The organism is Mariniflexile fucanivorans (genome assembly GCF_004341235.1).
Lineage (GTDB): Bacteria > Bacteroidota > Bacteroidia > Flavobacteriales > Flavobacteriaceae > Mariniflexile > Mariniflexile fucanivorans.
In genome coordinates, this window is record NZ_SLUP01000008.1 from 1 (window position 1) to 57,671 (window position 57,671).

Here is a 57,671-nt window from a genome sequence, read left to right on the forward strand (position 1 = left end):
TCCAATTTCAATGGCACGGTACCAACGGCAACCTATACGGTAAGCGATGGTAACGGCGGCACGGACACAGCGGATTTGGACATCACGGTTACCCCGGTGAATGATCCTCCGGTAGCGGATAATGATACTGCAATTACACTTAGTGATACTAATGTAAATATCCTAGCATCAACAGGTGATACAGATTTAGACGGAACAATTAATTTATCAAGTATCGATTTAGATCCAACGACACCATTAATAAATGATATTACTTTTACTGTTGCAGGTGAAGGTACTTATACCGCAAATTCTGATGGTACAGTAACTTTTGATCCATTACCAACATTCAGCGGAATAGCAACAGCAGTTAATTATACAATTGAAGATAATGATGGAGCTGAATCAAATATTGCGACATTAATTGTTACTGTTGGTGCTTGTGTCGATAATCCAATTTTAGATTGTGATGGAGATGGAGTTACCAATGGAGACGAGTTAGCACCCCCTAGTGGTGAAACTCCAACCAACCCAGAAGACCCGTGTTCATATAATGTAGCAGACATTACCGTTGCAATAACATCAACAAATGATTGTGATGGTGATGGTGTAATCGATGCAACAGAAATTGCAAACGGAACGAATCCAAAAGATCCATGTTCATACAATATAGCAGACATTACCGTAGCTATAACTTCAACAAGCGATTGTGATGGTGATGGCGTAATTGATGCAACAGAAATAGTAAATGGTACGAATCCAAAAGATTCATGTTCATACAATATAGCAGATATTACCGTAGCAATAACATCAACAAACGATTGTGATGGCGATGGCGTTATCGATGCAACAGAAGTAGCAAACGGAACGAATCCTAAAGATCCATGTTCATATAATGTAGTAGATATTACATTAGCAATAATATCAACGAACGATTGTGATGGCGATGGTGTAACTGATGCAACGGAAGTAGCGAATGGAACAGATCCAAAAGATCCATGTTCATATAATAGAGCAGATATTACATTACCTGTTACTGCTACAGCTGATTGTACTGCTGAATTAAAAGTTGTTAAAACAGCAGATTACTTTGGAAAAGATTTAGATGATGTTATTAGTTATACCATTACAGTAGAGAATACAGGAAATGTAACAGTTACCAATTTGGTTTTAGTTGATAGTTTTATGGATAATCAAGGAAATGTACTTAGCTTAACAACACCAGTAACGTTCCAAAGTTCTAGTTTTGATAGTTTGGCAGGTACTTTATTAGTTGGTGAAATAGGAACCTATACGGCCTCATTTAAAATTACGCAACAAGCAATTAATGCAAGTGGAGTAAGTAATAGTGTAGTTGCTACAGGTATAGCTCCAAATGGAGATGATGTTATAGATACTAGTGACAATGGCGATGATTTTGATGGTAATTCAAACGATGATCCTACAGTAACTCAATTAGGTTGTCTAATAACTTTTAATGAGTTTTCACCAAATGACGACGGAGTTAATGAAACATTTGTTATTGGATGTATAGAGAACTATCCTAACAATAAGTTAGAAGTATATAACCGATGGGGTAATATTGTTTATACAAAACGAAAATATAATAATGAATTCAATGGTATATCAAACGGAAGGGCTACTATGAATACTTCAGAAAAACTACCAGAAGGTACATACTATTATGTTCTAGATTTAGGTGATGGTTCCAAACCTAGAGTAGGATGGTTATACATAAATAGATAATATAAACGACTAAAAACATAATTAAAATGATACAGAAATCATCGTTAATAAAAAGTATAATTTTAGTGTTTATTACACTATTAAGTATAAAATTAAGCGCACAACAAGACCCTCAGTATACGCAATACATGTACAATACTATGAGTGTTAACCCTGCATATGCAGGTCAACGCGATGTGCTTAGTGCGACTGCTTTGTACAGAACACAATGGGTTGGTATTGATGGCGCACCTAAAACAATTACATTTGGAATTCATTCACCTTTAGAAAACAATCGTTTGGGATTGGGTCTTAATGTTGTAAGCGATCAACTTGGTCCTGCTACAGAAACGAGTATAGATGCTAATTTTTCATTTACAATCCCAGTTGATGATTTAGGTGAAACCGAGTTGTCTTTTGGTATTAAAGGAGGGTTTCATTTACTGGATACAGATTGGAGTAAAGGAAGATTCAGAAATCCAGATAATGCATTTAACGACAACATAAACTTGTTGTCACCAACACTAGGAGCTGGTTTATATTTACATTCAAATAGATGGTATATTGGAGCAGCAATTCCTAACTTTATTACAGCAGATCATTATGATGATTACAAAGAATCTTTAGCAACCGAGCGCATGCACTATTTTTTAATCGGAGGTTATGTGTTTGATTTAAGTAGCCAAACCAAATTAAAACCAGCATTTTTAGTTAAAGCAGTAAATGGGGCACCAATAATAGCAGACTTGTCGTTAAATGCATTATTTAATGACACATTTACTTTAGGACTTGCATATAGATGGGACGATTCTGTTAGTGGATTAGCTGGTTTTCAAGTTAGTGATGGCCTATATATTGGTTATGCTTACGATTTAACAACAACTAATTTGAACAATTACAACAGCGGATCGCATGAAATTATGCTTCGTTTCGAACTAAGATCAGCAGGCAAACTATTATCTCCAAGATTCTTTTAATACTACAGATTATGAAAATTAAATTAAGTAATATATTTATTTCCTTTTTGACTATTGTGGCTTTTAGCGGGTATGCACAAAAAGCAACCGTAAAAAAAGCAACTTACGATTATAACAATTTTTCATATGTTAAAACCAGCGACATCTTATTGGATGTGGCAAACAAAGGGTTTAAATCTGTTGATTTGTTTCAAAAATTAGGAAACTCATTCTATTTTAATAATAAAATGGAAGAGGCTGCAAAATGGTATGGTGAGTTAATGAATTTGGATGAAGTTAAATTAGAAAACAACTTAGATCCTGAATATTATTATAGATATGCCCAAGCATTAAAGTCTATTGAAAATTACGATGAATCTGACAAATGGATGCAAAAATTTTCAGAAGTAGCTAAAGATGATATAAGAGTAAGAAATTTTGAAGCTACTCCTAATTATTTAAAGTTAATAGATTTACAAAGTGAAGACATAGAAATTATTAATTTACCATTTAATTCAGCCTTATCAGATTTTGGAACAACGTTACATGATAATGAATTTATTTTTGCGTCTTCAAGGGGAAATGGTAAAAATTATAAGTGGAATGATCAACCTTTTTTAGAATTGTATTCTATAGAAAAACAAGACGATGACACTTTTGAAAATCTGAAAAAGTTTAATGAAAACGTAAATACTAAGTATCACGAATCTTCTGTAGCGTTTTCTCCAGATGGTAAAACGATGTATTTCACCAGAAATAATTTTTTCAAGAAAAGGTTAAAAAGAGACGAAAATGGTGTAAACAGGTTGCAATTATATTCTGCAAATAAAGCAGCTGATAATTCTTGGGAAAATATAAAACCGGTACATTTTAATAGTGAATCATACAGTGTGGCGCACCCAACCATCAATGCAAAAGGCGATAAGTTAATTTTCGCATCAGATATGCCAGGAACCATAGGTCTGTCAGATTTATATAGTGTAGATATAAATAGTGATGGAACCTTAGGAACACCTATAAATTTAGGGCCTTCAATAAATACAGAAGCGCAAGAAACATTTCCATTTTTAAATGAAAAAGGTGACTTATATTATTCTTCAAACGGATATTCAGGTTTAGGTGGTTTAGATATTTATACAATTCAAGATTTTGAAAATAAACTATCTAGCAATGGCACCTATACTGTTAAGAATGTTGGAAAACCTATTAACAGTCCAAATGATGATTTTGCCTATTACGAAGATTTAAAAGTAAGTCAAGGTTATTTTTCATCTAACAGAGAAGGAGGAAAAGGGGATGATGATATTTATTGGTTTAAATTCCCAGATTGTGTTCAAAAATTAACAGGTAAAGCTTTCGACAAAAAAACAAATCAATTATTAGCAGGTTCTCATGTTGTTTTACTAGATAAAACAGGAACTGTGGTTGCTGAACAAACAGTAGGCGACGATGCTAATTATAATTTTGATAATTTAAATTGTGATAGCCAATATTTGGTAAGAGCTTCTAAAGAAACTTATGAAACTTCAGAAATAAGAGTTTCAACAGGTTCAAATAGAAAAGAACAAATAGTTTTAGATAGCCCTTTAACTCAAAATGAAGTAAGAATTGCAGTAGGAACAAATTTATGGGATGCTTTTGGTTTAAATCCTATTTATTTTGATTTAGATAAATCGAATATTCGTCCAGATGCTGAAATTGAACTCCAAAAAATTGTGGCAGTTTTAGATAAATATCCTACCATGGAAATAGATGTAAGATCGCATACAGATAGTAGAGCAACGGCATCATATAATAATTCATTGTCTTCTAGAAGAAATAAATCGACCATAAATTATCTAATCAAAGTTGGAAAAATTAATGCTGATAGACTCACAGGAAAAGGGTATGGCGAAAGCGAATTGTTAAATAAATGTTCAGATGGCGTGCCATGTACAGAGGAAGAACATCAATTAAACAGACGAAGTGATTTTATTATAACGAAAATGTAAGCATTTTTTTAAATGTAAAAAAAGAGGCTGTCTGAAAAGTGTATTATATTTACTTAGTCAGGTTGAGCTTGTCGAAATCGATGTTGATTATCAGTAGGTTAAAATATTTCGACAGGCTCAATATGACACAGAATTATACTTTTCAGACTGCCTCTTTTTTATTATGCTATAATTTGAAATTAAGTTAGTATTTTTGCTTTGCTATGGAAGAAGAAAAAGTAATTCTTGTTAATGAAAATGATGAGCAAATAGGCACCATGCCCAAAATGGAGGCGCATGAAAAAGCCTTACTTCATCGTGCATTTTCGGTATTTGTTTTTAATGACAAAAACGAATTGATGTTGCAACAGCGTGCGGCCCATAAATACCACTCTCCATTATTGTGGACAAATACCTGTTGTAGCCACCAACGTGTTGGCGAAACTAATATAGAAGCTGGAAAACGCCGTTTAATGGAAGAAATGGGCTTTGTGGTAGAACTAGAAGACACCATCTCATTTATATACAAAGCACCTTTTGATAATGGCTTAACAGAACATGAATTCGACCATGTTTTAATTGGATATTATAATGATGTACCAAAAATTAATCCAGATGAAGTTGCCAGTTGGAAATGGATGCATCTTGAAGCGGTTAAAAATGATATTTTAGAGCATCCAGAATTATACACCGAGTGGTTTAAAATTATTTTTGATAAATTCTACGAACATATAAATATTTCAAAATGAAGGTAAAAGTTAGTAGGAAAGCCCATTTTAATGCGGCACATAGACTGTACAGAAAAGATTGGACGCACGAAAAAAATGATGAAATTTTTGGTAAATGTAACAATCCAAATTTTCATGGTCATAACTATGAATTAATTGTGAGCGTTACAGGTGAAATAGATAAAGAAACGGGTTATGTTATCGATATGAAAGTTTTAAAAGATATCATTAAAGATGAAGTTGAAGATGCTTTCGATCATAAAAATTTAAACCTTGAAGTATCCGAATTTAAAAATTTAAACCCAACAGCCGAAAATATAGTTGTTGTTATTTACAATAAAATTAGACCAAAATTAGATTCTAAACTCGATTTAGAAATAACCCTTTTTGAAACACCACGAAATTTTGTAAGTTATACAGGAGCGTAAAAAAAAGAAATTCCCAAGAAACACTCTTGGGAATTTTATTTAACAAGCAGTTCTATTCGTGCTGTACTTATTTTCTACAGGAAAGTCAAACAACGCGCTACAAATGCGTTCTTGGTGGTTTGCAGTAGATTTTTCTTTAGTAACGGTGATATTTACCAAATAGCCTTCTTTATCTTTTTTCACTAATTGCGCTTGAATGGTAAGTTTATCATTAACAAATGCATTTTTATACATTTTAAATTTAAAATCGCCAACCTCAGGAATGTCTTGTAAATAAAATTCTTTAACGGGATAAGAAGCAACGGTTTTTATTTTATCGTAAAGGATGTGGGGCAATAAAAAGCCATTAATATTGCTTATGTCTTTTGTAACTATAAAAGGAGAGTTTATATGATGAGTTTTCATGTGTTTGTGTTTTAAGGGTATAATAATAAAGGCGTTAAATTGTAATTATGGTACGTGCAATATTGGACGTTTGTGGTCAAAATGGTATTAATAGATAATTGAATTTTCTGTTTCATAGATTTTAGTGTTTTCATAATTTTTAAAGATTTAATGGTTTAAAATAAAAAAGGTGCCTTAAAAAAAGCACCTTTATTGTTATAGATAAAATTGTATTATTTTATGTTAATTCAAGATGCATGTAAGTTTTGTTTTTGGACCATATAACGTGTCACCGATTGTACCTGTTGAAAGGTTCGGTTACAAATTAGATTATATGATAACTTTATTGCATTCATTGAGACCAAATATAATAATAATTTTTATAAAATTAGTAAGCTTTTATGAGAATTTTGTTTAAGATTAGTGTAATTTTGCATGAAATTAAAATATTGAATTATGGCAAATGTTAGAAACCTAAAAAAAGATATTAATTACGTTTTAGGAGATATTATAGAAGCAGCTTATATTTGGGAATTAACCAATGCAAGCAAAGACACAAAAAAAAGCGAAGCAGTTATTGATGAAGCTATCGTTACTTTTGATGAATTAATTACAAAAGTAAATGCAAAGAATGTAGAGAACCCAAAAGCTCATTTTAAGGCTATTAGCGCAGAGCTAGAAACCAAGGGAACAGCATTAATTGAAAAAATTAATAAATTATAATAAAATTTTTGCCGGAGTGCTTGCAGATTTGATTTTTGCGATTATATTTGCACCCGTAAAACGCCGATGTAGCTCAGCTGGCTAGAGCAGCTGATTTGTAATCAGCAGGTCGTGGGTTCGAGTCCCTCCATCGGCTCTTCAATTAAAACCTTTCCTTTTGGAGAGGTTTTTTTATATACAGCAATAATGGTGGATCCTGTTGTATTTCCAAAAAAATATTAAGCAAAAAAATAATTCCTTCCGTGAAAACGAAAGGAATTATGAATATTTAAAATTAATATCTTAACTCTTTTTTTATTATTCAGTTATGCGTTCTGTTGGTAATTTTACTTCACCTGGATCATTCCAAACGCCATCTTTTTCTGCTCTGCTTTTAATAATTTGAGCTCTTTTTTCACTATCAGGATGCGAACTCATCATTCTTTGGTAGGAAGTAGCTTTTTCACCGCCACCAAGCAAAGCTAATTTCTTAAATGCAGTATATGCACCAACCACATTATAATTGTGTTTTTTCATAAAATCGTATGAATAATCATCTGCTTCGCTTTCTTGTTTTTTGCTGTGTTTTGCATCTAAAAGATTATTGGCCAATTCACCTAATTGACTATCATTTAGCACTTGAACGGTATTTGACGAAGCAGAAGCAGCTTCCATGGCTGCGGCTTTCATATAGGCATTTTTAACAGCATCTTTTGAATCTTCATTTTTAACATGTCCAATTTCATGCCCTATAATAGCTAATAACTCATCATCTGTCATAATATCCATTAAAGAAGAAAAAACACGTACACTTCCATCTGCACAAGCAAATGCGTTAATATCAGTTACCAAATACACTTTATAATTTAAAGGAAGTCCATCTTCATTTTTATGTTTGCCAAATAGTCTATTTAATCGAATGGTATATGGGTCATTTTCACTAGCCACCTCATTATTGTTGTCCATCCACTCAACACCTTCTTTTGCAACTTTTTGTGCATCTGCGTTAGAAAATGATAATGCTGCTACGCCACTTGAAGCGGCTTTAGTCATTTTTCCTAAATTTATTTGCGCATTCATGCAGAAACTAACGGTAGCAATTAAAGCAATCGAAATTATTTTTTTCATAGTTTGTTTTTTTAGTTTAATTAGGATTTAAAAAAGTATTAGATACTATTAAAAAATAGAGAACGTTTTACTTTTCCTCTTGTTTTATTTTATCAATATAGACTTGTAATTCTTTACCATATTTAGAAGCCTTCACTTTAGGTGTTAAAACACTATTTATAGTATCTAGATATTTAATTTTAGCATTATAAATTTCGGTTAGCGCTAAGTAAGGTGCTACTTCGCTGTCCTTATGGTTTAAAGCAAAATTAACGGTAAATAAATAGCGACGTTTTAAATTATTGTCAGATTTCATTTGAATGGCATTAGATTTTGAAGTATCCCCTTCTTTTAACGCATCAAAGTTTTCTTTGATAAGGTCTAGATTTTGTTCGTTAAAACGAGATCGCATCAATTTATATTCCTCAAATATTTTTTGCTGTTCAGAGCCCTTGATTTTTGCTCCAACCCCGAAGTTTTTAACAGAAGTTTTTATCTCTGTGATACCTTTATCAGCAAAAAACGCAATTTGATCTTCTTCAGAACTGTTTTTATCTAAAAATAAATAAAACATTTCAGGTGATTCTAAAGAAGATGCATGTAATGTAATTTCCGATTGTCCATTTACTGCAACGGTATCAATAGTAATAAGGTTGTCATTTTTTATTTTTTTCAAATGAATGACACCTTTTTTTAAACCATCTACTTGAACTTTTACTGTTAAATCGTTCTGTTCTTTGCTACATGCAATAATTAATAACGATAATAAAATGTATGCTACTTTTTTCATTAATTGATTTAGTTTTATTTAAAAGCAAATATCTTATAATTATGTTTTAAATACTAACGGTATTCAGCTATTTATATAAATCAAATTAATAAAAATTTATTTTACTAATTTTTTATTTTGGCACAGTAGTTGATAAATGTTGTTTAGTTGCAAATTCTACATGATTTATTGAGTGGTTACTTTAAATTAGAAATTGTAATTCATATTTTAGTTGGTTAGTTAGTAAAAAAGCATCCTTTTCAGGGTGCTTTTTTTATGGAAAAACACTTCTTGAAAATGTAATTCATCGTTGAAATGCAATATTTCATCTTTAAATGTTAAAATTAAATGCATTTCAACGATTTATAATGTATTTAATCGTTAGTATTCATTTATAATTATATCTTTGAGGTGTACTAAATAACACACTTTTTAGTTCAATGGATTAATTAATTAATATTTGCATTATGTTGTTGAAATAGTAACCCTAAATCTACATCGTAATAAATAAAGCAAATTGAAAGAAAACCGAGTTTGAGGGAACTCGGTTTTTTTGTGTTTAAATTTTAATGTTTTTTGTTTTATAGGCTGAAATAAGAGTAAGCCCAATAAATAAGCAAAAATTGCATAGGAATTCTTAATATAAGTATCCACTTTGGCAAACCTCCAGAAGCTTTTTTACTGGAAAGCATATAAAAATGTACCAATAGGAAAACGATTAGCATGGTTATAATAAAGAAGAGGGATATGTTTTTTACTAATGGAACGCATACCATAATACCTAAAAATATTTCTGCAATACCACTTAAATACACCAACAACTTGTGTTTTGGTAAATAAAGTGGCATAATACGTAAGTAAATTTTTGGTTTTATAAAGTGGTTGATGCCTGCTGCTATATAAAGAATAGCCATTAGGTATAAATGCCAAGGATAGTTCATGTCTTAAGTTTTATTTTTTCTAAATTAGCATAATTTGTTGTAGTTATGAAAAGTTATGTAACGATTTTATTTGTATTTATTTGTTTTGGTGCATTCGCACAATTACCCGAAGGATTTGTGTATGTGAAATATGTAATTCCAGATTTAGATGTAGAACTGCGTTACAATTCGAAAAATAATTTTGTTGGAAAGCGTATTGATGGTTACCAATCTAATAAGCTTATATTAACAAAAGAGGCTGCTTTGGCTTTAAAAAACGTTCAAGAAGAATTATTAAAGCAAAATTTGTGTCTGCGTGTATATGATGGTTACAGGCCCCAGCGTGCCGTAAACCATTTTATGCGATGGGCAAAAGAATTAAATGATACCGTAAATAAAAAAACATTTTATCCCAATGTTGATAAATCGAATTTGTTTGTCGAAGACTATATTGCTACCAGATCTGGACACAGTAAAGGTAGTACTTTGGATGTTACCATTATTGATGGTAATACTCATGAACCCTTAGATATGGGTAGTAATTACGATTTTTTTGGTGAAGCCTCGTGGGTTAATTACAAACATATTTCTGAAAGCCAAAAAGTGAACCGACAACTTTTACAAGAAGTGATGCTAAAATTCGGTTTTAAAAATTACTCGAAAGAATGGTGGCATTTTACTTTAAAGAATGAACCATTTCCAATTACCTATTTCGATTTTCCTATAAAATAAATATGTATAAAAAGTGAATTAAGTTTTAGTTGTCAGGTTGAGCTTGTCGAAACCGATATTAATTATTAGAAAGTTAAAAATAGTGCGACAATCCCGATATCTATCGAGGCACTATTACAGATAGCTATACTTTTTATTATACAGCTTCTTTATTTTCTAATTGTTTTCGCATTTGTTTGATGGTTAAAGTGCTTCCATCATGGCTCCATCCTGGGGGGCCAAAGGCATACATCAATTTGTGATATAAGTTAGGACTCTTCTTCATATCATTCCAAATATCTTTATATTCATGTGTTAAAATAATCAATGGATTATAAGAATTTGGTGGTTTTGTAACGCCATATTCAATATCTATTTCTTCATCTAATTCTTTCCAAGTGCCAAATATTTTATCGAACATATTTAAAAATCCACCATGGTTTTTATCCATATACTCTAAATTTTTAGCATGATGCACTTGGTGCATGGTATGGGTGTTAAAAATTTTTTCAATAATACCCATTTTAGGAATGTAGGTTGAATGCAATTGAAATTGCCAAAGCGCCTCAATACCTAAACAAACAACGACCATTTCTGGAGGAAAACCAATTGCAGGAATCCACATGTAAAAAAATGGTTTGTATAATATGGTGAACCAGCCATTTCTAACGGCGGTTCCTAAATTAAAATTATCAGAAGAATGGTGTACAATGTGTGCCGCCCATAAAAATCGCACCATATGGTTTTGGCGGTGAAACCAATAGTAGCTAAAATCGTCTAAAAATTGGCAAGCTATCCATACGTACCATGCATAACCAAAAGATTCCCAACCCATAATATTCATTCGAACACCATCTACCAAGGGGTTAAATAATTCATAAATATAATTGAAAATAATGATGGCCGAAATAGTCTTAATTAAAGGAGCCATAACTGCCGATCCAATGCCCATAGTAAGGCTAGAGGCTAAATCTTTCCAATCATAAAGGTCTTTCTTTTTATGAGTTTTACTGTAAGTAAGTTCAAGTAAAATAAGTCCTAAAAAACAAGGGACTCCATATACCAGTGGGTTTGTGAAATCCATCTATTTTTTAAATTTTAGAAATATTAGAATGATTAATAGAATTTTTATGATTTATTATTTTTGGTGAATATACTTATTAAATAACGGAATTGAAAAAGTTTTAGTACCAGCGCTTCTTTTTCTTTTTAGAAGCTTCGCTTTTACGCCCTTTTTTGTGTTTGCTTTTTCCGGGCGTTCTATGAATTTCTTTTTTAGCCTTTGGGTCTAAGAGATACGGGTGATCTTCAACAACATCCAATTGCAATTGAATAAGTTGCTGAATGGTTTGTACATAGGTTTTTTCATCCGCAGAACAAAATGAATACGCTGTTCCCAGTTTTCCAGCTCTGGCAGTTCTACCAATACGGTGTACATAAGTTTCGGGTACGTTGGGTAAATCAAAATTTATAACCGCATCCAGTTCATTTATATCAATACCACGTGCTGCTACATCGGTAGCAATTAAGATATTTACGTTATTAGTTTTGAAGTTTTTTAAAGCGTCTTCTCTTAAATTCTGACTCTTGTCTCCATGTAAACTATCTACTTTATAGCCGTTTTTCTTGAGCGTTTCTTCCAGTTTTTCTACACCAAATTTGGTACGTCGAAAAATAAGAATACTACCTTTAATCGTATTCCTTAATACATGTAAACACAACTCAATTTTATCCTTTTTAGGAACATAATACAAAACCTGATTCACGTTTTTTGAGGTAGACGAATTTTGCGCCACTTCCACACGTTCGGGTTCATTTAAAATAGTGTTCGCTAGTTGTTCTACTTTAAAAGGAATGGTTGCCGAAAACAATAAAATATTTTTTTCATGTGTACAAAGGCGTTCAATTTTCTTCACATCGTCAATGAACCCCATGTCTAGCATTAAATCGGCTTCATCTAAAACCAAAGTTTCAACATAGTCAAGGTTTACAACATCTTGTTTATGTAAATCGAGCAAACGCCCAGGGGTGGCAATTAAAATATCAACACCTTTTTTTAATACATCAATTTGAGGTTCAATAGAAGCACCACCAAAAACAACCGTAGTTCTTAAATTGGTATAGGTGCTGTATTTTTTGAAATTTTCATCTATTTGGATGGCTAATTCACGCGTCGGACTTATTATCAAGGCTCTAATTTTTTTACCTTTTTTACTTCCTTCTTGTTTATCGAACAATTGTTGTAAAATAGGTAAGGCAAAAGCAGCAGTTTTTCCCGTGCCTGTTTGGGCAGAGACAATCACATCTTTTTTTTCCAAAACAAAAGGAATGGTTTTTTCTTGAACCAAGGTTGGGTTATCGTAACCAGCCTCGGCAACGGCTCTTAAAATAGGTCTGTTAAGTTGTAAGTCTTTAAATGACATGAAATATAATTTGTTGCAAAGATAACTTAAAATGTTTTGGGTTTGGCACTAATGATTTAGGCATGAAAAATATAAGAACAAACCGTTTTTTTTATTATTTTTGTCATTCAAAATTCGGCAATGAGGTCTGCCTTAAACCGTTCTACTAGGGACTAATGACATCTACTTTTAATGGCTAATGCTAGTGTAGAATCATTTATTTAAGGTAATATGAACAAAACAAAAATCAAGAAATTTTTATTCTCAATTGAACAAATAGCTTCTTTAGGATATCTTTTCAAGTGGGTTGTTATTTGCTTGGTTTTAGGCATCATTACAGGAGGTATATCCGCTTTTTTTCTATTGAGTTTAGAGTGGGCAACCAATTGGAGAGAATCTCATTTATGGGTTATCGCTTTATTGCCTGTTGGTGGCTTCATCATTGGTTTATCTTATCATTTATTTGGGAATAGTGTTGTAAAAGGTAATAATTTATTACTTGAAGAATTTCATTCACCTAAAAAAATAATTCCATTTAGAATGGCGCCCCTTGTTTTGTTTGGAACCATTTTAACACATTTTTTCGGAGGTTCTGCAGGGCGTGAAGGAACAGCGGTTCAAATTGGTGGGGCAGTTGCAGATAGGTTTACAAAAGTTCTCAAATTATCAAAGCGAGATAGACAAATTGTATTAATTGCAGGTATAAGTGCTGGTTTTGCATCCGTATTTGGTACGCCTTTAGCAGGTGGAATTTTCGCATTGGAAGTCTTGGTTTTAGGTAGAATTAGGCTGGATGCTATCATTCCAAGTTTTATGGCAGCAGTTTTTGCTGATTATTTTTGCCAATTTTGGAATGTTCCCCATACGCATTATCATATTGATTTGGTTCCAGATATGACACCAGTAAATTTACTATGGTCTTTATTGGCTGGAATTATTTTTGGACTTGTAGCCATGCTTTTTTCTAAATCCACCCATTTTTGGAGCAAGCTTTTTAATAGTAAAATTAAATACCCGCCGCTTCGCCCTGTAATTGGAGGAACCATTTTAGCAATTGCTATCTATTTTATGGGAACCACAAAATATATAGGGCTTGGAATACCAACTATTGTGGATGCTTTTAGCACGAATCTCAACTCTTACGACTTTTTATTAAAGGTTCTCTTTACATCATTCACCCTTGGGGCAGGTTTTAAAGGAGGCGAGGTAACGCCTTTATTTTTTATTGGTGCTACTTTAGGGAATGTACTAATTTGGTTTATTCCTTTACCTATGGGGTTGCTTGCAGGAATGGGCTTTGTGGCTGTTTTTGCAGGAGCAACAAATACACCTATCGCTTGTACTATCATGGGAATAGAACTTTTCGGCATTGAATCTGGAGTTTTTATTGCGTTGGCTTGTTCTACAGCTTATTTGTTTTCTGGTCATTCTGGGGTTTATTCTTCACAAATTATTGGAAGCCCAAAACACAGTTCTTTGATACGAGAAAAGGGGTTGCACTTATCTGAAGTTAAAAACAAAAGAACGCCCAAATAAAAGGTTTTATAGCCATACATATTTGTTTTGAATATAGAAAAACCTCTGTTTCATAATACTATGTAGATTATTAGAAATGAAGTTGCAAGTCTAATAATAGCATAAAGTATAATTTTTTGGAAAGATACATGAAAGTTATGCGAGTGATTTAGTTAATATATAAGACTTATAGTCGTAACATTTTCTAATTTTACAATTAAATTATAACAAGCGCATTTTATGGTACAATACAACCCAAAAGATTGGATTACCTTTATTTTTAGATTTCATAAATCGGATACGTTTAGAAAACTGTTTCCTATGATGATATTTATTGGGCTTTATACCTACGGCGTTGGCTATTTGGAACTTGAGTATTGGAAACTTTCAGAAAAAAACCATTTATCAAACATTACGGTCATGCACGGTATGTTGGGTTTTGTTATTTCCTTATTGTTGGTTTTTAGAACGAATACCGCTTACGATCGTTGGTGGGAAGGTAGAAAACTATGGGGAGCTTTGGTAAATAACAGCCGAAACTTAGCCATAAAATTGCATGTTATTTTAAAAGAAGAACACGATAGAAACTATTTTGAAAAGTTAATACCAAGTTATGCTTCTATTTTGGTAAAACATTTAACCAATAAAGAAACGAGTTTGCAACTTTTTGATCATGCCGAATTAAAGATAGACCAACATAAACACCACCCAAACCAAGTGGCAAAAATGATTTTCCAAAAGGTGAACGATTTGCACGAGCAGAAAAAAATTACAGGCGACCAACTTATTATATTAAATGCCGAAATACAATCGTTTACCGATATTTGTGGTGCTTGCGAGCGTATTAAAAACACACCCATTCCGTATTCATACAGTGCATTTATTAAAAAATTCATATTTTTTTACATCATGACCTTGCCTTTTGGCTATGTATTTAGCTTAGGCTACTATGCGGTACCCGTGGTTGTTTTTGTTTTTTATGTTTTAGCAAGTTTAGAATTAATTGCTGAAGAAATTGAAGACCCATTTGGCTTTGATGCCAACGATTTACCTATTGATAAAATAGCAGCAAATATTAAAAAACATGTGGAGGAGGTGTTTTGAGAGAAATTAACAACCCTAAGCTTTTAATTGGATGTTGTTTTTTTAAAATATAGTTTTAATGTTTTGATTTTGATTGGGTTAAAGAGGAATACTGTTTTTGACGAGATTTCGAAGGGTTCGTTTAAGAGTTTGTATATGATTAGTAATTTATTAGAAGTTTTGTTATTTTTTGTCTGAATTGTAATATATTTGAATTTACAATTTCAGATTCATTAATGCTTCAAATATTAAATACAATTCATAAGCCAGATAAAGTTTATCCAACAGCGGGAAATCCGATGTTAGTTACTTGTGATGATTTAGAATATTGGATTTGTAAACATAGTAGAGATGTGTCCAAATTAATTAATGAACTTTTTGGCTCAAGTTTCGCAACAATTTGGGATTTAAATACGCCCGATATAGCTTTAATTAATGTTAAAAAAGAGCATATTCCACATAATGTTCAGGGAGTAAATTTTGATAAACCTTGTTTTGGTTCAAAGTATATTCAGTCAAGTAAAGAAATTGATGATACGATTTTGGTTATGTTTGAAGATGCTAGTTTTAGAAAGAAAATAGCAAATAGAGAGGATTTTTTAATGATAGCTTTTTTTGATATTTGGCTTTCTAATGAAGATAGAAATCACAATAATAGTAACTTACTAATAGACTTCTCGATTCAAAATGAAATCTACTTTACAGTTTTTGATCACGATGCTATATTTAACTCCAACGCGTTGCATAGAGGAGTCTATCAAATCAATGATTTTGAATCATTGATTAATACTCAATTAGCTAATGTATTATTTAAGAGAGGACGAAATCTTGTTAAAGTTGTTGATAACTTGGTTAAGAAGTTCTACCTTTGTACTAAAGAGTGTGAAGACAACATTGATAATATTATTGCGTTAATACCTGTAGAATGGGGAGTTAACATTGATTCTTTGGAAGACCAATTAAGAAAAAATTTGTTTACTAAAGAATGGCTTAATAGTTGCGAAAATAATTTTAGAACTCTAATTCAAGAAAACATAAAATAATGAATACCTTTTTTAGCATAATGTACCTAACCCTAAATGCTAGTCTTAAAGAAAAGATTAGTATAGGGATAATTATGGCTAATGGTGAAGATGTCAAATTTAAGATATCAGATACGAAGTTGGGTATTGTAAAACAACTTATTCCTAACCAGAATTATAGTTTTTTAAAATCTTATTTTAAAAACTTAAATAATGATTTGAATTCTAGTTTTGAAAATAATGATTTACTAAATCTTAAAAATGACATTTCACATAAGTGGATTAATGAGAAATATTTTAGCTATCTCAATAGATACTCTAATAACATTGTAAAATTTTCTGAACCAAGAGCGATAGATATTGCTTTTGATGAGATAACATTTTTAAAGTTATTTGAGAAATATATTTTTAATTATGATGAAGAATTAGTAATAAAAGAACCAAAGAATGATATAGTGAATATAGTTAGAACAAAATTATATTCTAAAATAAGGTCCAAGGTTAATTTAGATGCTATAATTAATCCAAATGATTTTAAAGAGTTAATTTCTCCTGTAAATGTTAATTTTATTGGAGAGAATGGTCAAATTGTTGCAGGTCAAACAATAGATTTCTCTAAAAGATATGTTGACCTTGAAAGAGATTTGACAAAATATATTTCCTTTACAAAAGCAGTTGACTACGAAAAAGGAGGAGGACATTATTTCCTAGTAGGGAATGAACCGAAAAAGAAATTAGCTAAAAAAAATCATGCTATTTGGAAACATATTTATGAAAGTAATATTGTAGATTATGTTCCTTTAAATGAAACTGACAAAATAAAAGACTACATTGATTTAAAGGGTGTTCATCCTTATTTTGAAAAGCGAAATTCAGAAGAATAATATTTATCGCTAAGTTTTAGGTATTAAACCAACGACTTGTTATGAAATCGTATTAATTTTTATATAGAAAGTTAAACGAATTTAGTTGTTTTTTTCTTATAAAGTCCAAGAGAAAATTAATCACAAAACCAACAACCCATTATCCCGTAAAACGTTCATAGGCTTAGAAAACCAAAACAATTCAAAATCTTCAAACTCGGTTTCAAAATCTTTTTTTAATTCTGAAAAGGAGGGGAGTTGGTTGTTGCTTCTATTTAAAGCATCCAGTTGGTTTAAAAACCAGTTGCCTTTATCTTTATCTAAAGTAACATCAAACGTATCGGTGGTGTTATGAAACGTCAATTTTAGCGAATAAAAGGTGTTGCCTTTTTTGGTTTTAGACTGTTCGGTTACCAAAGGTTCGGTGCCCAACCACATAATTTTTGCGGTTGGTTTTATGTTGAAATTGGTTTCAGTTTCTAAAGCATTATAAATAAAATCAGGGGTAATCGTTGTTTTTGGTATTTTAAAATCGAACCAATCTTGCAAAGACATATCGAACCCAATACCGTGCATAAAATTGAAAAGTGATTTTTTTAATCCGAAACTAAATTGGCTGTGGTCTATACCTGTGGTATCGGTAAAGTCTATGTCGTTATTAGCGAAGGTGATGTTTTTTGTGTTGGGAATGATGTGATAATCGGACGGATTTAACCCAATAGGGCTATGAGCCGTTAATGCAAACTGGTGCCAAAACCCCGATTGCAATACGCCAATTTCGAAAAGTTGACGTACCATTTCCAAACTATCCACCGTTTCTTGAACGGTTTGCGAGGGGTATCCATACATTAAATAGGCGTGCACCATCATGTTGGCTTCGGTAAAATTGCGGGTTACTTGCGCCACTTGTGCAACGGTTACGCCTTTATCAATAAGTTTTAATAATCTATCGGAAGCTACTTCCAGTCCGCCAGAAACTGCAATACAACCAGAGGCTTTTAACAGTAAGCATAAATCTTTAGTGAAGTTTTTTTCAAACCGAATGTTCGTCCACCACGTTACGGTGAGTTGGCGTTTTATGATTTCTAAAGCCAAGGCTTTCATTAGGGCTGGAGGCGCTGCTTCATCTACAAAATGGAAACCTGTTTCGCCCGTTTGCTCTATAATTTGTTCCATGCGATCTACCAATAATTTGGCAGCTATGGGTTCGTAAATTTTAATGTAATCTAAAGAAATATCGCAAAAAGTACATTTTCCCCAATAGCAACCGTGAGCCATGGTGAGTTTGTTCCATCGGCCATCGCTCCATAAACTGTGCATGGGGTTGGCGATTTCTATAACTGAGATGTAATCTTTTAATAATAAATCGGAATAATCGGGTGTACCAATATCCGCTTGTTTGTAATCGGGTTTGGTGCTGTTGTTTTTGTAGACTACTGTTCCGTTTTCTAAAACGAAAGTGCGTTTAGCCTCCCCCAACCCCTCCGAAGGAGGGGAGTTAAAAACGTGTGATATTAAAAGTTCGATGGGTAATTCGCCATCATCTAAGGTTATGAAATCGAAAAATTCAAATACGCGTACGTCGGTTACCGAACGTAATTCGGTATTTGGAAAACCACCACCCATAGCAATTTTTATGTTTGGATAGTTGGCTTTTATGTGTTGCGCACAACGGAAGGCGCTGTATAAATTCCCTGGAAAGGGTACTGAAAAACATACCAATTTAGGCTGTATGGTTTTAAGTTTTTCGTCAAGAATTTCTAAAGTGATGTCGTCTATAAAAGTGGATTCGTCTTGCAAATGTGCATATAACTCATCAAACGAGTTGGCACTTTGCCCCAAACGTTCGGCATAACGACTGAAGCCAAAATTAGGGTCGATGCATTCTATGATAAAATCGGATAAATCTTCAAGAAATAAGGTGGCTAAATGCTTTGCTTTGTCTTGCATGCCCATGGAACCGAATGCCCAATCTAAATCGTCTAACTGATTAAAACGAGAAGCGCGTGGTAAAAAATTATCGGTGCAAATTTGTCTGGCGAAGGTTGGTTTTTTGCCTTGTAGAAAAGTGATAATATCTTCTAAAGGTTGTAGATAAGCATTTCTTAACGCGTAAATACGTTGGCAATTTTCCGATTGAATGCTGTTGTTTTCAAAAGCAATTTCGAATACGTTTTGAAAGGTGTCTTTTTTGAAAAGTTCTAAAATGACTTCAATACCCAAATCCATTTGAAAGGAACCAATTTGTTTGGTATTTAAAAAGCCTTTAATGTATGCTGTGGCAGGATACGGTGTGTTTAATTGCGTAAACGGTGGCGTTATGAGTAAAAGGTCTTTCAAAATGGTGTATTAGAATTTGTAGCAAATATAATGTATTGTCGAGCAAAGTCGCAAAGACTCAAAGCATCATAGACTCAAAGTTGCAAAGGATCAAAGTTTCAGATTTTCAAAGATAAAAGGTTAATTTGTTGGAATTATTAGAGTGTTTGAATTTGGATTTTTAGTTTTGTTAATTGTTAATTGTTAATTGTTAATTGTTAATTGTTAATTGTTAATTGTTAATTGTTAATTGTTAATTGTTAATTGTTAATTGTTAATTGTTTTCTCGTTATTCAAAATCTCCGCTACTGCTTGAGTGTAGTTTCTTGGGCTACCTGCTTTTTTGATTTTTTTATAGGTTTTTTGCGGATTTGAAAAGGACTGTGAAAAGTATTCCCAGAAGCCCAACATTTTCATTTTGATGGGGGTTGGTCCGGAAAGTGCGGCATCGTATTGTTGGTAAATGGTATCGTGAAACTCACTAAAAATTTGCCAACGGTTTGCGGGATATTCTGTGGTGTTGTTTTTAATCATGCTGGGTAAAAATGGGTCTGCGATGAGTCCGCGACCAATCATGAAATGGTCGATACTCGGGAAACGTTCTTGCATTTCTTTAAACTTAACAACGGTGGTGATATCCCCATTGTAATATAGTTTGTGTTTGGTGCTATCTACACATTTTTGAAAGGCCTCTAAATTGACGCCGCCTTTGTACAATTGCTTGCCAATGCGTGCATGTATGGCGATGTTTTTAAGCGGATAATTGTCTAAAATGGGGAAGACGTCCAGAATTTCTTCGGGAGTTTCGTAACCCATGCGCATTTTCATGGAAACAATTATATCGGTTTCGTTATGAACACGCTTTAAAATATGTTCAATTTTTTCGGGGTGGCATATAAGTCCAGAACCCATGCCTTGTTTAGTAACCATCGGGTAGGGGCAGCCTAAATTCCAGTTGAGTTCTTTGTAGCCTAAGGATTGAATGTACTTAACTACAAACAAAAATCCATCGGGATCATTTGTCATCACTTGCGGAATGAGTTCTAAGGTCGTATTGTTTTCTGGTTGTAAATCACGTTGGTACGACGATTTTATAATCATTTTACCATCCAAACGAATGTAAGGGGCATAAAACGTATCGATGCCACCAAAATAATGATGAAAGGCGTTGCGAAATCTGAAATCGGTGAAACCTTGTAAGGGAGATGAAAGTAAAGTGATGGCCATTTTTAAATTGAGTTGTGCAAATATATAGAGTAATTACGAATTATGAATTACGAATTACTTGATGTATTCTCGCATTTTGTCCCTTTTATACTGCGGAAGTGCTTCTATATTTATAGCTAGTTTTAAATGATTTTGATTTTTGTTTTCAGAAAAAAGTAATTTATAAAACTGTGCTGTGGTTAAACTGTTTTTTGCTTTTTCTATAAGCTCGAAATGGTCACCTGTTTTTACAAAGCCTTCTTCTAAAATACGTACATACGTACCGGGGCGACCGTGTTTAACAAATTTTTTCAACACTTTTTGTGTGCCAAATTTCACACCGAATTTATAACAAGGTTCTCGTGGTTGGGTTATTTGTACTACTGCAGAACCAAGTTTATAAATATCACCTATATGAATTTTAGTTTCATCTAGATTTGCCACGGTTAAATTTTCTCCAAGCATACCCCAATTCCAATCTAAATTTGGGTATAGGTTTTTCCAATAAGCGTAATAATTTTCAGAAAATAAATAACACGCTTTAAACTCGCCACCGTGGTTTTCTCTATCGGATACTTCATCACCCTGAACACTTTCTTTACCTAAATAAATGGGTTGGTTTGTGGGTGTTTTATAAATACCAGTTATAACTTCTTCACCAGCAAAAATGATGGTGGTTGGTTTTGCTATGTTGGTTGAGGTTACTTGCATGGATTAAATGTAATAAAAAAAACCACTCTGTTGTGCAAAGTGGTTTTGTATGAATAAAAAAAGTAAGATTTAATTAACAGATATGAGGTTCACATCAAAAATTAATACCGAACCTCCAGGAATACCATTTTTACTATAATTGCCATAACCTAAATGCGCTGGCACTAGTAAAATACCACTGCCACCTTCTTTAAAATAAGTTATACCTTAAGTCCAGCCTTTTATAACTTGTTGTAAGTTAAACGTAATGCCATTTTCATTACTTTCATCGAAAACAGTACCATTAAGAAAATAACCCTTGTATGCGACTGTCACATTATCAGTAGTAGTAGGTTGTACGCCTGTACCCGGATTATCAATAACATAATATAATCCAGTGCTACTTTTTTCAGCTGTTAAATTATTTGCAGTAATGTATGCTTGAATGTCGTTGTCGTTTCTTTTAACATAATCTACAGAATCATCATTGCTGCAGGATGTAAAAAGAACTAAGCTAAAGGCTATTAATAAAATATTTCTCATAATTTTTTTGCGCAAATATAATTTATTCGTTTAGTACAAAAGCGAATTAATCTACCTTTTTAAAACTAAGTATTTTATTTCCGTTGTCATCATAAAAATATAAATTTAGTTTGTCTCTTTTGTAAGTTACAGTATTGTTTAAAGCGTTATTGTATTTATCGGGAATAGCCATATCAAAACACATTTTTCTTGTGGAAGCTAAAGCGCCAAAAGTTATGTTTTCTGAGGTTATGTTTTTAATTTCACCTGTGTAATTATTGCAGCCATCGCTTCCAAATACTTTCATTTCGGTGATGTTTATTTCTAAATTAGGTACATTTTCAGATGGGATAATAGCCTCTTCATTAATATGGGTTACTGCCCAAATATCATGTAATTCCATTTTTATGTTTTGTGTGTTTCCAGTTTTTTTTGAAGCACAAGATGTGATTAATACAACTAGAAGTGATAAGGCTGCAATTGTTTTTAATGATTTCATATAATTTTTTTAAGATTAATTTTCTAATGATTCAAAGGTCTTGCCAATTTTATATTTTTTAAGTTAAAGAAATGTTATTATAGAAATTTAATATTGTTTTTAACAAAAAAACCACCTCGAAAATGAAGTGGTTTTAAAATTTATATTTTAAAAAATTACTGGAGTATAAATTTTAATGTTGAAAAACGGTTGTTTTTAGTATCAACCTTTACAATGTAAATTCCTTTTTGTAATTGGTTTAAATTAATTTGGGCTGTTATTTTTGAAGTTTTAAATACGTTTTGCCCCAATAAATTATAAATTTCTACAGATTTTATTTCTGGTATATTTTGGGTGTTTTTAAAACACAACGTGTTTTTGAATACATAAAATGTACTTGTGGCTATGTTTTCAATTTTATCAACCTTTAATGTATTGTAAGTATATAAATTTAGAATTTCGGTGTCTGAAAGTGTTGTTTGATAAATTCTTAATTCATCTATGGCTCCTTTGAAATAATCGTCTTGACTGAAGTTGCTTTTTCCTATAAATTGGTTTGTTCTTAATAAAGTATTTGGTTTAACTCCATTAGTTTTTTGATTAATTTGTGAACCATTTTTATAAACTGTCATTACACCATTTATGCCAAAGGTTGCAGCATAAAAATCCCATTGAGATTGTGTAATTGTATTTGTTGTTATTAGCTTAGTTTCACCATTTGTATATGTAGAGAAGAATAAGCCATTATTGGTTTGATAGTTTGAAATAATAATATTATTACTTGATGAGCCGTTTCCTAAATCTATAATTCTTGAGTAATTATTAAACGCATCCCAACGTGCCCAAAAGGTCATTGTCATAGCACCTCCGTTTTCCCAATCTCCTAAATCTATATAATCATCAGCACCATCAAAATAATAAGCGCTTTCTGCATTGCCATCTTTATCTGTAGTTAAAACGGGTCCAGCTAAAGTTCCATGATGACCATTTCCACTTTCATCTCTAGCATTGCCGTTAAAAGAGTAGTAGACAATCAAATTGCAATCATACCCAGATACCCAAATGGAGGAAGCATTCATATTGGTTAAAGCCCCGTTATTATTATTTCCCGATAAATCTGTGATGGTTGTTCCGGTTGCTTCATCAAAATTCCAATACATTACTAAACCTGTTTCATTTCCATTGAGGCACTTGTTGTAATTGGCTAAAATTTCGGCATCGGTTTTTTGGGTATTCCAAACGCGCACTTGATCAATGGCTCCATTAAAATATTGTTGATATTTACTGCTTGTTCCCACAAGAATCTGTTGACCAGAACCAGCAACAACTTGGTAGGTAAAGGCTAAAACCGGTAAGCCATCGATGTATAGTTTTGAACCATTTGCTACCATGTTGTTAAATGAAAATGCCACATGGTGCCATATACCATCGGCCAAATTAACGTTTGTGTTTTTTTCACCTTGGCCCCATTCGGCTACTGCTAAATTATTGTCTTTTAGTACAATGCCATACTGTTGTGGTTTCGCCATAATTCCTCTAAGGCCAGCTCCAGCATTTGAGGTCTTTATCCATGCTTCAATGGTGCCTTGCGATGTGTTTAAAGAAGCATTGTTAGTTCCAACAACATAGTCATTTACGCCATCAAAGTTTAAAGCTTTTTGAGCACTTGAAACATAAATGTTTGAAAAAAACATTATCAATAGTAAGAGTAATTTTGTTTTCATGACTTGAAAATTTTGAGTGTTTAAAAAAGTGTTATAAAATAAGAAATTACTACATATAAAAAGAATGATAAAAATCATGTAAAACAAAAAAACCACTTAGTAAAAAACAAAGTGGTTTTTTTGTGTTTATGCCTTCTGTTAACGAAAAAATTTTTTAGATAACAGAATGAGATTACCTCCTTCGAGGGAGTGGTTCTTAATTAATTATCTCATAACTACGCTTAATGAATTTGGAAAGCTATTCACATTCAACCTTTAATAGACCCTTTTAAAGTTGAGATATTCGTCGATGATATTGCGAGCTAATAATAAAGTATGCTATTTATAATCGCGTAAAAGAAGATTCCAATAATATTTTTTAAATAGATTAATACTAAGGTAAAGTTTAAGATGTTTTGAATTTAATTTCTTTTTAAATTTTATAGATGATTTATTAAAATATTGAGTAACACTATATTTTATATCCCTTCCTTGTTTTTTTAACAACTGATAACTTTGGTAGCGTAAATAAGGAGCTATATTTTTGTTACGATATGAATGGAATGTCCACATATTCAAAAGATAGGCTTCATTGTCTTTCAATTTAAATGTTTTATTGTTAATAGTGAAATCATTTAATTCAATAAACATATAAGCCGCAATTTCGTTATTATGTTCTAAACCAATACATAATTGACCATTGTTTAAACCTTGAATCAATTTCTCTTGTTCAGAAACAGGTAAATAACTAGTAATTGATTTCAGTTTTTCAATATCTAAATACCGCAGCAAATATTCTGTAGAATCTCCTTTAATTTTAGGCTCTTGACATTCTTCAACATCTTCCTGTACCCAATAATAAGGATCTATATCTATACCCATTTTCGCTAGCCTATTTCTTATACCAAATAATAGCAACCCATTATTTATGATAATCCAAAATCTTTTAAAAATTGAAATATTCTTGCTTTTTTTAATTTCCATATAATAATGTTAATTTTTACGCCCATATTGGCCATTGCCAGATTCTAAATTCATTTTTAATCTAAATTCTTGTGGTGTCATTATTTCTCTATCATTTACATGGGCTATTGTATGAATTCTTTTTATTAAATCAACGTTGGTTGCTAATTTTGTTCTAGAAGAATCATACCAAATATTATCTTCTAAACCAACCCGAACACCGCCGCCGATTGCTATAGAAAGAGAATTCATTTTTAGTTGATCATCACCAATTCCAGCTAAACTCCAAAGTGAATTTTCTGGAAGATCATTAATCATAATTCCCGCATGGAGTAAATTTGATTGCGAGCAAGCAATGTTGCCAAATAATAGATTAAAATAATAAGGAGGTTTTATGAACTCTTTTTTTATAAGATATTTCGCATAATTTAGCATACCTAAATCAAAGGCCTCAAGTTCGGGAACGATTCCTTTTGATTTCATTAGATTTGCTAAGTCCTGAATCATATTGGGTGAGTTTACACTTGCTGCTTTGTTAAAATTTAAAGAACTCAAAGTTAAACTACCCATATCAGGCTTCAATTCTCCATCTAGGAATAATGGATCTCCTCGTTGTTCTAATCCACTAAAATCTCGTCCACTTAATGAGTTACATACCACCAAATATGGAGCATATTTTCGAATACCTTCTATTATTTTACCATATATTTCTTTTTTATAAGTTGGTACTTGTGTAATGGGATCTCTTGCGTGTAAATGAACTATAGTGATACCTATTTCGGAAGCACGATGTACATCTTCAACAATTTCAGAGACACTAACAGGTACATGTGGTGTCATGCTTTTAGTAGGAATCATTCCAGTTGGTGTGAAATTAATAATTAATTTATTTCCCATGGTTTTTATTATTAATTTATTCTAAACACTTATTTAGTATCGTATAACAAGATAGTTATGTTAAAATATTTTGAATTTTATTTTAGATAGAATACTTATATAAACGTTGTTTTGTAAGCAGCTTTTTAATTTGTATGAATACTCATTATAAGTATTTGTAAATTTCCATAATTGCCTTTTTTAAAATATAATTAATTCCAAGTCTAGTTTTAAAAACTAAAAACCACTTTGTAAAAAAACAAAGTGGTTTTAGTTCATTTTAAGTAGATTGCTTCACTGCGTTCGCAATGACGTTTCTATTTTATCATCTCGTAGCTACGTTTTATAAACTTGGTAAGTTCTTCACCTTTAAGTAACCCTTGCGATAAACGAGCTAAATCTAAACTTTGGTTAATTAAACGCTCTTGTTTAGGCTTGGTTTTGGTTTCTAAAATTTCGCCGACCAATTTAGAATTTGTGTTTACCACCAAATTGTACATTTCTGGCATATTACCAAACATATTCATGCCACCACCGCCAGTTGCTTGCATTTCTTTCATTCGGCGCATAAATTCTGGTTGCGTGATGATGAAAGGCGATGCTTCACTATCCATAGCTTCTAATTGAATCATGAATTTTTCTGAAGGAATCACTTCTTTCAATAACGTATCAAGTGCTGTTTTTTGTTCTTCGCTAAGCTTAGAAATGGCATTTTCATCTTTCTTGATTAAATTATCAATATGATCGCCATCAACACGTGCAAACGAAATGTTCTCTTTTGTGCTTTCTAACTTTTGGATTAGGTGCGATACAATAGGAGAATCTAATAATAAAACCTCATAGTTTTTCGCTTTAGCCGATTCAATATACGCATGTTGTGCATCTTCGTTTGAAGCATAAAGAATCACTAATTTACCATCTTTATCGGTTTGGTTTGCTTTTATTTTATTGAATAATTCATCATAAGTATAAAACTTACCATCAACCGTTGGGTATAACGCAAAATCGTTGGCTTTTTCAAAGAATTTTTCTTCGGAAAGCATTCCGTATTCAATCACAATTTTAATATCGTTCCATTTTGCTTCAAAATCTTCACGGTTATTGTTGAATAACGATTTTAATTTATCGGCAACTTTTCTGGTAATGTAAGATGAAATCTTTTTAACAGCACCATCGGCTTGTAAATACGAACGCGAAACGTTTAATGGAATGTCTGGAGAATCAATGACCCCACGAAGCATAGTTAAAAATTCAGGAACAATACCTTCTACATTATCGGTTACATACACTTGATTTTGATACAGTTGAATTTTATCTTTCTGCATTTGCATATCCTGACCCAATTTTGGGAAATACAAAATACCAGTTAAGTTGAACGGATAATCTACATTTAAGTGAATGTTGAACAATGGCTCTTCGAACTGCATAGGGTACAATTCGTGGTAGAAATCTTTATAATCTTTGTCTTCTAAATCGGTAGGTTGTTTGGTCCATGCCGGATTTGGATTATTTACAATATTATCAACCGTAATTTTACGTTGCGGTTCTTTGGTTTCTTTACCATCTTTATCGGTAATGGTTGCTGGTTCATGCTCAGGATCGTTTATTTCCTTAGTTCCAAATTTAATTGGGATAGGCATAAATTTATTATACTTTTGAAGTAACGCGCTAATACGAGATTCTTCTAAAAATTCGGTAGAATCTTCAGCAATGTGAAGAATAATTTCGGTACCCCTTTCTGTTCTATCTGAAGCTTCCAAAGTGAATTCTGGTGAGCCATCACAAGTCCAGTGTGCAGCAGGTGCATCGGTATGCGATTTTGTGATAATTTCTACTTTTTCAGCAACCATAAATGCAGAATAGAAACCAAGACCAAAATGACCTATAATGCCAGAATCTTTAGCTGAATCTTTGTATTTATCTAAAAATTCTTCAGCACCAGAAAAGGCTACTTGGTTAATATATTTCTCTACTTCTTCAGCAGTCATACCTAATCCTTGGTCAATCACATGAAGTTTTTTGCCTTCTTTATCAATTTTAACTTCAATTTTTGGAGTGCCATATTCCGATTTAGATTCGCCAATACTTGCTAAGTGTTTTAGCTTTAATGTGGCATCGGTACCATTACTAATCAACTCACGTAAAAATATTTCGTGGTCGCTGTATAAGAATTTTTTAATGAGTGGGAAAATGTTTTCTACTGAAACATTAATACTTCCTTTTGTCATAATATAATTGTTTTAATTTTTCATTCCTTTTAATCCCGATAGCTATCGGGAGGGAATCTGATTAATTTATAGTTTTTATTTACTTTGAAATGAATAGTCAAAAAAAGTACCAAGACTGAAAAGGTGACAAACTGACATTAATTATAGCCGATTCATGATTTATGAATTCCGGTTTTCGATTTTGAAAACTGTTTTGGTATTATTACTTTGAATTTGGAATTTCAATATTAAATTTTGTACTTTGTAATACAAATAATTAGAAAAAAATGTACAACTCAAAAATAATAGGATTAGGTAAATATGTGCCAGAAAACGTGGTAACTAATGATGATTTATCTAAAATGATGGATACCAACGATGCTTGGATACAAGAACGTACTGGTATACAAGAACGCCGTTGGATAAAAGAAGGAACTGATGATACTTCGGCGACTATGGGTGCAAAAGCAGCTAGAATTGCTATTGAACGTGCTGGTTTAACGAAAGATGATATCGATTTTATTGTGTTCGCTACTTTAAGTCCCGATTATTATTTCCCAGGTTGTGGTGTTCAAATTCAAGATTTGCTCGATATGCCAACCGTTGGCGCTCTGGATGTAAGAAACCAATGTTCTGGTTTTGTGTATGCTATTTCTGTGGCAGACCAATTTATTAAAACCGGCATGTATAAAAATATTTTGGTTATTGGTGCTGAATACCATAGCAACGGGCTAGATAAAACAACGCGTGGACGTGGCGTTAGTGTTATTTTTGGAGATGGGGCAGGAGCTTGTGTTTTAACGAGAGAAGAAGATAATAAAAAAGGAATTTTATCAACCCATTTGCATAGTGAGGGTAAATATGCCGATAAGTTGGTTGTGGCGTCTCCAAGCATTAAACATTGGGTGCCAGAAATTATTGAAGCCGGAGAAGAAGATATTTCCTATTACCCCTATATGGATGGCACGTTCGTATTTAAGCATGCGGTTGTTCGGTTTAGCGAAGTTATTGTGGAAGGCTTAGAAAAAAATGGTTTACAGAAAGAAGATATTGATATGTTAATTCCGCATCAAGCTAATTTGCGTATTGCTCAATTTATTCAGAAAAAGTTTAGGTTAAGCGATGACCAAATTTTTAATAATATCATGAAATATGGTAATACAACAGCCGCATCTGTAATTATTGCGCTTACCGAAGCTTGGGAGGAAGGTAAAATTAAAACAGGCGATAACGTAGTGCTTGCTGCTTTTGGTAGTGGCTTTACGTGGGGAAGTGTTATTATTAAGTGGGCTTAATTACTTAAATTATAGTTTTAAAACAAAAAGCCCGAAACTCTATGCTTCGGGCTTTTCTAGCTATTAATCAACTTCAATTAACACTTAACTATTTGAAGAATCTATAATATAAGACGTAAAACATTAAAAAACATTGCAACTAGTTTTGTATTTAACTCATTTTTAACATTTTACATAAAAAAAACTCGAATGTTTCCATTCGAGTTAATTATTATTTATACAAATCTTTATGCCGAAATTTTTTATGTGAAGGTGACTAACTCTTAAAATAATTATTTTCTCGTTGGCTAAATTGTATGTTGCTATAACGTATTGGTATTGTGTTTATTGTGTCAAAATTTAATTTTTTTAAATTAAAATTAAATCTAGCGTGTTGTATTTTTGAAAACACATATTTTTAAATTAAACTATTTTTAAAATGAATAAAAAAACATTAGTGCTTGGAGCCTCATTAAACACTTCTAGGTATTCAAATTTAGCCATACAGAAACTTGTGAATCATAACATTGAAACAGTTGCTATTGGGTTGAAACCTGGAGAGGTTAAAGGTGTTTCAATAAATACTACCATGTTCCCATTTGAAGATTTGCATACAGTAAGCTTGTATCTGAATGCTAAAAACCAGCAACCGTATTACGATTATATTGTTTCACTAAAACCAAAGCGTGTTATTTTTAATCCTGGAACCGAAAATCCTGAGCTTTATAAAATTTTAAGGGAGAATGCTATTCATTTTGAAGGAGCATGTACGTTGGTATTACTTTCTACGAATCAATATTAATCCTAAAAAGGTAAGCAATCCGTTTAAGATTAAAATAAAGAATCCGAATTCAAAACCAAACCATTTGGCACTATTCACACTTATAATATAAGATAAAATAGGAGATACAATGGCTATTATTGGTACCAACTTATCTCTAACCTGCCATTTAGTAAACAGCCCGAAACTGTAAAGTCCTAAAAGTGGCCCATAGGTGTAACCCGCAAAAACAAAGAGTTTTGCAATAACACTTTCATCTTTAATAATATATTTAAAGGCAACAATTACTAATATTAATAACAGCGATATAACTATATGAATTCGTTTCCTTATCCTAATTTGTTTCGGCTTATCATATTTCTTTTCAATATCTAAAATATCAATGCTAAAGGAAGTTGTTAAAGCCGTTAAAGCACTATCAGCGCTACTATAGGCAGCAGCAATTAAACCAATTAAAAAGAAAATAAAAATACCAACACCTAGATGATTTTTTGCAAGTAAAGGGAACAGTTCATCTTTATGGGCATCAATACCCAGTTGTTGTGCATAAACGGTTAAAAGTAAACCTAAACTTAAAAAAATAAAATTAACAATGGTTAAAACAATAGTGAACCAGAACATATTTTTTTGTGCGTCTTTAAGCGATTTACATGTTAAGTTTTTTTGCATCATATCTTGGTCTAAACCTGTCATCACAATGGCTATAAACGCACCAGAAATAAACTGTTTCCAAAAGTAATTACTTGATTTAAAATCATCGAAAAAGAAGGTTTTCGATAAATCGCTATCTAAAACATAGCCTAAAAGGTTTCCTCCGCTTATGCCTAAATCTGTACTTACATAATAAATGGAAACACCAACTGCTATAAGCATGAATAAGGTTTGTAGCGAATCGGTCCAAATAATGGTTTTTATACCCGATTTAAAAGTGTATAACCAAATTAAAGCTACCGTAATAGTTACGGTTTGCCAAAATTCGATACCTAATTCATCAAATAAAATAATCTGTAATACGTTGGCAACCAGATACAATCTAAAACTAGCGCCAACAACACGAGAAATTAAAAAGAACGAAGCCCCAGTTTTGTAAGCATAATTTCCAAAGCGCTCTTCTAAATACGTGTAAATAGAAGTTAAATTAAGTTTGTAATATAAAGGAAGTAAAACGGTTCCAATCACTAAATATCCTACTATATAACCTAAAACAACCTGCATATAGCTAAATTGTGAAGCTTCAATCCAACCAGGAACTGATATGAAAGTAACTCCAGACAAAGAGGCTCCAATCATTCCAAAAGCAACCACATACCAAGGAGCCGATTTGTTTGCCTTAAAAAAAGCATCGTTTGAATCTTCTTTTCCAGTAAAAAACGATATCAGAATTAATACCCCAAAATAGGCGGCAATAAGTAGAATTATTTGTGTTGGGCTCATAAATTTATATTATGCTGCCAAAATACAAAAATTGTTTGCAGTCTTTGGTTTTAACAACTACATTTTATTCTTTTAGAAAGGCTTCTTTTAATTGTGCCAAAAGTGTTAAATTCGCAGCTATGGAATTTTCATCAAAACTACTTGAACGTGCTGTTAACGAAATGTCGCAATTACCAGGAATTGGTAAGCGCACTGCTTTACGTTTAGTGTTGCACCTGCTTAAGCAGCCTAAAGAGCAAACTACCGCTTTGGCAGAAGCGTTGCAAACCATGCGAAATGATATCAAATTTTGTAAATCATGCCATAATATTAGTGATGTTCAGTTGTGTGAAATTTGCTCAAATCCCAACAGAGACGAAACGCTGGTTTGTGTTGTTGAAGACATTCGCGATGTAATGGCTATTGAAAATACCAGTTCCTTTAAAGGTCTGTACCATGTTTTAGGCGGAAAAATTTCACCTATGGATGGCATAGGGCCACACGATTTAAACATTCTTTCCTTAGTTAATAAAGTAAAAGAAGGCAAAATAAAAGAACTCATATTCGCATTAAGCTCCACTATGGAAGGTGATACCACCAACTTTTATATTTTTAAACAAATTAAAGATTACAACGTGTTTACATCTACTATAGCCAGAGGTATTTCGGTTGGAGATGAATTGGAATATGCCGATGAAATTACACTAGGAAGAAGTATTGTGAATCGCGTACCTTTTGAATCTTCTTTAAAACTCTAACTACTGTTTGAAGTTATCCGTTGTCATACTAAACTATAATGTGCGCTACTTTTTAGAGCTATGTATAAAAAGCGTAGAAGCTGCCATCACAACTCTTGATGCAGAAATCATAATAGTTGATAATAATTCTGAAGATGATAGCTGCCAAATGGTAAAGGAGCTTTTTCCTGAAGTCATTCTTTTAGAAAACAAAGAGAATTTCGGTTTTTCAAAAGGAAATAATATGGGAGTTTCAAAAGCAAAGGGTGAATACTTATGTATTTTAAATCCAGATACAGTCGTTGCTGAAGATACTTTTATTTCTATTTTGAAATTTGCCGATAACACTACTAACTTAGGAATTATAGGATGCAAACTCATAAATGGTGTGGGCACTTTTTTACCTGAAAGCAAACGTAATATTCCTTATATAAATGCAGCTTATAAAAAATTGTTAGGAAATTCAGAAGCCTATTATGCCACTCATTTAACTGAAAATGAAACAGGTAAAGTTGATATATTGGTTGGTGCTTTTATGTTGATGAAACGAGATTTATACCTTAAAGTAAAAGGTTTTGATGAAGATTATTTTATGTATGGAGAAGATATCGATTTGTCATATAAAGTTTTGAAATCTGGTTATCATAATTATTACTACGGCGCCACTTCGGTAATTCACTATAAAGGAGAAAGTACTTTAAAAGATAAGCATTATGCACGCCGTTTTTATGGGGCTATGCAAATATTTTATAAAAAGCATTTCAAAAAAAATGTATTGTTCGATATGTTTGTTTGGGGTGGCATACGGCTTGTTTATTTATTTAGAAAAGTGCCAGTAAACAAAGTGAAGTATGTAAGTGGATATGTTTTAATTTCAGATAAGATGAATGATAGCATCCAAACAGTTTTGCCAAAAAAGATAAGGTTACAATCTAATTTGGATAATCTTGAAAACAACACAGAAGTAATTTTTGATGCTCATCAATTAAGCTATAAAGAAATTATAACCATGATAGAAGCTGTTAAAAAAGGTAAATCAATTACTTACAAGATATTACCGCAAAATGCTAATTTTATACTTGGAAGCGACAATGCCATTAGTCGAGGTGAAGTCATGATTTTGAATTAGTTTATTATAAAAAATCTAAGGAAATCAATGTTTTTTAAGTAATTTTGCAAGCGTAAATTAAAAAACAAGTATTACGTTATTGATATGGCAAAGTTTGAGCTTAAATTACCCAAAATGGGAGAAAGTGTTGCAGAAGCTACTATAACATCTTGGTTAAAAGACGTTGGAGATACTATAGAACTAGATGAAGCAGTTTTGGAAATCGCCACTGATAAAGTGGATAGCGAGGTTCCAAGTGAAGTAGATGGTATTTTAATTGAGAAATTTTTTAATGAAAATGATGTTGTTCAAGTAGGACAAACCATTGGTGTTATTCAAACGGATGGAGATGACAATGATAATTCAGACGAAGATTTTGAATTACCATCAAACGAATACCCTCAAGATGAGGAATCTGTAGTTGAATATGTAAATAAATCTATTGCTGAAGCTCAAGAAACAGTAGCACCATTAGCTTCTAGCGAAGACCGTTTTTATTCACCCTTGGTTAAAAACATAGCAAAGGAAGAAGGCGTTTCACAGCAAGAATTAGATAATATTGTAGGTTCAGGTGTCGATAATCGTGTTACTAAAAACGATATTTTAAATTATATTCAAAATAAAGGTGGTCAAACAGAAGTAACACCTCCAAAAATTGAAGCTCCAGTTTTAGAAACCATTCAACAAGAAAAACCAAAATCAACACCAACGCCTGTTATTGTGAGTGGTGAAGACGAAATTATTGAAATGACCAGAATGGGCAAACTTATTGCGCATCATATGGTGGAGTCGGTACAAACATCGGCGCACGTACAAAGTTTTATTGAAGCTGATGTTACTAAAATTTGGAATTGGAGAAATAAAGTTAAAGATGCTTTTCAAAAGCGTGAAGGTGAAAACTTAACCTTTACACCTATTTTCATGGAAGCGGTTGCCAAAGCACTTCGTGAATTCCCAATGATGAACATTTCTTTACAAGGCGATACCATTGTTAAAAAGAAAAATATCAATTTAGGAATGGCAGCATCACTTGCCGATGGAAATTTAATTGTGCCTGTTATCAAAAATGCAGACCAACTTAATTTGGTGGGTATGACAAAACAGGTGAATGATTTGGCAAATCGAGCTAGAGCAAATCAACTAAAACCAGACGATATTCAAGGTGGTACCTACACGGTTACCAATGTAGGAACTTTTGGTAGCCTTATGGGAACACCAATTATCAGTCAGCCACAAGTTGGTATTTTGGCATTAGGTGCCATTCGTAAAGTGCCAGCAGTTATTGAAACACCAGAAGGTGATTTTATAGGTATACGTTACCGCATGTTTTTATCGCATTCTTACGACCATCGTGTAGTAAATGGCGCTTTAGGCGGTATGTTTGTCAAAGCCGTTAAAGATTATTTAGAGGCTTGGGATAGTAATAGGGAAATATAATCTTAACCCGTCAGTTGTAATTATTTCTAAAGCCAATTTTATACTTAATTGTCATATTGAGTATTTCGACTGCGCTCAGTACAGGCTCTGTCGAAATGCAACTTTTTATAAAGTCTTCGACAAGCTCAGACTGACATTTAGATTCTAATTGGCTGTAAAGTTGGAAGTAAAAAAAATATTCCAATTAATTTTCATTTAATTACGCCCAACGAGTTAATCGTAATCATTATAAATGTTAAAAACCTAACCTCAAACGGTTGGGTTTTCTTATTTTTGTAATTGTCTATTTTTAAAGACAAATTATTTAACAGAAAATAGAATTAATGAATTTAAACCTAACAAAACCCATCTGTTTTTTCGATTTAGAAACAACAGGTGTCAATATAACAACCGATAGAATAGTTGAAATAGCTATTTTAAAAGTACATCCTAACGGAAAGGAAGAAAGTAAAACATGGGTAGTAAACCCTGAAATGAAAATTCCAGATGAGGTTATTGCCATTCACGGCATCAGTAATGAGGATGTAGCTGATAAGCCAACGTTTAAAGAAATAGCCAAAGATGTTTATAATATGATTAAAGATTCCGATTTAGGAGGCTTTAATTCAAACAGATTCGATATACCATTATTAGCTGAAGAATTATTAAGAGCTGAGGTCGATTTCGATATGAAAAACCGTGTAGCTGTAGATGTGCAAACCATTTTTCATAAAATGGAACAACGTACTTTAAGTGCCGCTTACAAGTTTTATTGTAATACAGAATTGGAAGGTGCTCATGGTGCAGAAGCAGATACCAGAGCAACTTACGAAGTGTTAAAAGCACAAATAGCTAAGTACGACGAAATAGAAAACGACACGAAGTTTTTAGCAGAATTCAGCTCAAGAAAACAATTTGCAGACTTTGCAGGTTTTATAGCTTTCAATAAAAAAGGTGAAGAGTGTTTTTCTTTTGGAAAGCATAAAGGCAAATTAGTAACCGAGGTTTTAGAAAGTGAACCTGGATATTTTGGGTGGTTGTTAAATGCCGATTTTCCGTTGTACACCAAAAAGGTGTTAACCGCTATTAAACTTAGAAGTTTTAATAATAAGTTAGGGTAAAATAAGACCTAAATTTGAAGACAAATGTATGTAACGCGAAAAGATTCAACAGATAAAAGGCACCTTAGATAATCCTATAAAAAATATATTTACGGGATAACAGTAACAAAAAATTACCATATTCTGACATTTTTTTGCGTGATATAAGTAATAAAAGTTGCTATATAACACGCTGTGCGCCATTATGAAAAACATCCAGCCATAAATTGAACAATTATTTTCAAGACATCGAATACCATTTGATAAAACACCTTTCGGAAACCAAAGAAAGGATGTTAATTGCTGTGGCTTGGTTTACAAATCAAAATATTTCGAATGCTTTAATTCGACTGAAAGATGTTAATATTGACATTATAGTAGATGACAATAAAGTGAATCGTGAATCAATAGCTATCAAAAATTTGCAGAATAACACAATACAAATCTCATTCATTAAAGACTTACAAAAGAACTATTATTCAATGCATAATAAATTCTGTGTAATTGACAATAAAACAGTTTTAACAGGTTCATATAATTGGTCAAAAAACGCAAATACAAACGATGAGAATTTAGCCTTTATTTCTGATAAGGATATTGCTACAAGTTACAATATGGAATTCAGCAAAATAAAGAACAAAAAATATAAAATAGACAGAATTTCATTTTCAAAAAAAGAGGTAGAACAATTAGTAAGCCTCATTGAAAAAGGACTTATCAGCTTACTCAAAGCGAATCGTGAAAGTTTGGAAACTGGAATGTTTAACGAATGGACTGACAAAAAAATCAAAAACCAAATTCGTGGAATTAGTGAGAGAGTTCACAACACTGTCAAAGACAAAGTAGGTTCAATTGGAATTTATTCAGATTTAATAGCTAAATATGGAATTGAATTTAATTATTTGGCAACTGAAGAGGAAAAAGCCAACTCTCGACATAAATATTCAAAAGAAGGAATTGACAAAATAGAACACTATTTAAACATTGATTTTCAGTTATTAAAAATTAAAGCTATAGATAAAATCGTATCTAAATATCAAGAACTGGTTAAAACAAAAACATCCAGAGAGGAAACGAGAAAGATATTAGAAATGGTTAATTTTATAATAAAAGAGAAATTATTTATTAATAATCAGTTAAAAAACAACCTGAATTGAAAAAATAACGTCACACAACATGCATAAGTAAAAAAGAATAAATCTTACATCCAATAACCAAAATCAAAATCATAAATTTGTAGGATAAGAAAATGACTGTGGGTTGGAAACTGACCATTACAAACAAACCCGCGTTAGGGATTGCAGTGGAAAGCCCACAGCGACCCCGACGCTTCGGGGGAGCGAGGACTTGTAACGTAAAGCCCGACCTTTTGTGATCCTGCAAGGTTTTGAAAACCTTGTAGGTATGAGCAAAAGGTAACGCCCAAATTAAAATTTATAGAATGAAAATAATTTGCATCGGTAGAAATTACACCGAACATATTAAAGAATTAGAAAACGAAAAGCCAACAGATCCGGTTATATTTTTAAAACCAGACACGTCTATTCTATTAAAAAAACAACCGTTTTTTATCCCTGATTTTTCAAACGATGTACATTATGAAGTGGAGATTTTGGTTAAAATAAATAGAATAGGGAAGCATATCGATAAGAAATTTGCCCATAAATATTATGAAGAAATAGGCTTGGGAATCGATTTTACAGCACGCGATGTGCAAAGCGACTTAAAAGCAAAGGGGTTGCCTTGGGAAAAAGCAAAAGCATTTGATGGTTCGGCGGTAGTTGGTAAATGGTTGCCAGTTTCAAGCTTTAAAGATGTGGATGCGATTGAGTTTTCTTTAAAAAAAAATGATAATATTGTACAATTAGGAAATACAAGCCACATGCTTTGGAAAATTGATGAATTAATAGAATATGTGTCAAAATATTTTACTTTAAAGATAGGAGATATTATATTTACAGGTACGCCAGCAGGAGTTGGTAAAGTAGTTGCAAATGATAAGCTCAAAGGATTTATAGAAGATAAAGAAATGTTTTCAATAACAATTAAATAAAATGGAACAGCATTACAAATTATTTAGAGTACGTGAGTTAGCAGACAACGATGAAGATTTTATCGCAACATTAGCTGAAGCTTTTTTGGAAGAAGTACCAGAGGATGCAGAACGATTAAAAAAAGCAGTTGCTGCGAAAGATTATCATGATGCCTATCAGGCAGCACATAAAATGAAGCCGACCATCGATTTGTTCGAATTGGGAGTGCTTGATGTTTTAATTGAAGTGCAAGATTGGGGTAAATTTGAGAAAAGAGATTTAGATATTTCTTCTCAATTGGCTATTGTGCTTTCGGCGGTTGAAAATACGGTTGCCGAAATAAAGTCAGATTTTAATTTATAAATGTTAGCAGAAATAATCACCATTGGAGATGAACTTTTAATTGGTCAAGTAATTGACACCAATTCTGCATTTATTGCTAAGCATCTTAATAAAATAGGCGTATCTGTATATCAAATCACATCGGTTCAAGATGATAAAGAGCATATACTAAAAGCCTTAAAAGATGCCGAAACGAATGTAGATATCGTTATTCTTACAGGTGGTTTAGGGCCAACAAAAGATGATATTACCAAAAAAACCATAGCTGAATATTTTAACGATACGCTAGTAAACGATGCGTCCGTTATAGAAAATATCGAAGAACTTTGGAAACATTATACAGGTGGTTTATTACTTCAAGTAAATCGTGATCAAGCGCTAGTGCCTTCAAAAGCAAAAGTGCTCATGAACAAATTGGGTACAGCTCCAGGGATGTGGATGGAAAAAGATGATAAAGTATTTATTTCACTTCCAGGGGTACCTTATGAAATGAATGCTTTAATTGAGGAATCGGTTATTCCGAAGTTAAAAGAAAAATACAATTGCCCATATATTTTACACAAAACTTTATTGGTATATGGTATAGGTGAAAGCGCTTTGGCAGAACGTATTGAAGCTTGGGAAGATGCCTTACCCAAACACATTAAATTAGCCTATTTACCCAGTTTGGGTGTGATGAGGTTGCGTTTATCATCAAAAGGTTTTAATGTAAAAGAGGTTAAAGATGGCGTTCAAAAAGAAATAGACAAAGTACTTCCTTTAATAAAAGACGAATTTGCAGGTTTTGAAGAAGAAGATGGGTCTGTAGAAATTGTGATAGCTAAGCAATTAAGTAATCTTGGAAAAACATTGGCAACTGCCGAAAGTTGTACGGGCGGTATGATTGCTGGACAATTTACAACACATCCGGGTGCATCAGCTTATTTTAAAGGAGGCGTTGTAACCTATTCAACCGAATCAAAAATGAACGTTTTAGGGGTTTCTAAAACAGATATTGATACATTTTCCGTGGTAAGTTCACAAGTTGTAGAGTCTATGGCGAGTAATGCCATGCGATTATTTCAAACAGATTACGCTATTGCGACCACAGGAAATGCAGGTCCAACAAAAGGAGATTCTGAAGCCGAAGTTGGTACCGTTTATATTGCTATCGCTACAAAAAACGGTGTGTATTCCCAAAAATTCATGTTAGGAAATTATCGAATAAAAGTCATAGATAAGGCGGTAAATAAAGCCTTGGAAATGCTTCTAAAAGAAATTTTTAAAAATTGATAAAAAATAGGTTGTTGTAATACAAAGAATTTGTATATTTGCACCTCGATTTTAAGCAACAAGAATTTTAAAGTTATAAATAATGTCAAGAGTTTGTGAACTTACAGGTAAGAAGGCAATGGTTGGAAACAATGTGTCTCATGCAATGAATAGAACTAAACGCAAGTTTAATGCGAATTTAGTAAAGAAACGTTTTTACATTCCAGAAGAAGACAGCTGGATAACTTTAAAAGTTTCTACATCTGCTTTAAAAACTATTAACAAAATAGGTATTACTGCAGCAATTAAGGATGCAAAATCTAAAGGATTTTTAAAATAATAGCTGTATTTAATAAGTAAAAGAAATGGCAAAGAAAGGTAATAGAATACAAGTAATTTTAGAGTGTACTGAGCACAAAGAGTCTGGACAACCAGGAACTTCACGTTACGTAACTAAAAAAAATAAAAAGAATACGCCAGATAGAATGGAAATTAAAAAATTCAACCCTATCCTTAAGCGTATGACAGTTCATAAAGAGATAAAATAATAAGTCATGGCAAAGAAAACAGTAGCATCGTTACAAACATCTTCTAAAAGATTAACAAAAGCGATTAAAATGGTAAAATCACCAAAAACTGGTGCTTACATGTTTGTTGAGTCTATCATGTCTCCAGAAATGGCAGACGACTTTTTCAGCAAAAAGTAATATACCACTTTATAAAATACACAAAGCTGCTTTCTTTATTGAAAGCAGCTTTTTTATGTTTATATTTGAATAGTTTCTGATAAATTAGCAGTAAAAATTAATGGTAAGACTTTTGACATAATCATTTGGGCGTTACCACAAGTGTCGGGCTTGGAGTTTATCCTGAGCGTAGACGAAGGACTATCTTTTTAAAACGTCATTGCGAGAACGAAGGACGAGGCAATCTGCCAATTTCTAGTTCTAACAATGTTTTATTTAAAATGTTTTAAAAAGGACGCAGCTTCAAATGCTTAGCATTCACGAATGCATTAATTCAAAAATGTTAAATTATGAGTAATCCCTAACGCAAAACCGTAGCAACAAATAAACAACCAACGAATAAACGTTCAAACAATGAGTTTTTTTAAAAAAATATTTTCCTCAGAAAAAAAGGAAACCCTCGATAAAGGTTTAGAAAAAACCAAAACCACTTTTTTTGGTAAACTAAGTAAAGCCGTAGCTGGAAAATCTAAAGTAGATGACGAGGTTTTAGATAACCTTGAAGAAATATTAGTATCAAGTGATGTTGGTGTAAATACCACCCTAAAAATCATCGAGCGTATTGAAGCACGCGTTTCTAAAGATAAATATTTAGGAACCGACGAACTTAATACCATTCTTCGTGAAGAAATTGCAGGCTTACTAAGTGAAACCAATTCGGGAAATGAGTCCGAATTCACCATTCCTCAAGACAAAAAACCATATGTTATCATGGTAGTTGGCGTTAATGGTGTTGGTAAAACAACAACCATAGGAAAGTTAGCATACCAATTTAAAAAACAAGGACTAAACGTAGTTTTAGGAGCTGCTGATACTTTTAGAGCCGCAGCTATAGATCAACTACAAGTTTGGGCAGATAGAGTAGGTGTGCCTTTAGTAAAACAATCTATGGGATCTGATCCTGCTTCTGTGGCGTTTGATACTTTGAAAAGTGCAGTTACTCAAAACGCTGATGTGGTTATTATTGATACCGCTGGTCGTTTGCACAATAAAGTAAACTTAATGAACGAGCTTACTAAAGTAAAGCGCGTGATGCAAAAAGTAGTTGATGATACCCCTAACGATGTATTATTGGTTTTAGATGGCTCAACAGGGCAAAACGCTTTTGAGCAAGCAAAACAGTTTACAGCAGCAACCGAAGTTACGTCATTAGCTGTAACAAAATTGGATGGAACTGCAAAAGGCGGCGTCGTCATTGGAATTTCAGACCAGTTTAAAATCCCCGTAAAATATATTGGAGTAGGTGAAGGTATTGAAGATTTACAAGTATTCAATAAATTCGAGTTTGTCGATTCGTTTTTTAAGTAAAATTCCTGCGAAAGCAGGAATCTCATCAAAAAAATAGTTATCAATTGGAGGAGTGTTGTGTTGATTATTAGTCAATCAAAGCACTAATTTTCCCCCACAAATCATTATCAAAAGTAGAAAGGGCAAAATTCTCACCATCGCCAGCATCTCCCATTCTAATGATCACCAATTTTTTACTAGGTACAATATAGATTTTCTGATCATTTTTACCTAAAGCAGCATACATATCGGCAGGAGCATTTGGTATTAATTCACCATTAAATTCAATTTGAGTTTGTGGTAAATGGTAAGTCGATTTCCCATTAAGCCACCATAAATAGCCATAGGCTTTATTAATGTTTTGTGAGGTATTTGTGGCTTCATTTAAAAATGCTTCGGGTACAATTTGTGTGTTTTCCCATTTTCCTTTAGCAGATATCATCAAGCCAAAACGTGCCATACTTCGTGTATTGCTGCCATAAACACTTAAATCACCTAAATTCACCCAAAGTCCATTCATGCCAATTTTATCTCTAAGCTTGGTATTAAAATAGCTGTTCCAAGTCTGGTTACTTGCTGCTGCAACCACATCCTGCATTTTTACATATACATTGTGGTATGCCCATCGTGTACCCGCATCTGCAACATATTGTAAGTTTGAAGGAGAAACATCATCTCCTAAACTATCATCTAAACCAGAATTCATTGATAGTAAGTTTTTACAGGTAATTAGGTTTTCTTTCGCTAAAGGGGCACTCGTCCATCCTGTTCCTAAATAATCTGAAACTTTATTGTTTATATTTATCAATCCTTCTTCTTGAGCAATACCAGATACCGCAGTGGTTAATGTTTTTCCAGCACTAGCCCAATACCACGAAGCTGTTTTACTGTGACCATTGAAATAATCTTCACGAACAATTCTACCATTGTAAAGTATCATAAAACTTTTGGTATTTTTTTCTTCTAAAAAATCTAATAAAGGTTGCAGTTCACTCTCGTTCCATCCTAAATCAGCTATAGATTTTGTTTCCCAAGTTTCGGAATTTATTGGAGGAAAATAAAGTGTATCGTTTTCAACTGGTTCGTCTTTTGAACAATTAAAAAGCAACACGGTTACTATAAGCGGTAAAAAGTATAATCGTTTCATAGAGTAGGTTTTAGTATTTGGACACTCAAATATATAAAAGGTTTAATAAATAGAGTTAAAAAGTTGAAAGTTAAAAAGTTGGAGGTTGTTTTTCGACTATAAAACTCACAACTCAAAAATCGTTAATCTTAAATCGTTAATCTTAAATCATTCCGTATCTTTGCACACTTAAATTTTGGTATGAGAACGAAATCACTTAAAAAGAATAGGATTAATGTAGTAACGCTTGGTTGCAGTAAAAATGTTTACGACAGCGAGGTGCTAATGGGGCAATTAAAAGCTAGTGGAAAAGACGTTGTTCATGAAGAAGAAGGTAATATAGTGGTTATTAATACCTGCGGATTTATCAATAATGCCAAAGAAGAAAGCATCAATACCATTTTGGAATTTATGCAGAAAAAGGAAGATGGTGAAGTTGATAAAGTGTTTGTAACAGGTTGTTTAAGTGAACGATACAAAACAGATTTACAAAAAGAAATCCCAAATGTTGATGAATATTTTGGTACTACCGAATTACCAGGTTTATTAAAAGCCTTAGGTGCCGATTATAAGCATGAGTTGATTGGCGAACGTTTAACAACAACACCAAAAAATTACGCTTATTTAAAAATTGCTGAAGGTTGCGACCGTCCATGTAGTTTTTGTGCCATCCCATTGATGCGTGGAAAACACAAAAGCACCCCTATTGAAGAGGTGGTTATTGAAGCTGAAAAACTAGCAGCCAAAGGTGTTAAAGAACTTATTTTAATTGCACAAGATTTAACCTATTACGGATTAGATTTATATAAAAAACGTAACCTTGCTGAACTATTGGAAGCTTTGGTGAAAGTTGAAGGCATCGAGTGGATTCGTTTGCATTACGCATTTCCAACTGGGTTTCCTATGGATGTATTGGAGGTTATGAATCGCGAACCAAAAATTTGTAATTATTTAGATATTCCGTTACAGCATATTTCAGATTCTATTTTAAAAAGTATGCGTCGTGGTACAAACAAAGAAAAAACCACACAGTTACTTAAGGATTTTAGAGCTGCAGTTCCTAACATGACTATTAGAACGACACTTATTGTTGGGTATCCGGGAGAAACAGAAGAAGATTACCAAACCCTAAAACAATGGGTTAAAGACATGCGTTTTGAGCGCTTGGGATGTTTTACCTATTCGCATGAAGAAAACACGCATGCCTATAATTTAGAAGATGATGTACCAGAAGAGGTAAAACAAGAACGTGCTAATGAAATCATGGAAATTCAATCTCAAATTTCTTGGGAAATGAATCAAGCTAAAATAGGACAAACCTTTAGAGTCGTTATCGATAGAAAAGAAGGTAATTATTTTGTTGGTAGAACCGAATTCGATTCTCCAGATGTTGATAATGAAGTGTTGATAGACGCTAGTAAAACTTATATGAAAACGGGTGAATTTGCTACCGTTAAAATTACAGAAGCTGCAGATTTTGATTTGTATGCAGAAGTAGTGGTGTCACCCTGAGTACAGTCGAAGGGTTGGCTTGTGTGCAGAGGTTCTAACTTTTTCAAAACCCTGACGCTTAGTACTAAAACAGCAATAATTCTCAAAATATTAAAAGCTGTTATAAATTAATATTAAACTAATTTATAACAGCTTTTTTCTATAACTATTACTTGTTTTTAAAACGGAATATTAAATTCTATAACCTATGGCAAGTCCCCAAGTAATAGCGGTATGAGAATCTTCTTTAATATCATAAAGTAGTTCTGGTGCTAATTCCCAATTACCTCCTATATTAAAGCTGTATTCCAAGCCAAGTCTACACACTCTAAGGTCTTTCGACTTCTCAAATTCATAGCCAACACCTGCAATAACGGCAAGTTTATGGTAGAATTCATAACCAAAAGTAACGGTACTTAAAAATGCATTTTCCCTAACGCGTTCTTCTCCTTCATCATTTTTTAGATTGTAAGTTAAAAATTCCAATTCATTTGTCCATTTAGCGAAGAATTTGTGATTGAAATTATATTGAATATCAATACCATTTGTAGGTATTAATTGTGAGGTTTCACTTTCTTCATGTAAGTGATGAGAAGGAATATAGGCTTGCGAAAAAGCTAAGGAGATTTTAATTTTTTTTAAATCTTCTTCATGATTTGTTATAGAATTTGAATGCTCCTGCGCCAAACCCATAATAGGAACTATTAATAATAGATATAAAAGATTTTTTTTCATTGCTTTAATTTAAAATATTAGAATACACAAAGTTGTTTGTATATATTGTTTTTAGTTAGTGATGTATTTTTACTTTATTTATGAAAATACCGAGCAAAATCGGGTAGTTTCATTTCAAAAAATAATTTTCAAAAGAAAGGCTATATCTATAAGTAAAATATGATTTTTGTTAGTTTAGTAAATAAAAAAAAATCATGATTCTTTATTTACCTGTTCATATTGACTGACTGACATTAAGAAAAGGACATAATTTTAAATTTTCAGGGAATTTAATTGTTTTAAAATAGGGTAGGCTGTTAAAGAAGCGATTGATAGAAAACAAGGCAAATTGTTTTATAATTAAAATTGATTTAGATTGGTATAAAAAGGTATTTCAGAATTATTTAAACCAAAGCATCATCGCTAGAAACCATATCTTGAAGCAAAGAAAAGTCGTAAATTTTACGATCCAATAAATGTGAGGGTGATACATTTTGTAACGCATTCATCATAACCGATGTTCTGTCTGGAAAATCCGTTTCCCAATCTGCTATCATCTGTTTTACTTTTTTACGCTGTAAGTTTTCTTGAGATCCACATAAGTTACATGGTATTATTGGAAAATTCATGTGTTGTGAATATATTTCGATATCATCTTCTTTACAAAGAGCAAGTGGTCTTAATATCACTAAATCGCCTGCGTCGTTTTTAAATTTTGGTGGCATGGTTTCTAACTTTCCAGCAAAAAAGAAGTTCAATAAAAAAGTTTCAATCACATCATTTCTATGATGGCCTAGTGCCAATTTATTGCATTTTAAATTTTTAGCAGCTTCATATAAAGTCCCGCGTCGTAATCTTGAACAGAGACTACAAGTGGTTTTGCCTTCGGGTGTTTTTTCCATCACCACTTTATAGGTGTTTTTTTCTATAATTTTATATTCAACACCTAATTTATTTAAATAATTAGGTAAAATATCAACAGGGAAACCAGGTTGTTTTTGATCCAGATTCACCGCCACAACTTCAAAATAAATAGGTGCTACTTTTTGGAAGTGAAGTAACATGTTTAACATGGTGTAACTATCTTTTCCTCCAGATAGACAAACCATGATTCTGTCGCCATCTTCAATCATTGAAAATTGTTCTAAGGCTTCACCTGTGGCACGTTGTAATTTTTTTGTAATCTGTTCTATAGTTTCCATGAATGCAAAAGTAATATTTTAATACTTTTGATAAAATTCTTTTATTGTGGCTCCATTAAATTTTAAAGATTTCCTTTTTGGCATTAGTACTAAATCGCTTTGTGTTTTAAATACTTCCATTCAAAATTCAAAATATATACATTTGGACTTATCTGAAAACAATACATCATTACAAAAAGTGGATGTGTCTTCTTCAACTAGATTAGAAACTTACATTACCAATCACATTAAAAAGCATGATGCTTTGGTTGCTTTTGGAGGTTATAATGAAGTGAGAAATATTTATAAACGCAGTAAGTATTTCAATTTAGGAAACGATTCAGAACGAAATATACATATAGGTATGGATTTGTGGAGTGATGTCAATTCACCCGTATTTGTACCGTTAGATGCTACCGTACACAGTTTTAAAAACAATACTAATTTTGGCGATTACGGACCTGCAATTATTTTAAAACATAGTATTAATACTATCGAATTTTATACACTTTATGGACATTTGAGTTTGGCTTCTATTGAAAATTTAAAATTGAACCAAGTCTTTAAACAAGGTGAACCACTAGGTACTTTGGGTGACGCTTCTGTGAATGGCGACTATCCACCTCATTTGCATTTTCAAATTATAAAGGATATAGATAATTATGAAGGCGATTACCCAGGGGTTTGCAATAAAGCTGATTTAGATTTTTATTTGAAAAATTGCCCAGACCCTAATTTGTTGTTGAAGCTTTAAAACTAATTATAAACAGAGGCTATCTGAAAAGTGTATTGTATTTACTTTGTCAGGTTGAGCTTGTCGAAACCGATATTGATTATCAGTAAGTTAAAATATTTCGACAGGCTCAATATGACACAGAATTACACTTTTCAGATAGCCTCTTTATATTTAATATTTCTGTTTTGAGAAATTGGTTTAATCTTCAACCAAAACCCAGTCGCCTTTTGCTAAAAGATGTTCGGCTTGTTTATATTTAAGGGTTTTGTTTTCAGCAGTAATTACGTTTTTAATAGTCACTTGATCGTTACGTCCAATTTTTGGTCTGTCACGTACTATTGTCTCCACTACATGTTGTTGCTGTTGGGTTTGACCCGCAGCTCTATTTTGTGCTGAACGTTCATCTAAATTAGGAATTTCGTCTTTTTGGGTATTTAATTTTTCCTGTTTACGTTCTCTGGCTTCCTGGATAGTATTTTGAGTTTCTTGAGGTAGTTCACCTTTAAATAAGAATGAAATTACATCTTTATTCACTTCGTCAATCATTCTTTTAAACAATTCAAAAGCTTCAAATTTATAAATAAGAAGAGGGTCTTTTTGCTCGTGAACCGCTAACTGTACCGATTGTTTCAACTCGTCCATTTTACGTAAATGGGTTTTCCAAGCATCATCAATAATGGCAAGCGTGATGTTTTTTTCAAAATCGGTAATTAATTGTTTTCCGTTAGTTTCGTAAGCCTTTTCAAGATCGGTAACAACATTTAAGGTTTTAATACCATCTGTAAAAGGCACCACGATACGTTTGAATTTATCACGTTGTGTTTCATATACATTTTTAATAACAGGGAAAGCTAAATCGGCATTACGAGTCATTTTTTCTTTATAATGATCGAAGGCAGCACGGTATATTTTACCAGTAATTTCTTGAGCAGATAATTTTCCAAATTCAGCTTCACTAACTGGCGAACTCATAGAGAAATAACGAATCAATTCAAACTCTAAGTTTTTAAAGTCACTTGCCGTTTTATTGGTTTCAAGAATGCCTTCCGACGTATCGAAAATCATATTTGCCAAATCCACACGAAGACGCTCTCCGAAAAGTGCATGGTGACGACGTTTGTAAACCACTTCACGTTGAGCATTCATAACATCATCATATTCTAATAAACGCTTACGAACCCCAAAGTTGTTTTCTTCCACTTTTTTCTGTGCACGTTCAATAGATTTTGAAATCATGGAATGTTGAATTACTTCACCTTCTTTTAATCCCATTCTATCCATCATTTTCGCAATACGTTCGCTACCAAATAAACGCATTAAGTTATCTTCTAACGATACATAGAATTGTGAACTACCAACATCTCCTTGACGACCAGCACGACCACGTAACTGACGGTCTACACGACGCGAATCATGACGCTCGGTACCTACAATGGCTAAACCACCAGCCTTTTTAACTTCGTCGCTTAATTTAATATCGGTACCACGACCCGCCATATTGGTGGCAATAGTAACTTGTCCTGTTTTACCAGCTTGATCTACTATTTCTGCCTCTTTTTTATGTTGTTTGGCATTTAATACATTGTGTGAAATTTTACGAATGGTAAGCATTTTACCAAGCAACTCACTTATTTCTACCGATGTTGTACCAATTAAAACGGGGCGACCAGCTTCAGAAAGTTTTGTAACATCATCTATAACGGCGTTGTATTTTTCACGCTTGGTTTTATATACTAAATCTTCTTTATCATCTCTTGTGATGGGTCTGTTTGTTGGAATTTCAACAACATCAAGTTTGTATATTTCCCAAAATTCGCCAGCTTCAGTAACTGCAGTACCCGTCATACCAGACAGTTTGCGGTACATTCTAAAGTAATTTTGAAGTGTAACGGTAGCAAAAGTTTGTGTAGCATCTTCAATTTTTACATTCTCTTTAGCTTCAATAGCTTGGTGCAATCCGTCTGAATAACGGCGCCCATCCATGATACGTCCTGTTTGCTCATCAACAATCATTACTTTGTTGTCCATGACCACATATTGAATGTCTTTTTCAAATAAGGCGTAAGCTTTTAGTAATTGATTTAATGTATGAATACGTTCCGATTTTACACCAAAATCTTTATATAATTCTTCTTTTAACTTCGCTTCTTCTGCTAAAGGTAAATTCTGATTTTCAATTTTAGCAATTTCAATACCTATTTCGGGCATGATGAAAAAATCTGGATTGTCTTTTCCTGAAAGGTATTCAACACCTTTATCGGTTAATTCAATTTGATTGTTTTTTTCTTCAATGACATAGTATAATTCGGCATCAACCAATGGCATTTCACGGTTGTTGTCTTGCATATAATGGTTTTCTGTTTTTTGAAGCAGTTGTTTAACTCCTTCTTCACTTAAAAACTTAATAAGTGCCTTGTTTTTAGGAATACCACGGTAGGCGCGTAATAATTGAATACCACCTTCTTTAGTATCGCCAGCAGCAATCAATTTTTTAGCTTCGGCTAAAACGCCTGTTAAATACTTGCGCTGTACCGCAACAATATCATCAACTTTAGGTTTTAACTCGTTAAATTCATGACGTTCACCTTGTGGTATTGGACCAGAAATAATTAACGGTGTACGGGCATCATCTACCAACACAGAATCCACCTCATCTACAATAGCGAAGTGGTGTGGGCGCTGCACTAAATCGTTTGGTGAGTGTGCCATGTTATCACGTAAATAATCGAAACCAAACTCGTTGTTTGTTCCATAAGTAATATCGGCATTGTAGGCTTTTTTACGAGCTTCAGAGTTTGGTTGATGGTAATCAATACAGTCAATTGTTAACCCATGAAACTGAAAAATAGGCGCCATCCACGCGCTATCACGTTTTGCCAAATAGTCGTTTACAGTTACCAAGTGCACCCCTTTGCCTGCCAAGGCATTTAAGTACATAGGCAAAGTCGCTACTAGCGTTTTACCCTCACCTGTTTGCATCTCGGCAATTTTACCTTGGTGCATTGCAATACCACCAATAAGTTGTACATCGTAGTGTACCATATCCCAAGTAATGGCTTTTCCAGCAGCATCCCAAGAATTAGCCCATATAGCTTTATCGTTATCTAAAGTTACATAGTCTTTGTCACCAGATAATTCTCTGTCAAAAGTGTTTGCTGTAACAGTAATTGTAGAATTGTTTTTAAAACGTTTAGCCGTTTCTTTAACTACAGCAAAAGCTTCTGGTAAAATATCATTTAAAACATCTTCAGTAGTTTTGTAGGCATCATCTTTAAGTTTATCAATGTCTAGATAAATATCTTCACGTCTATCAATATCTTCGGTGTTTTCAGCTTCTTCAAGTAATTTTGCTATTTGGTCGTTTATAGGCTTAATAGCTTCAGCAATAGTTGCTTTAAACTGTGCTGTTTTTGCCCTTAATTCATCATGCGATATGCCTTCTAAAGCAGCTTCAAAAGTTTTAATTTTATTTACAATAGGGGTGATGGCTTTCACATCTTGTTTCGATTTGTCGCCAACAAATACTTTAAGTACAGAATTTAAAAAACTCATGTTGTATATATTATGTGTTAACTAGGAATTTCCTAGTGGTAAATTAATTGGTTTTGTTGCTTTATAAAAAGCAATCAAAGATACATTTTGTAATATGTTTTTATAGATTTAAGACAAAAAAAAAGCCTCATAACGAGACTTTTTAACTTTTCTTTATGCTTTATTAATATTCATCCTCATTCCAAAGGTAATCTTCATCTGTTGGATAATCAGACCAAATTTCTTCAATAGAGTCGTAGGCATCACCTTCGTCTTCAATAGATTGTAAGTTCTCCACTACCTCTAAAGGCGCACCAGTTCTAATAGCGTAATCTATTAACTCGTCTTTGGTTGCTGGCCAAGGCGCATCACTTAAATAAGATGCTAATTCTAAAGTCCAATACATTTCTTATGCGTTTTAATTTTGTGCAAAAATAATTTTTTAGTTTAAACACACAAGAAAAAAATGAATTATTTAATTATTATTTTTAAGAACGTGTTGTTTTTTATATTAATTTGGGCGTTTCCCTATCGGGTCGGGCTTTCCGTTGCAATCTTTTTAAAAGGTCATTGCGAGTTCAAAGAACGTGGCAATCTGCCAGATTTTAGTTCTTACAAACTTTTCGCTTTTTAGTTTAAAAAGGATTTCCACTGCAATCCCTAACGCAAACACTAAATAAACGTCATTGCGAATCATGCTTTTTTTTAGCATGATGAGGCAATCTGTTAATATTACTTCTTCAATTAAAAAGATTACTTCGTACTACATCCTCGTAATGACGATGCAAATCAAACCTTTTCTGGAATCCACTTAATTTCATCTGCTTGCAAGTCATGAGACAACTTTCGTGCCAACACAAAAAGATAGTCAGATAGACGGTTTAAGTACATTAAAGTGTTAGGTTCAACCGCTTCCATGTCATTAAGTTCTGCGGCTAAACGTTCGGCTCTACGGCAAACGCAACGTGCAATATGACAGAATGACACCGTTTGATGGCCACCAGGTAGCACAAAATGCGTCATAGGTGGTAAGGCTTCATTCATGGTATCCATTTCTTGCTCTAAACGTTCAATGTTCTCATCGGATATTTTTGGAATATTTAACCGTTCCTTCCCGTTTTTTAAAATGGCTTTTTCGGGGTCGGTTGCCAACACTGCACCAACGGTAAACAGCCTGTCTTGAATATGCATCAATAAATCTTTGTAATGGGCATCAATTTTTTGGTCTCGAATTAAGCCTAAATAAGAATTTAATTCATCAACTGTACCGTAGCTTTCAATTCTGATATGGTGTTTCGGTACGCGCGTACCTCCAAATAAGGCGGTAGTACCTTTATCTCCCGTTTTAGTATAAATTTTCATAGTACGAAGTTAAATTATTTCATGCAAAGTCGCAAAGTCGTAGCGTTTTTAAGTTAAAAAGTTTTTAAGAATTCAGGATTCTTTATCGCTTTCAAGCTCTTTTTTGCGCTGGTAGTAATTGGAACGATAGTTCTTTCTGTTTTTGCTTCGGTTATTTAGTTTTTCTCTATTTCGGTTATTATTCCAAATTACAACCACAAACAACAGCAGAATTATGATTAAGTAAACTAGCATGATTTGTATTTTGATATCATGTAAAAGTAAAAATATAAAGAGAATTATTTTTAAAACTTGCTTATTAATTATAAATTTTTACAAGAATATAAATGAATTTATCACATTTGAAAGAATCATATTATTAGTGAATTCTGAAAAAAAATATACTTTTAATGAAAAGTAAATATAATATGGCACTTTTTAGTTAAAAGTAAAGCTTTGTTTGTGTATTGCATGAGGAAAAAAATACATTTGTATAAAATTAAATTTAAACCAAATCAAAATTTATGAAGAAAATTACTTTTTTATTTTTATTCGTTGTAAGCTCCATATGTGTTGAATCACAGTCTTATATCGGATTTCTTACGGATAATTACAGTGGTGTAAATAGTGTTATTTCCAACCCTGCTAACATAACGGATTCCCGTTTTAAAACCGACATCAATCTTATAGGGGTTAGCGCTTTTGGAGGTAATGACTACTATGGTGTGAATGTAATGGATGCTTTTAAAGATGATTATGATTTTGATTTAGATGCGAAAAAATCGCCATCAACAGATAATAATGCAGCTTTAAATTTTGATATTATGGGACCTGCATTTATGTTTAACCTGAATAAAAAAAGTTCTATTGCCGTTTTTACAAGAGCGCGCTCTATGGTTAACATTAATGAAATTAATGGAGAGACTGTTGATGATTTAGACAACGATACTACCGATGATTTTTATGTAAACGAAGGTGATTTCAATGCTTTTGGTCAAGCTTGGGCAGAACTTGGCGTTACGTATGCCAGAGTGTTGTTTAATGAAGGCGAGCACTTTTTAAAAGGAGGTATTACACTTAAATATTTACAAGGTGGAGGTAGTGCATATGCTACTGGCAAAAATTTAACTGTTGATTATGAAGCAGACTTCTTTGTTATAGGTGGAGAACCACAAGCAAGAATAACAACTACAGGACAAGTAACTTATGGTCGTTTTGATGAATTTGACAATGATAATTATGATTATGAGCTTCCTGAAAAAGCAACTGGTTTTGGTGGGGATATAGGTTTTGTGTACGAATGGCGCCCAAATTATGCCGATTATACAAGTACCAGTGCTGATGGACCAACTTATGCTAATAAGAATAAATATAAATTAAAAGTAGGATTATCTTTAACCGATTTTGGTCAAATTAAATACAAAAATGGATTAGAGGAAACTTTTGATATTTCTAATAGTGTTAGAGAAGACGAAATTAATGACGAGGAAGATCTTAATAGTGTCTTAAATAATTTATATATTTTAACTAATTCTAAAATAGGATACACAGCTACATTGCCAACAGCACTTCACTTAAATGCCGATTGGAGTTTTACAAACAAACTGTATGTTAACTTAAATACCGACTATTCACTTATTTCTAAAGGAAAAGAAAATGCTAGCCGTATTTCAAACATCGTGTCTTTAACACCTCGTTTTGAAAGTAAATGGTTCAGTTTTTATGTGCCACTAAGTATGGTGGAAAATAATGGATTCCAAGCTGGAGCAGGTTTAAGAGCAGGCCCATTATATATTGGTTCAGGTTCGGTTATTACAGCTTTAGCTGGTGATGATAGTAAAGGTGCTGATGTTTATGCGGGTATCAAAATTCCTATTTACCAAGGAAGTACAAAAGATAAGGACGGTGATGGTATTCTTGATAAACTAGATGGATGTCCAGATGATGCAGGTCCTATTGAAAACAACGGATGTCCATGGACAGATAGAGATGTTGATGGTATTATGGATAATGTGGATGAATGTCCAGATAAAAAAGGGCCTCAAGAAAATAATGGATGCCCATGGGGAGATAGAGATGGCGATACAATATCTGATAATATCGATGCATGTCCAGATGAGGCAGGTGCCATTGAAAACAGTGGATGCCCATTCAAAGACACCGATAACGATGGTGTTATTGATAAAAACGACAAATGTATTGATGTACCAGGAACAGTTGCTAACAATGGATGCCCAGAAGTACTTGAACCAGAAGTAACTCAAGAAATTCAAAAAACATTGAATGCCTATGCAAAAACTATTTTGTTCGATTCAGGTAAATCTACTATCAAATTAGTTTCTAACGGTGTTTTAGATGAAATTGTTAACATTTTAGGAAAATACCCAAGTGCTAAGTTTTCTATAGAAGGACATACTGATAGTGTAGGAAGTGATGCTTTGAACCAAAAATTATCTGAAGAAAGAGCAAGTGCCGTCATGACTTACTTAATTGAAAAAGGAGTATCTTCAACCAGATTATCCTCTACAGGTTTTGGAGAAACTAGACCAATGGCAACTAATGCTACAAAAGCAGGTCAAGCTCAAAACAGACGTGTTGAAATTAATTTAGTGAAATAAGCAGCTTTTAAAAAGGCTTTTTAATATAAAAATCTCAGGGTTTAATTACTCTGAGATTTTTTTTTGTTATTCCTGAGAAATAAGGAATTCACAATTTACAAATAGTTGGATATAGCGTAAAAAATCTTAGTTTTAAGAAATAATTGTTTGAATACATTAATGATTTAAAACTTCAAAATAGATTTCTGCCTATGCAGGAATGACAGGCTAAATTCTAATGGCGAAATGTTCCTTAACCTGCTCCTTTCTGAAAAACACAAATCCCCAGAAAAAAGTATCGATAGTTACCGTTACTTTTGGATGCTGTTTGATGGTTTCCCAAGCTTCAGTCATGCCTTCAGACCAATAGATGTCATCAAAAATAAACACCGAATCGTTATGAGCTGTTTGTAATAAGCTTTCAAAATAATTTAAAGTAGCATCTTTTTGGTGATTGCCATCAAAGAAGATAAGGTCATAGGTTTTTGGTGGTAAGTTTTTAATAACATCGTTGAAATTGCCCGTTATCAAGTTGATGTTTTCTAAATAATGATTTTCAAAATTAGCTTTAGTAAACGCTGAAATATTTGGACAACCTTCAATGGTCGTTATTTTTGATTTTGGATTGCCTAAACGCATCGCATGGGTGGCTATACCTAAAGAAGTTCCTAATTCCAATATGTTTTCAAAATTAAAATAGGAGGTAAGCTTGTATAAAAGTTTGGCTCTTTTGTTGGTAGTACCTGCATTTTTTGCAATTTCTGAAACGAACCGTTGGTTTTCTTTTGTAACTAAAGACCCCACGCCTAAATCGGTTACAGCAATTTTAGTTTTGTTCTCAAGAAGCTGTTTTTTGTAAGTATAAATGTTTTTGTAGGCTTCGTAATCTGTTTGATTATAAAAACACTTCGTGACTAAATTGTACACAAAAGGGGAGTGTACCCCGTGTTCGTTAGTGGATTTTAATAGAAATTGTATGTATTTTGAAATTTGAAACAGCATTTTTAGTAATCAAAAAATATAACAAAGAGATTCTTAGAGATTGTCACAGAGTCTCAATGAGTTTTTTCTGTGTATCTTTGCGTTAACTCGTTGACTCTCTGTGTAACAACTTGTAATTTATTACTCCAATTTCTCCTGTAATTCCATCCAACGCATTTCTTTCGCTTCTAAATCATCAATAATTTCCTGTAATTTTTCTGATAATTTATTTATTTCTTCAGGTGTTAAGTCTGGATTATGAAATTTTTCCTCTAATTCCTTTTTATCAAAAGCCAAAGAATTTAGTTTGCTTTCAATGTTTTTAAGTTCTTTTTCTTCATTGAAAGTTAGTTTGTTATCCTCCGTTTTCTTCCAAGCATTTTTTTCTTTTTTGTCTTCGGACGTATTTGAAATTGCTGGTTGGCTATCATCATAAATCCTAAAATCGGTATAATTTCCTGGGAAATCTTCAATAACGCCATCACCTCTAAAAACAAAAAGATGATCCACTACTTTATCCATAAAATAACGATCATGAGATACCACAATAACGCATCCCGGAAAATCCATTAAGAAACTTTCCAATACATTCAGCGTTACAATATCTAAATCGTTGGTAGGCTCATCCAGAATTAAAAAGTTTGGATTCTGAATTAAAACCGTACATAAATACAAGCGTTTACGTTCGCCACCACTTAGTTTTTCAACAAAATCGTATTGTTTTTTTCTACTGAAAAGAAAACGTTCTAATAATTGACCTGCGCTAATTTGCTGACCTTTTTTCAGCGGGATATACTCTCCAAATTCTTTTATAACGTCAATAACTTTTTGTCCAGGTTTTATGGCAATGCCGTTTTGGGTATAATAGCCAAATTTAACTGTTTCACCCACAATCACTTTACCAGAATCTGGTTGAGACGTTTGCGTTAACATGTTTAAAAACGTGGTTTTTCCAGTGCCGTTTTTTCCAATAATACCAACCCGTTCCCCATTTTTAAATAGGTATTCAAAACCATCAAGTATCACTTTATCTTTAAAAGATTTGGATACTTTATGAAACTCGACCACTTTACTGCCCAAACGTTCCATGTTAAGCTCTAATTGTACTTCGTGGTCGTTACGGCGTTGGCTGGCACGGTGTTTTATATCGTGAAAATCGTCTATACGTGATTTCGATTTGGTAGTTCTAGCTTTTGGTTGGCGACGCATCCATTCCAACTCTTTTTTGAAAAGTTGTTTAGCTTTACCAGTTTCAACTTCGGTTTGCTCAATTCTAGCTTCGCGTTTTTCAAGATAGTAGGAATAGTTACCTTTGTAACTATACATTTGCCCTTCGTCTAATTCTATAATTTCATTACATACACGCTCTAAAAAATAGCGGTCGTGCGTTACCATAAAAAGCGTAATGTTTTCTTTAGCGAAAAAGGCTTCCAGCCACTCGATCATTTCTAAATCTAAATGGTTGGTAGGCTCATCTAGAATTAATAAATCGGGTTTATTTATCAAGGCATTGGCTAAGGATAAACGCTTTTTTTGGCCTCCAGAAAGCGAACCCACTTTGGCGTTTAAATCTTCAAGCTTTAATTTGAAAAGAATTTGTTTGTATTGCGTTTCAAAATCCCAAGCCTGGTATTGTTCCATTAGCTCGAATGCTTTTTGGTAAGCTTCAGCATCTTCTGGATTTAAAAGTGCATGCTCATAATCTAAAATAACTTTTAAAATAGGATTGTCGCTTGCAAAAATAGTTTCTTCAACCGTTAAAGCATCATCAAACTTAGGATCTTGCGATAGAAATGATACAACAATACCATTTCTGTACGTTATAGTACCAGAATCGGCTTGATCATCACCAGATATAATATTAAGAATGGACGTTTTACCCGTACCATTTTTTGCGACAAATGCTATTTTTTGGTCTTTATGGATGCTAAATGAAATGTTTTCGAAAAGAGTTAACTCTCCGTAAGATTTCGATATATTTTCAACAGTTAAATAATTCAAAAGGCTAATATTTTTTTGCAAAGAACGGATAAAAAACCAAAAATTAAGTTATAAGTTTTATTGTTCATTATGAAAAGTTATATTTGTGATAAATTTTTCACCCCTATGCTGCAACAGAAATTCCTGCTTATTTATTTGTTTATCAGTGTTTTGTGTTCTTCATGCATTACCAATAAAGATGTTGTTTATTTACAGGATAAAGGTACTACTAATCATGATTCTTTACTAATTAAAGAATTATCCAAACCATATAGGG

52 protein-coding genes, 1 tRNA gene, 1 pseudogene and 1 riboswitch (1 of these 55 running past the window's edge) are annotated in these 57,671 nt (G+C 32.8%); of the genes and pseudogenes, 30 read left to right on the forward strand and 24 right to left on the reverse strand.

Annotated elements, in window-relative coordinates; genetic code table 11:
- From EV196_RS15290 to EV196_RS15310, 5 genes are all read left to right on the forward strand, one after another.
- Nucleotides 1-1,725 (forward strand): T9SS type B sorting domain-containing protein (locus EV196_RS15290; RefSeq protein WP_132218650.1); only part of this gene is annotated, 1,725 nt, incomplete at its 5' end.
- Nucleotides 1,726-1,751: 26 nt separating this feature from the next.
- Nucleotides 1,752-2,681 (forward strand): PorP/SprF family type IX secretion system membrane protein, encoded by a 930-nt coding sequence (locus EV196_RS15295; RefSeq protein ID WP_132218651.1) that lies wholly within the window; start codon nucleotides 1,752-1,754, stop codon nucleotides 2,679-2,681.
- Nucleotides 2,682-2,692: 11 nt separating this feature from the next.
- A complete protein-coding gene (locus tag EV196_RS15300) occupies nucleotides 2,693-4,651 on the forward strand; it encodes an OmpA family protein (RefSeq protein ID WP_132218652.1) in 1,959 nt (652 codons plus the stop codon).
- Nucleotides 4,652-4,854: 203 nt separating this feature from the next.
- Entirely contained in the window at nucleotides 4,855-5,379 is a 525-nt protein-coding gene (idi, locus tag EV196_RS15305) for an isopentenyl-diphosphate Delta-isomerase (RefSeq protein ID WP_132218653.1), read from the forward strand.
- Nucleotides 5,376-5,786: a 6-pyruvoyl trahydropterin synthase family protein gene (locus EV196_RS15310; protein WP_132218654.1), complete on the forward strand. Its 411-nt coding sequence runs from the start codon at nucleotides 5,376-5,378 to the stop codon at nucleotides 5,784-5,786. The genes idi and EV196_RS15310 overlap by 4 nt, the downstream gene beginning before the upstream one ends.
- Before the next feature lie 39 nt (nucleotides 5,787-5,825).
- On the opposite strand, the gene EV196_RS15315 is transcribed toward EV196_RS15310, so the two are convergent.
- Nucleotides 5,826-6,191 (reverse strand): hypothetical protein, encoded by a 366-nt coding sequence (locus tag EV196_RS15315; protein ID WP_132218655.1) that lies wholly within the window; start codon nucleotides 6,189-6,191, stop codon nucleotides 5,826-5,828.
- 435 nt (nucleotides 6,192-6,626) lie between these two features.
- On the opposite strand from EV196_RS15315, the gene EV196_RS15320 reads away from it, so the two are divergent.
- Both EV196_RS15320 and EV196_RS15325 read left to right on the forward strand, forming a co-directional pair.
- Complete coding sequence (locus EV196_RS15320; RefSeq protein WP_132218656.1) at nucleotides 6,627-6,893, forward strand: hypothetical protein; 267 nt, start codon at nucleotides 6,627-6,629, stop codon at nucleotides 6,891-6,893.
- 62 nt (nucleotides 6,894-6,955) lie between these two features.
- Nucleotides 6,956-7,029, forward strand: a tRNA-Thr gene (locus EV196_RS15325).
- Nucleotides 7,030-7,190: 161 nt separating this feature from the next.
- On the opposite strand, the gene EV196_RS15330 is transcribed toward EV196_RS15325, so the two are convergent.
- The 3 genes from EV196_RS15330 to EV196_RS15340 all read right to left on the reverse strand — a co-directional run bounded on the left by EV196_RS15330 (nucleotide 7,191) and on the right by EV196_RS15340 (nucleotide 9,689).
- On the reverse strand, nucleotides 7,191-8,000 hold the full coding sequence (locus tag EV196_RS15330; RefSeq protein WP_132218657.1) for a M48 family metallopeptidase: 810 nt from the start codon (nucleotides 7,998-8,000) through the stop codon (nucleotides 7,191-7,193).
- Between the two features lie 67 nt (nucleotides 8,001-8,067).
- Complete coding sequence (locus EV196_RS15335) at nucleotides 8,068-8,769, reverse strand: DUF4369 domain-containing protein (protein ID WP_132218658.1); 702 nt, start codon at nucleotides 8,767-8,769, stop codon at nucleotides 8,068-8,070.
- Nucleotides 8,770-9,329: 560 nt separating this feature from the next.
- On the reverse strand, nucleotides 9,330-9,689 hold the full coding sequence (locus EV196_RS15340) for a DoxX family protein (RefSeq protein ID WP_132218659.1): 360 nt from the start codon (nucleotides 9,687-9,689) through the stop codon (nucleotides 9,330-9,332).
- 45 nt (nucleotides 9,690-9,734) lie between these two features.
- Here EV196_RS15340 and EV196_RS15345 point away from each other — a divergent pair, with 45 nt between their 5' ends.
- Nucleotides 9,735-10,400: a M15 family metallopeptidase gene (locus EV196_RS15345; RefSeq protein WP_132218660.1), complete on the forward strand. Its 666-nt coding sequence runs from the start codon at nucleotides 9,735-9,737 to the stop codon at nucleotides 10,398-10,400.
- Nucleotides 10,401-10,536: 136 nt separating this feature from the next.
- Here the strand turns inward: EV196_RS15345 and EV196_RS15350 are convergent, their stop codons facing one another.
- Complete coding sequence (locus EV196_RS15350; protein WP_132218661.1) at nucleotides 10,537-11,463, reverse strand: sterol desaturase family protein; 927 nt, start codon at nucleotides 11,461-11,463, stop codon at nucleotides 10,537-10,539.
- Between the two features lie 100 nt (nucleotides 11,464-11,563).
- Nucleotides 11,564-12,802: a DEAD/DEAH box helicase gene (locus EV196_RS15355; protein ID WP_132218662.1), complete on the reverse strand. Its 1,239-nt coding sequence runs from the start codon at nucleotides 12,800-12,802 to the stop codon at nucleotides 11,564-11,566.
- A gap of 107 nt (nucleotides 12,803-12,909) precedes the next feature.
- Nucleotides 12,910-12,974: riboswitch (Fluoride riboswitch) on the forward strand.
- A gap of 38 nt (nucleotides 12,975-13,012) precedes the next feature.
- On the opposite strand from EV196_RS15355, the gene EV196_RS15360 reads away from it, so the two are divergent.
- From EV196_RS15360 to EV196_RS15375, 4 genes are all read left to right on the forward strand, one after another.
- Nucleotides 13,013-14,317, forward strand: coding sequence for a voltage-gated chloride channel family protein (locus tag EV196_RS15360; protein WP_132218663.1), 1,305 nt, complete (start codon nucleotides 13,013-13,015; stop codon nucleotides 14,315-14,317).
- Between the two features lie 219 nt (nucleotides 14,318-14,536).
- Nucleotides 14,537-15,400 (forward strand): bestrophin family protein, encoded by an 864-nt coding sequence (locus tag EV196_RS15365; RefSeq protein WP_132218664.1) that lies wholly within the window; start codon nucleotides 14,537-14,539, stop codon nucleotides 15,398-15,400.
- Nucleotides 15,401-15,615: 215 nt separating this feature from the next.
- Nucleotides 15,616-16,422, forward strand: a complete 807-nt coding sequence (locus tag EV196_RS15370) for a HipA family kinase (RefSeq protein ID WP_132218665.1) — start codon at nucleotides 15,616-15,618, stop codon at nucleotides 16,420-16,422.
- The gene (locus tag EV196_RS15375) at nucleotides 16,422-17,285 is read left to right on the forward strand and encodes a hypothetical protein (protein WP_132218666.1); all 864 of its coding nucleotides are present in this window, start codon (nucleotides 16,422-16,424) and stop codon (nucleotides 17,283-17,285) included. Before EV196_RS15370 ends, EV196_RS15375 begins: the two co-directional genes overlap by 1 nt.
- A 120-nt stretch (nucleotides 17,286-17,405) precedes the next feature.
- Here EV196_RS15375 and EV196_RS15380 read toward each other — a convergent pair whose 3' ends face one another.
- From EV196_RS15380 to htpG, 9 genes and pseudogenes are all read right to left on the reverse strand, one after another.
- Nucleotides 17,406-19,604, reverse strand: a complete 2,199-nt coding sequence (locus tag EV196_RS15380) for a B12-binding domain-containing radical SAM protein (RefSeq protein ID WP_132218667.1) — start codon at nucleotides 19,602-19,604, stop codon at nucleotides 17,406-17,408.
- Between the two features lie 246 nt (nucleotides 19,605-19,850).
- Nucleotides 19,851-20,810 carry a tRNA dihydrouridine synthase gene (locus EV196_RS15385; RefSeq protein ID WP_132218668.1) on the reverse strand — a complete coding sequence of 320 codons (960 nt, stop codon included), beginning with the start codon at nucleotides 20,808-20,810 and terminating at the stop codon, nucleotides 19,851-19,853.
- Between the two features lie 54 nt (nucleotides 20,811-20,864).
- Nucleotides 20,865-21,500 (reverse strand): MOSC domain-containing protein, encoded by a 636-nt coding sequence (locus tag EV196_RS15390; RefSeq protein WP_132218669.1) that lies wholly within the window; start codon nucleotides 21,498-21,500, stop codon nucleotides 20,865-20,867.
- Nucleotides 21,501-21,569: 69 nt separating this feature from the next.
- Nucleotides 21,570-22,022: pseudogene (locus tag EV196_RS15395) on the reverse strand (FKBP-type peptidyl-prolyl cis-trans isomerase).
- 46 nt (nucleotides 22,023-22,068) lie between these two features.
- Nucleotides 22,069-22,500, reverse strand: coding sequence for an META domain-containing protein (locus EV196_RS15400; protein ID WP_132218670.1), 432 nt, complete (start codon nucleotides 22,498-22,500; stop codon nucleotides 22,069-22,071).
- A 155-nt stretch (nucleotides 22,501-22,655) separates the two neighbouring features.
- The gene (locus EV196_RS15405) at nucleotides 22,656-24,203 is read right to left on the reverse strand and encodes a LamG-like jellyroll fold domain-containing protein (RefSeq protein WP_165876177.1); all 1,548 of its coding nucleotides are present in this window, start codon (nucleotides 24,201-24,203) and stop codon (nucleotides 22,656-22,658) included.
- Between the two features lie 318 nt (nucleotides 24,204-24,521).
- Complete coding sequence (locus EV196_RS15410) at nucleotides 24,522-25,166, reverse strand: GNAT family N-acetyltransferase (RefSeq protein WP_132218672.1); 645 nt, start codon at nucleotides 25,164-25,166, stop codon at nucleotides 24,522-24,524.
- A 9-nt stretch (nucleotides 25,167-25,175) separates the two neighbouring features.
- Nucleotides 25,176-26,042, reverse strand: coding sequence for a BKACE family enzyme (locus EV196_RS15415; protein WP_132218673.1), 867 nt, complete (start codon nucleotides 26,040-26,042; stop codon nucleotides 25,176-25,178).
- 296 nt (nucleotides 26,043-26,338) lie between these two features.
- Nucleotides 26,339-28,249, reverse strand: a complete 1,911-nt coding sequence (gene htpG, locus EV196_RS15420; protein WP_132218674.1) for a molecular chaperone HtpG — start codon at nucleotides 28,247-28,249, stop codon at nucleotides 26,339-26,341.
- 266 nt (nucleotides 28,250-28,515) lie between these two features.
- On the opposite strand from htpG, the gene EV196_RS15425 reads away from it, so the two are divergent.
- Together EV196_RS15425 and EV196_RS15430 are read left to right on the forward strand one after the other, a co-directional pair.
- Nucleotides 28,516-29,523 (forward strand): 3-oxoacyl-ACP synthase III family protein, encoded by a 1,008-nt coding sequence (locus EV196_RS15425; protein WP_132218675.1) that lies wholly within the window; start codon nucleotides 28,516-28,518, stop codon nucleotides 29,521-29,523.
- 418 nt (nucleotides 29,524-29,941) lie between these two features.
- Nucleotides 29,942-30,304, forward strand: a complete 363-nt coding sequence (locus EV196_RS15430; protein WP_132218676.1) for a CoA-binding protein — start codon at nucleotides 29,942-29,944, stop codon at nucleotides 30,302-30,304.
- Here the strand turns inward: EV196_RS15430 and EV196_RS15435 are convergent.
- Nucleotides 30,281-31,717 carry a sodium:solute symporter gene (locus EV196_RS15435; RefSeq protein ID WP_132218677.1) on the reverse strand — a complete coding sequence of 479 codons (1,437 nt, stop codon included), beginning with the start codon at nucleotides 31,715-31,717 and terminating at the stop codon, nucleotides 30,281-30,283. The genes EV196_RS15430 and EV196_RS15435 overlap by 24 nt on opposite strands.
- 119 nt (nucleotides 31,718-31,836) lie before the next feature.
- On the opposite strand from EV196_RS15435, the gene recR reads away from it, so the two are divergent.
- From recR to ftsY, 12 genes are all read left to right on the forward strand, one after another.
- A complete protein-coding gene (recR, locus tag EV196_RS15440) occupies nucleotides 31,837-32,454 on the forward strand; it encodes a recombination mediator RecR (RefSeq protein ID WP_132218678.1) in 618 nt (205 codons plus the stop codon).
- Between the two features lie 7 nt (nucleotides 32,455-32,461).
- Entirely contained in the window at nucleotides 32,462-33,562 is a 1,101-nt protein-coding gene (locus tag EV196_RS15445; RefSeq protein WP_132218679.1) for a glycosyltransferase family 2 protein, read from the forward strand.
- Between the two features lie 84 nt (nucleotides 33,563-33,646).
- Nucleotides 33,647-34,978: a dihydrolipoamide acetyltransferase family protein gene (locus tag EV196_RS15450; RefSeq protein ID WP_132218680.1), complete on the forward strand. Its 1,332-nt coding sequence runs from the start codon at nucleotides 33,647-33,649 to the stop codon at nucleotides 34,976-34,978.
- Nucleotides 34,979-35,301: 323 nt separating this feature from the next.
- Entirely contained in the window at nucleotides 35,302-36,078 is a 777-nt protein-coding gene (locus tag EV196_RS15455) for a 3'-5' exonuclease (protein ID WP_132218681.1), read from the forward strand.
- A 239-nt stretch (nucleotides 36,079-36,317) separates the two neighbouring features.
- Nucleotides 36,318-37,214 (forward strand): phospholipase D-like domain-containing protein, encoded by an 897-nt coding sequence (locus tag EV196_RS15460; protein ID WP_165876178.1) that lies wholly within the window; start codon nucleotides 36,318-36,320, stop codon nucleotides 37,212-37,214.
- 284 nt (nucleotides 37,215-37,498) lie between these two features.
- Nucleotides 37,499-38,110: a fumarylacetoacetate hydrolase family protein gene (locus EV196_RS15465; protein WP_132218683.1), complete on the forward strand. Its 612-nt coding sequence runs from the start codon at nucleotides 37,499-37,501 to the stop codon at nucleotides 38,108-38,110.
- 1 nt (nucleotide 38,111) lies between these two features.
- Entirely contained in the window at nucleotides 38,112-38,453 is a 342-nt protein-coding gene (locus tag EV196_RS15470; protein WP_132218684.1) for an Hpt domain-containing protein, read from the forward strand.
- Nucleotides 38,454-39,704: a competence/damage-inducible protein A gene (locus EV196_RS15475; protein WP_132218685.1), complete on the forward strand. Its 1,251-nt coding sequence runs from the start codon at nucleotides 38,454-38,456 to the stop codon at nucleotides 39,702-39,704.
- A gap of 82 nt (nucleotides 39,705-39,786) precedes the next feature.
- Nucleotides 39,787-40,023 (forward strand): 50S ribosomal protein L28, encoded by a 237-nt coding sequence (gene rpmB, locus EV196_RS15480; RefSeq protein ID WP_132218686.1) that lies wholly within the window; start codon nucleotides 39,787-39,789, stop codon nucleotides 40,021-40,023.
- Nucleotides 40,024-40,048: 25 nt separating this feature from the next.
- Nucleotides 40,049-40,231: a 50S ribosomal protein L33 gene (gene rpmG, locus EV196_RS15485; protein ID WP_132218687.1), complete on the forward strand. Its 183-nt coding sequence runs from the start codon at nucleotides 40,049-40,051 to the stop codon at nucleotides 40,229-40,231.
- Between the two features lie 6 nt (nucleotides 40,232-40,237).
- On the forward strand, nucleotides 40,238-40,390 hold the full coding sequence (locus EV196_RS15490) for a DUF4295 domain-containing protein (protein ID WP_132218688.1): 153 nt from the start codon (nucleotides 40,238-40,240) through the stop codon (nucleotides 40,388-40,390).
- 393 nt (nucleotides 40,391-40,783) lie between these two features.
- Nucleotides 40,784-41,737 (forward strand): signal recognition particle-docking protein FtsY, encoded by a 954-nt coding sequence (gene ftsY, locus EV196_RS15495; protein WP_132218689.1) that lies wholly within the window; start codon nucleotides 40,784-40,786, stop codon nucleotides 41,735-41,737.
- A 67-nt stretch (nucleotides 41,738-41,804) separates the two neighbouring features.
- On the opposite strand, the gene EV196_RS15500 is transcribed toward ftsY, so the two are convergent.
- Nucleotides 41,805-42,863: a serine hydrolase domain-containing protein gene (locus EV196_RS15500; protein ID WP_132218690.1), complete on the reverse strand. Its 1,059-nt coding sequence runs from the start codon at nucleotides 42,861-42,863 to the stop codon at nucleotides 41,805-41,807.
- A gap of 180 nt (nucleotides 42,864-43,043) precedes the next feature.
- Between EV196_RS15500 and rimO the strand changes: the two genes are divergently transcribed.
- On the forward strand, nucleotides 43,044-44,354 hold the full coding sequence (gene rimO, locus EV196_RS15505; protein WP_132218691.1) for a 30S ribosomal protein S12 methylthiotransferase RimO: 1,311 nt from the start codon (nucleotides 43,044-43,046) through the stop codon (nucleotides 44,352-44,354).
- Between the two features lie 171 nt (nucleotides 44,355-44,525).
- Here the strand turns inward: rimO and EV196_RS15510 are convergent, their stop codons facing one another.
- Nucleotides 44,526-45,068, reverse strand: a complete 543-nt coding sequence (locus tag EV196_RS15510; protein ID WP_132218692.1) for a hypothetical protein — start codon at nucleotides 45,066-45,068, stop codon at nucleotides 44,526-44,528.
- 383 nt (nucleotides 45,069-45,451) lie between these two features.
- Entirely contained in the window at nucleotides 45,452-46,249 is a 798-nt protein-coding gene (ttcA, locus tag EV196_RS15515) for a tRNA 2-thiocytidine(32) synthetase TtcA (protein WP_132218693.1), read from the reverse strand.
- Between the two features lie 46 nt (nucleotides 46,250-46,295).
- Between ttcA and EV196_RS15520 the strand changes: the two genes are divergently transcribed.
- A complete protein-coding gene (locus tag EV196_RS15520; protein WP_132218694.1) occupies nucleotides 46,296-46,982 on the forward strand; it encodes a peptidoglycan DD-metalloendopeptidase family protein in 687 nt (228 codons plus the stop codon).
- Nucleotides 46,983-47,162: 180 nt separating this feature from the next.
- On the opposite strand, the gene secA is transcribed toward EV196_RS15520, so the two are convergent.
- The 3 genes from secA to EV196_RS15535 all read right to left on the reverse strand — a co-directional run bounded on the left by secA (nucleotide 47,163) and on the right by EV196_RS15535 (nucleotide 51,857).
- Complete coding sequence (secA, locus tag EV196_RS15525) at nucleotides 47,163-50,516, reverse strand: preprotein translocase subunit SecA (protein ID WP_132218695.1); 3,354 nt, start codon at nucleotides 50,514-50,516, stop codon at nucleotides 47,163-47,165.
- A 163-nt stretch (nucleotides 50,517-50,679) separates the two neighbouring features.
- The gene (locus EV196_RS15530) at nucleotides 50,680-50,901 is read right to left on the reverse strand and encodes a DUF2795 domain-containing protein (RefSeq protein WP_027136925.1); all 222 of its coding nucleotides are present in this window, start codon (nucleotides 50,899-50,901) and stop codon (nucleotides 50,680-50,682) included.
- A 383-nt stretch (nucleotides 50,902-51,284) separates the two neighbouring features.
- Nucleotides 51,285-51,857, reverse strand: coding sequence for a cob(I)yrinic acid a,c-diamide adenosyltransferase (locus EV196_RS15535; RefSeq protein WP_132218696.1), 573 nt, complete (start codon nucleotides 51,855-51,857; stop codon nucleotides 51,285-51,287).
- A gap of 503 nt (nucleotides 51,858-52,360) precedes the next feature.
- Between EV196_RS15535 and EV196_RS15540 the strand changes: the two genes are divergently transcribed.
- A complete protein-coding gene (locus tag EV196_RS15540) occupies nucleotides 52,361-54,454 on the forward strand; it encodes a DUF5723 family protein (RefSeq protein WP_132218697.1) in 2,094 nt (697 codons plus the stop codon).
- Nucleotides 54,455-54,661: 207 nt separating this feature from the next.
- Here the strand turns inward: EV196_RS15540 and EV196_RS15545 are convergent, their stop codons facing one another.
- Together EV196_RS15545 and EV196_RS15550 are read right to left on the reverse strand one after the other, a co-directional pair.
- Complete coding sequence (locus tag EV196_RS15545) at nucleotides 54,662-55,435, reverse strand: O-methyltransferase (protein WP_132218698.1); 774 nt, start codon at nucleotides 55,433-55,435, stop codon at nucleotides 54,662-54,664.
- Nucleotides 55,436-55,555: 120 nt separating this feature from the next.
- Nucleotides 55,556-57,415, reverse strand: coding sequence for an ABC-F family ATP-binding cassette domain-containing protein (locus EV196_RS15550; RefSeq protein WP_132218699.1), 1,860 nt, complete (start codon nucleotides 57,413-57,415; stop codon nucleotides 55,556-55,558).
- A gap of 105 nt (nucleotides 57,416-57,520) precedes the next feature.
- On the opposite strand from EV196_RS15550, the gene EV196_RS15555 reads away from it, so the two are divergent.
- Nucleotides 57,521-57,671 carry the beginning of a polysaccharide biosynthesis/export family protein gene (locus EV196_RS15555; RefSeq protein ID WP_132218700.1) on the forward strand. The gene runs 647 nt beyond the window's last position, so only the first 151 of its 798 coding nucleotides appear in the window; its start codon is at nucleotides 57,521-57,523; its stop codon lies beyond the right edge, outside the window.

What these genes read in the sequence shown, in the direction of transcription:
- EV196_RS15430 (WP_132218676.1), top strand. Translation starts at nt 29,942, where the DNA reads ATGAATAAAAAAACATTAGTGCTTGGAGCCTCATTAAACACTTCTAGG.
- EV196_RS15475 (WP_132218685.1), top strand. Translation starts at nt 38,454, where the DNA reads ATGTTAGCAGAAATAATCACCATTGGAGATGAACTTTTAATTGGTCAA.
- rpmG (WP_132218687.1), top strand. Translation starts at nt 40,049, where the DNA reads ATGGCAAAGAAAGGTAATAGAATACAAGTAATTTTAGAGTGTACTGAG.
- EV196_RS15385 (WP_132218668.1), bottom strand. Translation starts at nt 20,810, where the DNA reads ATGGCCATCACTTTACTTTCATCTCCCTTACAAGGTTTCACCGATTTC.
- secA (WP_132218695.1), bottom strand. Translation starts at nt 50,516, where the DNA reads ATGAGTTTTTTAAATTCTGTACTTAAAGTATTTGTTGGCGACAAATCG.
- EV196_RS15315 (WP_132218655.1), bottom strand. Translation starts at nt 6,191, where the DNA reads ATGAAAACTCATCATATAAACTCTCCTTTTATAGTTACAAAAGACATA.
- ttcA (WP_132218693.1), bottom strand. Translation starts at nt 46,249, where the DNA reads ATGGAAACTATAGAACAGATTACAAAAAAATTACAACGTGCCACAGGT.
- EV196_RS15510 (WP_132218692.1), bottom strand. Translation starts at nt 45,068, where the DNA reads ATGAAAAAAAATCTTTTATATCTATTATTAATAGTTCCTATTATGGGT.
- EV196_RS15360 (WP_132218663.1), top strand. Translation starts at nt 13,013, where the DNA reads ATGAACAAAACAAAAATCAAGAAATTTTTATTCTCAATTGAACAAATA.
- EV196_RS15320 (WP_132218656.1), top strand. Translation starts at nt 6,627, where the DNA reads ATGGCAAATGTTAGAAACCTAAAAAAAGATATTAATTACGTTTTAGGA.
- ftsY (WP_132218689.1), top strand. Translation starts at nt 40,784, where the DNA reads ATGAGTTTTTTTAAAAAAATATTTTCCTCAGAAAAAAAGGAAACCCTC.
- EV196_RS15390 (WP_132218669.1), bottom strand. Translation starts at nt 21,500, where the DNA reads ATGCAAGTAACCTCAACCAACATAGCAAAACCAACCACCATCATTTTT.
- EV196_RS15365 (WP_132218664.1), top strand. Translation starts at nt 14,537, where the DNA reads ATGGTACAATACAACCCAAAAGATTGGATTACCTTTATTTTTAGATTT.
- EV196_RS15330 (WP_132218657.1), bottom strand. Translation starts at nt 8,000, where the DNA reads ATGAAAAAAATAATTTCGATTGCTTTAATTGCTACCGTTAGTTTCTGC.
- rpmB (WP_132218686.1), top strand. Translation starts at nt 39,787, where the DNA reads ATGTCAAGAGTTTGTGAACTTACAGGTAAGAAGGCAATGGTTGGAAAC.
- EV196_RS15435 (WP_132218677.1), bottom strand. Translation starts at nt 31,717, where the DNA reads ATGAGCCCAACACAAATAATTCTACTTATTGCCGCCTATTTTGGGGTA.
- EV196_RS15335 (WP_132218658.1), bottom strand. Translation starts at nt 8,769, where the DNA reads ATGAAAAAAGTAGCATACATTTTATTATCGTTATTAATTATTGCATGT.
- EV196_RS15465 (WP_132218683.1), top strand. Translation starts at nt 37,499, where the DNA reads ATGAAAATAATTTGCATCGGTAGAAATTACACCGAACATATTAAAGAA.
- EV196_RS15370 (WP_132218665.1), top strand. Translation starts at nt 15,616, where the DNA reads ATGCTTCAAATATTAAATACAATTCATAAGCCAGATAAAGTTTATCCA.
- EV196_RS15470 (WP_132218684.1), top strand. Translation starts at nt 38,112, where the DNA reads ATGGAACAGCATTACAAATTATTTAGAGTACGTGAGTTAGCAGACAAC.
- EV196_RS15405 (WP_165876177.1), bottom strand. Translation starts at nt 24,203, where the DNA reads ATGAAAACAAAATTACTCTTACTATTGATAATGTTTTTTTCAAACATT.
- EV196_RS15500 (WP_132218690.1), bottom strand. Translation starts at nt 42,863, where the DNA reads ATGAAACGATTATACTTTTTACCGCTTATAGTAACCGTGTTGCTTTTT.
- recR (WP_132218678.1), top strand. Translation starts at nt 31,837, where the DNA reads ATGGAATTTTCATCAAAACTACTTGAACGTGCTGTTAACGAAATGTCG.
- EV196_RS15300 (WP_132218652.1), top strand. Translation starts at nt 2,693, where the DNA reads ATGAAAATTAAATTAAGTAATATATTTATTTCCTTTTTGACTATTGTG.
- EV196_RS15310 (WP_132218654.1), top strand. Translation starts at nt 5,376, where the DNA reads ATGAAGGTAAAAGTTAGTAGGAAAGCCCATTTTAATGCGGCACATAGA.
- EV196_RS15540 (WP_132218697.1), top strand. Translation starts at nt 52,361, where the DNA reads ATGAAGAAAATTACTTTTTTATTTTTATTCGTTGTAAGCTCCATATGT.
- EV196_RS15490 (WP_132218688.1), top strand. Translation starts at nt 40,238, where the DNA reads ATGGCAAAGAAAACAGTAGCATCGTTACAAACATCTTCTAAAAGATTA.
- rimO (WP_132218691.1), top strand. Translation starts at nt 43,044, where the DNA reads ATGAGAACGAAATCACTTAAAAAGAATAGGATTAATGTAGTAACGCTT.
- EV196_RS15530 (WP_027136925.1), bottom strand. Translation starts at nt 50,901, where the DNA reads ATGTATTGGACTTTAGAATTAGCATCTTATTTAAGTGATGCGCCTTGG.
- htpG (WP_132218674.1), bottom strand. Translation starts at nt 28,249, where the DNA reads ATGACAAAAGGAAGTATTAATGTTTCAGTAGAAAACATTTTCCCACTC.
- EV196_RS15355 (WP_132218662.1), bottom strand. Translation starts at nt 12,802, where the DNA reads ATGTCATTTAAAGACTTACAACTTAACAGACCTATTTTAAGAGCCGTT.
- EV196_RS15350 (WP_132218661.1), bottom strand. Translation starts at nt 11,463, where the DNA reads ATGGATTTCACAAACCCACTGGTATATGGAGTCCCTTGTTTTTTAGGA.
- EV196_RS15340 (WP_132218659.1), bottom strand. Translation starts at nt 9,689, where the DNA reads ATGAACTATCCTTGGCATTTATACCTAATGGCTATTCTTTATATAGCA.
- EV196_RS15535 (WP_132218696.1), bottom strand. Translation starts at nt 51,857, where the DNA reads ATGAAAATTTATACTAAAACGGGAGATAAAGGTACTACCGCCTTATTT.
- EV196_RS15450 (WP_132218680.1), top strand. Translation starts at nt 33,647, where the DNA reads ATGGCAAAGTTTGAGCTTAAATTACCCAAAATGGGAGAAAGTGTTGCA.
- idi (WP_132218653.1), top strand. Translation starts at nt 4,855, where the DNA reads ATGGAAGAAGAAAAAGTAATTCTTGTTAATGAAAATGATGAGCAAATA.
- EV196_RS15400 (WP_132218670.1), bottom strand. Translation starts at nt 22,500, where the DNA reads ATGAAATCATTAAAAACAATTGCAGCCTTATCACTTCTAGTTGTATTA.
- EV196_RS15375 (WP_132218666.1), top strand. Translation starts at nt 16,422, where the DNA reads ATGAATACCTTTTTTAGCATAATGTACCTAACCCTAAATGCTAGTCTT.
- EV196_RS15345 (WP_132218660.1), top strand. Translation starts at nt 9,735, where the DNA reads ATGAAAAGTTATGTAACGATTTTATTTGTATTTATTTGTTTTGGTGCA.
- EV196_RS15295 (WP_132218651.1), top strand. Translation starts at nt 1,752, where the DNA reads ATGATACAGAAATCATCGTTAATAAAAAGTATAATTTTAGTGTTTATT.
- EV196_RS15545 (WP_132218698.1), bottom strand. Translation starts at nt 55,435, where the DNA reads ATGCTGTTTCAAATTTCAAAATACATACAATTTCTATTAAAATCCACT.
- EV196_RS15415 (WP_132218673.1), bottom strand. Translation starts at nt 26,042, where the DNA reads ATGGGAAATAAATTAATTATTAATTTCACACCAACTGGAATGATTCCT.
- EV196_RS15410 (WP_132218672.1), bottom strand. Translation starts at nt 25,166, where the DNA reads ATGGAAATTAAAAAAAGCAAGAATATTTCAATTTTTAAAAGATTTTGG.
- EV196_RS15455 (WP_132218681.1), top strand. Translation starts at nt 35,302, where the DNA reads ATGAATTTAAACCTAACAAAACCCATCTGTTTTTTCGATTTAGAAACA.
- EV196_RS15425 (WP_132218675.1), top strand. Translation starts at nt 28,516, where the DNA reads ATGTACAACTCAAAAATAATAGGATTAGGTAAATATGTGCCAGAAAAC.